Genomic DNA, 57671 nt, shown 5'->3' on the forward strand with positions numbered 1-57671 from the left:
GACAGAGGAAGGTATTGAAGAAAGAAATGCTATTCAAAATGCAGAAGTACAAAATCTTGCAGATTATCTTGATGGGAATATAAAGGATAGTCAATATGTGATCTGGAGACTGTATTCATTTACTCATTTACCTGTTGAGGTAATTAGTTCTGTTTATGAGGAGCTACTTACAGATAGTAAGGATATTGTGTATACACCAGAAATGATTGTCAGCACTTTGGTGGACGAATGTATGCCGATTAAGAATCCTCAAAACGACTTTAAAGTCATTGATGTAAGCTGTGGATCAGGAATTTTTCTTGTTAAAACCTACAAGAGAATTGTTCAATGGTGGCGATATGATGAATGGAAAAAGACGGGCAAGCTCATCAAGCCATCCCTGCCCGTCTTAAAAAAACTTTTACTTAAGAGTATTCACGGAGTTGATATAGAGCCTGACGCTATTCGGCTTTCTGTATTTAGCTTGGCTCTAGCCATTCTGGATGAAGTTGATCTTGACCCCCCTACGTGGGGTAAATTAAAATTCCCAGACCTTAGTAAAAACATTATTACACAAGATTTCTTTGAGTTTATCACGAACAAGCCAAATACAAATTTTGACTTGGTTATTGGTAATCCTCCGTTTAACTTGCCTGAGGTTAATGGAAAGGAGCCAAGTAGAAAGCAGTACTTTAGAGAATTAAATGACAGAGTAGGCTATGAAAGTGAGATAAGCATTCCTGATGAAAATCCAGCATTACACTTTCTAGTTCAATCATTAAAACTTCTGAAACAGAATGGCTTACTATGTCTAATTGAGCCATCTGGCCCATTACTATATCAAAAAGATTTAAGTTTTAAGCAAGACCTATTTACTAAAAGCAACCTCCTACAGGTAATAGACTTCACGAAGCTTGCAGATAAACTATGGGGTAGAAAAAATGTTGCTACAGTAGGTGTTTTTATTCAAAAATCTGTACCAGACGATAAAGATGTATTACACCTGGTAGCCAATCGAACTTTTACAAATAATAATCGGCTATTCTTAGAATTTGACCATTATGATTTCCATTTAGTTTCGAAAAATGAACTTATAAATAGCCATTATATCTGGAAATCGAACCTGATGGGCGGTGGTCGATTATCTCAATTGATCGAAAGGTTATCAAAAATACCCACACTAGGGCAGTATTTAAAAGAAAAACGAAAAAACGATGGATGGGTTTATGGGGATGGGTTTATTAAAGGTAAACCAGATATTGAATTAATAGATTCGGATTTTGAAAAGAAAAAAGGAGGGTATTCTGAAGCTAGACATTTAACTAACAAATTGTGTTTTGAGCCGGAGGATTTTAATGAAGAAGGAATTCATAGAACCTTTATAAATAATGACAAATACTATCAATGGCCAAGAGTTGAGACTATTTTTAAACCACCTCTATTACTAATAAAGAAGAACATTGGAAAAGAAAGTATCCCAGTAGTTTTTTGTAACCTACCTATTACATATAAAAATGAAATAATAGGTATACACGCACCTAATGAAGACGCAGATTCTTTGAAAGAATTAGAAGGTACTTTGCGCAATAATAAATTATTTCGCTTTTATTTGGCCTTAACTAGTTCTCGCGCAGGCGTGAGCAGATCTAAATCAACCTTATTACAAAAGGACATTTTCAATTTACCATTCTTAGGAGATTTAAATATTTCCGAAGCTGATCAATTGATTATTAATGATATTATTGAGTATCAACTCTCTGGTTCTAAATTATCTGATAACTCCACCAAAACAAATATTTCTAATTTTTCAGAAATTTTCTGTAAAACACTAAATAGCATATATAAAGAAGAAAAATCATTTCAGCTATTTAAAATCATTGATACTGGTAAGTACTTTGCACTGCACTTCGAGTACACTTCCAAAGAGATAATTTCTCAAATTGAAATGGCTCCTGATCTAGAGGTGTATATAGAAATGGTTACTCCTTCGAATGATAAAAAGACAGAAAGTTTTCATATTCAAAAGATTATCAAAGTATATGGGCAAGACTCTATAATACTAGCAAAACCCAAACAATTGCGATATTGGTTACCGTCAATAGCTTTAAGAGATGCAGATGAAACCTTTGCGGACTATTTTAAATCTCGTCACTCTAATGCTTAGAGACTCACTTCCATCATACCAATCTCCAAGGTCAAACGATTTAAGTGCAGGTCAGGACGCTGAGACAAATCTAATATTGTTTTTCATTGATAATCACATTCCTGATTTTTCGAGTTATTACCAATCATTAAATGATTCGAATAAGGAAAATAGAATCAGTGATTTACTTGTTCATCACTTTGAATTATGTAAAGATGAATCCGGAGGATATTTTCCATTTCGATTCAGTAAAAACCCAACACAAGCCCATACCACAAAAGAAACAGATATTGGAATTTTTGTAAGAACAAGAGGGCAAAAGCCACTTCCTATTTTTGAGTTTGAAGCTAAAAGATTTTCTGATTCTTCAAATAATAAGGAATATGTATGTGGAATTAGAGGTGGTATTGAACGCTTTAAAAGAGGAGATCATTCTTCACACTTAAAGATCTGTGGAATGTTTGGCTACATTCAGAGCCGAACTGCTCAGGAATGGATCGGTAAGGTGAATAGTTGGATTCAAGAACTCTCTAAAAATAATACAAATGAATTATTAGACTGGACAGGTAATAATGAGAAATTGGTCAATGTAGATTCTTTTATATCTGTTGAAAAGTTATATTCTTCCAACAAGAGAAAATCGTTCAATGATGAAATTATTTTGTGGCATTACTTGATCGATTTAACCCCCTAGAATTATTTTTTTTATAAGTAATACATGTGAGAAGAGTTTCTCACATAGATGATGTAGTATCATAAAATATGGATCCAAAATATTTTTAGCTGCCTTTCTAAAACCTATTAAACTGTTAAAGTTTGTTAACGTTACACCTATTCGGTGTCCCCTTTTTTCAAACCCCTTGTGAAGCCCTATAAACATTGAAACGGTCAATATTCGGTCGTTCCGCCCGACTCCACTACTCGATAAAAATCCCTAAGCCTTTAGCCTCGGGGATTTTTTATTTAAGCTTCTATTAGTAAGATCCTCCTAAATTTACACTAGAATCATGAAAACTTACAAGACTTCAAAAGTCAATTAAGACTTCAATTTCTTTTTAACACATCATTTCAAACACAGAGAGGAATCACACTTCTAAATCTACTACTCCATTTTGAACATAGTTCAATTCAAAAGTGTGGTTATTCATAATTGTAAATTTTCCACACCACCCCAAACGCGTTTTTCTAAAAAGAATACAACACGGAATAAAAAATGTAGCTAAAACACAGAAAAGCATAAGAAGAGGGATTAACAATACGATGGTATTTCTTGTGATGTTCAAAGTTTGCCCCGCTTGCTTTTCTTCATCAATCCCTTCACGCTCTTGGCTCTCAGCATCAGTTTTCACTTTTCCCGCCTTTAGAGAAACAAATTCCTGATAATCATTAAACCCTAAGTACTTCAAAAGTCCCTTTACTACTTCAACCTGAGCAATTTTGATGTCTTCTCCCGTATTTTTTAAAGCCTCATTGTAATAATTCCGTAAACTCTTTTCCCCTATTTGCACTCCTGATTGCTCAAACAATGCTACTGATAACTCTAAGGCACGAGCACTCTTAGAAGGTTTCTTATTTCCTTTAAGTTCTTCTTCTTTTTCCGCACGTTCAAAGGCATCAATAATAAGTTTTCTGTGACTCATTTTTCAATTTCAATTCCCTGTTAAAAACACTAGAAATCTTCAGGATTTTTCGTTTCCCAAATATTTCCAGAAGCTTTCCTATCCTCTTCCAATACCTGTATTACAATCGTGGTTTATTTGCTATATAAATCGGTTAAGCTCTTTATCAATTAGATGATTACAAGCTGATTGATTTTTAAAAACCCTGTGTCAGTAGCAGTGGGTCTAATGATTGAGAAGTAATTAGACTTGCTGCTACTACGCACAGTACTTCTCACAAAAAAGAGAGACGTCTCTTCCTGTTTAAAGATGGGTAAACAGCCATCTACAATCCTTTTTAAAAACAGCGGACAGCCACAGGTATGTCTGATTCTAAAAACATACAAAATGAAAAAAACACTCTTTATAAGCCTTACGGTTTTCCTTACTCTGGCTATTTACGCCTGTAATCCAGATAAAATAGAAGAAGAACTATCTGAAAAACAAGCCTGTTGTGGTGAAGTACCTCCTATGATTCCGCCACCACCTTCTACAGATACAACCCAAAACAACTAATTAATTTAATAGTATTTTTGAGGAATGAAAAACACCCATCTTTCATTCCTCTTTTTAGTGTTTTCTGTATTTATTCAGTGTCCAATTATAGCACAGCAGACAACTGATAAAGACAATACAGCTACCCGCTATTACAAGATTTTACTGAACCCCACAAATCCCACAACTTATAATGAAGCGATACGCTATTACAGAGATGCTTATCAAAAAAACCTCAAACAAAAAAATTACTCCCGTGCGCTTTACGATCTCGAGCTCTTGGCTATCGGTAAATTCAATATAGGTGCCTATAATGATTCTGAAATCTTATTGGTAGAAGCTTTAAAACTTACCAAAAAAGATACTTCACAAGCTAAAATCGCAACCCGTAAACGGATTTTCTATCAGTTGAGCCTGCTTTATAAAAATCTGAAAGCTTACGATAAAAGCCTGGCCTTACAACAACGCAGTCTGGCTTACGCAGAAACCGAAACAGACAGCGCACAGATTATGATAAATATTTCGAACATACTTAGAGAACAACAGGCGTATACGCCTGCGACAGACACCTTAAAATATGCGCTCAGACAGCTCAAAAAAGAACAAAGTGACTACCTCAAAGCCTATATCTTAGATAATCTGGGATACACTGAATTGTTGACTAATAATGATTCCAGTCTGGTGCATCTTCAAGAATCACTATGGCTGAGACGAAAACTAAACGACCCGCACGGACTGTTTTCTAACTACCGGCATCTAGCATTATATCACGAACAGGCTGATAATTTAGACAGCGCTACTTTCTATGCTTCTCAGGCACTCGATCTGGCTTACCAAATTGAAGACCCCGAATATGAGCACGAAGCTCTGGGAATACTTATAAATCTCAACAGCGATACGCTGGCACAACGATTTAAAGTTTTAGGAGATAGCATTAACGCTATTAAACAAGCCAACCGCAATACCTATGCGGCAATGGAGTACGACGTAGAGCAAGAACAACAAAAAACACATGTAGCAAAGCTGGAAAGTGAACGCCAAAAACGAATAAATACCGTATATCTTTCCGGTATTGGTTTGCTTATTGCTATTGGTGGAGGCTGTTTTATATGGATGCAACAACGTAAAAAAACACGCCTACTTAAAACCATAAGGCAGACCGAAGCTTCTATTTCTAAAAAAGTACACGACGGTCTGGCTAACGATACGTTTCAGGTGCTTTCTGAATTGCAAAACCTCAACAACGTGCCGGAGCATATTCTGGACCGACTGGATAAAATTTATATCGAAACCCGCAACATATCAAAAGATCATAGTCCGTTGATCGAGGGAGCAAATTTTAAAGACCAACTTACCAGCCGCTTAAATTCATATAAAACAGACCAACTCTCTATACTTACCCGCAATCTGGATCAGGTTGACTGGGCCATGTTTAGTCAGTTAAAAAAAGACACCATTTATATGGTGCTTGGCGAACTGCTTACAAACGCAAAAAAACACAGCGAAGCCGGCTTAATTTTACTTTCCTTTGAAACCCGAAGCAAAAAATTACACATAAATTACAGCGATAATGGCATTGGAGGACCAGTAATTAAAGGAAATGGTATGCAGAATATGGAATTCCGTATTCGGGCAATAAAAGGAACTATTAATTTTGAATCAGAATCTAACAAAGGGTTTAAAGTTCAAATAGTAATATGATGTTTAAAAAGGTTTTAATCGCTGAAGATTTGGGTTGGAATACCCGCAACATTGAAGAAGAAGTAAAAAGATTAGGAGCTCAGGAAGTTGTGATCTCCGAGTATTGTGATGATGCTTATCTCAAGTTTTTAAGAGCTATGAATGATGGGGATCCCTTTGATCTTTTAATTTCAGACCTTTCGTTTAAAGAAGATCACCGTACCCAAAAACTAAAAAGTGGTGACGAACTCATCACTGCTGTACGCAAATATCAAAAAGACTTGAACATCATTGTTTTTTCGATGGAAGAGCGCCTGCAACGAATCCGTTTTCTATTTGAAGACCTCAACATCAATGCTTATGTATTTAAAAGTCGTCAAAGTCTTAAACATTTATCTGCTGCACTAGATGCTATAACTAACGACAAACCTTACATCTCACATCAGGTCGCCAAAGCCCTCGAAAAAAGACACAGCCTGGATATTGAAGATTATGACTTTGTACTTCTTAAAAAGCTTTCTATCGGACTCTCTAATAAAGAAGTAAGTGATTATTTTAAAGAACATGACATTTCTCCAAATGGCATCAGCTCTATAGAAAAACGCATCAATAGATTACGCATTCAGTTTAAAGCCAACAATGCTGTACACCTCATCTCAAACGCCAAAGACCTGGGACTTATATAATTTTAGTCTTGATTTTTTTTCAGTTAGCAATTAAAATAGGTACAATTCCAAATTCACTTTCAAAAATGAAAGCTGAAAAAACATACCTATAAATCTTACTCTAATCGAAGAATCAATAGGAGATTTTTTAACCCTGTAACTAATATTATTCCTTACTAAGAGAGAAATCACACCTTTTTATTTCTCAGTTTCCAGTTTTAAGCTCTTCGTTTGCAGTAGATAAAAATTAGTGTGCAAAACACCTAATTATACCGCTACGAGCTGGTCCTCCAGATAATCATCTAATAAAAAATAATCAACAGTTGTTGTAGCTTAAGTTATCATATAAGCTTAAGCATGTGAACACAAGGTTAATTTTTTTAGTAAAACCTTTTACTTCTTAAGTTTTAGATAATATTCAGTTAAAGTCTATCCATTCTATAAACAGTTCTTTTGCATCAGCAATGCTGTTTAATCTTTAAAATACCGCTTATACGATAGAATTTTGAATTAGCCCAAAACTTAAAGCCCGTTTCTGTTGCAGCAGAAACGGGGTCTTTAAATAAAACTACAGTACAAATCCATAGTTTAATTCTGATGAATAACAAAATACTCAATTATTTTACATTACAAGTGCGTGTACCTAAAATTCTGGTAGCACTCGCTGTTTTACTTTTCTCTTACAGTTCTCAGGCTACTACAACCTTAGCCGACGAAACTGTACAACAAACCTTAACCGGAACCATCGTAGACAATACCGGAATGCCCTTACCCGGAGCTTCTGTTATGCAAGCAAATACCACTAACGGCGCCTCTACAGATTTTGACGGAAACTTTGAATTAAGCGTTTCTGAGCTTCCTGTAGAACTTAAAATCTCGTATGTAGGTTTTAAAACACAAACACTAACTGTTACATCTTTAGATGCCATTAGCGTTCAACTTCAACAAGACGACAATGCGCTTGATGAAGTGGTGATTACTGGATATGGTGAGCAATCCAGACGAAATGTAACAGGATCTATTGCTTCTATAAACCCTGAAGAAATTACTGCCATCCCCACTTCTGACGTAACAGAAATGCTTGAAGGAAGACTTCCGGGGGTACAAATCATGAGCGATAACAGTCCTGGTGGAGGTACATCTATCCGTGTGCGTGGTTTTGGTACGATCAACAACAACGATCCTTTAGTTGTTATTGACGGGGTACCGGTTTCAAACGGACTGAACGGAATTAATCCTTTAGATATTGAAACCATACAGGTGCTTAAAGATGCCGCATCTTCTTCTATATACGGTTCTCGTGCGGCAAATGGTGTCGTTGTAATTACTACTAAAAAAGGAAGCAAAAATGGAAGTTATGCCATCAGTCTGGATGCCTATTACGGGGTACAGTCTTCTTTCAACCTTCCCAGCATGTTAAATGCTCAGCAATATGGTGATGCGTTATGGCAGGCTTTTAAAAATGACGGTCAAACACCAGCAAGTGATGTTTATGGTAACGACCCTGACAATCCGGTTATTCCACAATGGCTTGATGCAGATCAGACTATACCAAGCGGTAACGTAGATTGGATAGATGCTATTATGCAAACGGCACCGGTACAATCTTACAACATCTCGATGTCTAAAGGCGATGAGAAAGCACAACACGCTTTTTCTATTGGTTATTTTAATCAGGAAGGTATCATTAAAGATACCGGCTTTGAGCGGGTTTCAGCGCGATTCAATTCAAGCTATAAAATTATGGACATTATTACTGTGGGTGAAAACTTTACCGCTTCATACAAAGAGCGCGTTTCAGTAGGTACAAACAGTTCCTTAGGTTCTATTGTTTACAATGCATTACAATTTCCTTCTATAGTTCCTATTAAAGACATCAATGGTAATTATGGAGGCAATCCTATCAATGACATTTCTAACCCCTTAGGTAGCCTTAACCGCTCTAAAGACAATAAGCAAAAAAGTATTCAGGCTTTAGGTAATGTTTTTGCAGAAGTCGCTATTAGTGATTTTACAGCTCGTACTTCTTTAGGCTTAGATTATCAAGCGAATAACAGACGTAGCTTTTCTCCTATATATGACGAAATTTTATCTCAAAATCTCGTAAATTCTTTGAGTACCAGTAACAGCTTTAATTACCAGTTAACCTGGACTAACACGCTTAACTATTCTAAGAAAATAGATTTAAACAATCTGGAAGTCTTAGTAGGTCAGGAAGCTATTAAATATTATTACGAAGGCTTTGATGCCTCGCGTCAAAACTTCTTGTATGAAGATCCTAACTTTCGTTATTTGAGTTTTGGAACAGAAAATCAGTTGAATTCAGGATCTGCAAATGAGTGGGCCCTAAACTCTTATTTTGGTCAGTTGAAATACGACTACGATCAGAAGTATTTATTCACCGCTACAGTACGTCGTGATGGGACTTCTAAGCTTGCTAACAACAACTGGGGTACCTTTCCTGCATTTTCTGCAGGGTGGCGTTTAGACCGGGAAGACTTCTTTGACTTTGGTGATTCGTTCTCTTCGTTCTTGATTCGCGGTAGCTGGGGGCAAACAGGCAACCAGCAAGTACCTTCCTACTCTACCGTAGATAGCTACAGAAACAACAATGCGAATTCTGATTATGGAATTGGTGGTGGCCAGAACAACGTTGGCACCGGTCTTACCCAAACTCGCGTTGCTAATGCTGATCTGGAATGGGAGACTTCAACACAAACCACCTTTGGGGTTGACCTTGGTTTTTTCAATAATAAACTGCAAGTAACTGCTGAATATTTTGATAAGAAAACCGAAAATATTCTGGTTTACAACATCATTCCGTTAACCTATGGCGGCACCAATGACGGTCAATGGATTAATGATGGTGAAATGAAAAACCACGGTTTTGAATTAGACCTTTCCTATGCGGACAAGCAGGGAGACTTTGGGTACAACCTTGCTTTAAACCTAACGGCTTATAAAAATGAGCTTAGCCAGTTAAACAGCGTTTCTTATTTAGGAATACCAAGCTCTAGTTTACACAGTGTAAACTTTGATCAGGAAGTATCCAGAAGCGCTGTAGGTCAGGCTATCGGTTCTTTTTACGGGCATGTTGCTTCCGGAATCTTTCAAAGCGAACAGGAGGTTTTAGATTACGGACTTCAACCTAATGCGCAACCGGGAGATCTACGCTTTGAAGATGTTAACGGCGATGGAGTTGTTGACAGTGATGACCGTACGTTTATAGGTTCTCCGCACCCGGATGTACTGCTGGGGCTGAACTTAAATTTCACGTATAAGAACTTTGACCTGGGGATGTTCTTTAACGGAAGCTTTGGTAACGATTTATACAATCTAACCAAATACAAGACGCAATTCTTCAATCAGGCTGCTTATAACAAAGACAGTGCTGTTTTAAATGCGTGGACTCCAGAAAACACAGGGTCTTCTATTCCTAGATTATCGCTTGATGATCCTAATAACAACATCAGACCTTCATCCTATTATGTAGAAGATGGTTCGTACTTCAAACTGCAAAATATGCAGATAGGCTACACCTTTGAGCCAGAAGATTTATTAGATATCAAACTAAGAGTGTTTGGGCAGGCTACAAATTTATTCACCCTTACTAACTATAGCGGGATGAATCCACAAATAGGCTTACAAAACTACTCGTCAAGCAACCGGAATTTAGATATTGGTGTTGACCGCGGAATTTACCCTCCATCTCGCACATTCACCTTAGGAATCAACGCAACATTTTAAAAACGATTTTTATGAAACGTACTAAAATAACTCAATATATACTTATTCTTGCTCTTGCGGCTAACAGCCTGTCGTGTTCTAATGACTACCTGGATGAAACCACATATGGTGAAGTAGCTCCGTCAGAAATGACAAAAGCTGAAAATGTAGAACGTGCTATCATCGCTGCCTATAGTGTACTTAACGGTCAATTTGACGGTGCAAGTAATGCGTACAACTCACCGGCTTCTAACTGGAGCTTTGGAGATGTGGTATCTGACGATGCGTATAAAGGTGGCGGCGGTACTGGTGATAATAACAACATTCACCAGATGGAAATATTCAATACCAATGCCAGTGTCCTTGATGTAGAACGCAAGTGGATGGCACTCTACGAAGGGGTAAAACGCAGCAACGAAGCGATTAAACTCCTCAATGCATCAGAAGATTTTGATCCGGAACTTAAAGTACAACGCCACGCAGAGCTTAACTTTTTACGCGGACATTATTACTTTGAACTTAAAAAAATATACAACCACATCCCGTATATTGATGAAGCTGCACTGACTGTTGCAGATTATGCTAAATCAAATACAGAGTTTACCTCTGAAGAGTTATGGACTAAAATTGAAGAGAATTTTCAAACAGCTTATGAGGGCTTACCCGACACGCAAACCGAATTGGGAAGACCTACTAAAGTTGCCGCTAAAGCGTATTTGACGAAGTGTTATTTATTTCAGCAGGAATGGCAAAAAGTTTATGATAACAGCACAGAAGTTATCAATAGTCAGTACGGACTTCTAGATGATTTTCAGGATGTGTTTTTACCGGAAAATGACAACAGTAAAGAAGTGATTTTTGCGGTTCAACATACCGTGAATGATGGTCAACCTGATAACTATAACGGAAGCATTGGAGATCGTTTAACTGCACCAGGCGGACCGTTCTACTCACAGTATGGTTTTCACCGTCCTTCACAAAACCTCATCAATACGTTTAAAACAGATGCCAGCGGTTTACCGGTTGAGAATAACATCAACTTGACAGATGCAGATAACGTAGATCCTCGTTTAGACATTACGGTAGGACGTCCCGGTATTCCTTATAAAGATTTAGATATTCTTTATGAAGCAAGCTGGGCTCGTGATTTAGCTACATATGGCCCTCTGGCTCCTAAGAAGCGTATTGTTTCAGCTAATTCTTCTGCTTTTGTTAATACATGGCCGTATGTGAACGCTTTAAATTATTACATCATTCGCTATGCTGAAGTGGTATTGTGGAGAGCTGAAGCTGCTGTGGAATTAGATAAACTTGAAGAAGCAAGAACTTTGGTGAATCAGATTAGAACCCGTGCTGCAAATACCGAAACGGTTAAAACACTAGACGGTTCTGAAGATGCTGCAAACTATAGTATTGCTACTTATGACACGAGCTGGATTAATAAAGATGCTGCGCGTGAAGCGGTTCATTTAGAAACCCGTTTAGAATTAGCTATGGAAGGGCATCGGTTCTTCAACCTGGTACGCTGGGGACAAGCTGAAGAAGTAATCAATGCCTATCTGGAAGTTGAAAAAACACGCCGAACGCATTTAACCAATGCTAATTTTATTAAAGGTACGCATGAGTACTGGCCTATTCCTCAACGCTACATAGACAGTAGCCCGGAAGGTCTCATTACGCAAAATGCAGGATACTAAGTTTTTTTAATCAAGGGGTTAAAGAAGAAATGAATAGATTTTTGGAGTGGGTAATCCCGTTCCGGATTTCTATAACTGACTTCTTTAACCTCTTTTTAATGATATGAATATGAAAACGTTTGTTGTTACACTGGCAATCATCTGTTTCACAACTTTACAAATCAAGGCGCAAAAGGGATACGACCCCAGTTTTAAAGCCTCCCAATCGGGTAATCTGCTTCAGGATAAGAATTTCTATCTTTTTACTGCTATTCAGAATGATGAAGCTGTAAAGCAACTCTTGACAACCAATACGGTTCTCAAGGCCTTTAAACAATACCAAGATAAAGCCCTGGCGGAATCTTTACAAAAGCACAAAGAAAATCCGGCGTTGCTGGTAAAAACATATATCCTTTCTCAAAAGGAAATTTCTAAAATTGGTAACGAACTGAAAAACTTGGTTCAGCAATCTGCCTTACTGCAAAACTTTATAGAAACCAATCTTAGACCTTCGGGAGCTTATGAAGCGTATAAAGAACTTTCAGACGCAAATTATCTGGAAGCCTGTTGGAAATTATGTGCAGCAGGTATCAATCACAACTTAAAAGTATATGGGCTGGGTGAAGCGCCACAATATGCCACCATAGACTCTGTCTCTTATGATGTTTCTTCTTCTTATTACAAAGCTGCATTATGGATGTGGAGCGACCGGTTTGTACAGCAGGAGACTGATAAACCTGCGCTGTTTTTTGAGAACAGCCTCAACTATGCGCTAGCCTTACTGTATATGAATCACCGAGACGAAGCAAGCCGTTATGAGCCGCTAATCTTAAAAGAAAATGCAAAGGCTGCTGCTCACGTTAAGTATACCGACTTTGATGCATATCCGTATGCCAGTATTCTGGTACTGGGTAACGGTCCCGAAAACTACAGAGACCGACTCTCGGCAGTGGGAAAACTAAATTTACAACTGGGTGTTTTAAAATACCACCAAAAGCTTGCTCCGTTTATTATCGTTTCAGGAGGACACGCACACCCGTTTCGTGCTGATTATGCTGAGGCTATTGAAATGAAAAAAGAACTCATAAATTACTATCAAATCCCCGAAGATCATATCATTATTGAACCCCACGCCCGGCATACAACCACAAACTTGAGAAATGCAGCCCGCCTTATGATCACCTATGCTATGCCTGTGAAGCAAAAGGCTCTTGTAGTCACTAATAATTCGCACAGTGCCTACACCGGAGACCAGCGTTTTATAGAACGTTGTAAAGAAGAGCTGGGATATGCTCCTGCTCGTATTTTAAAACGTATAGATGCTACAACTCTAGAGTTCTTACCGCAACTAAAAGCCTTACAGCAAAATCCGTTAGAGCCTTTAGATCCTTAAATAGTGTATTTACTCTGGTAATTGGGGTGCATGTATACGCGTATCTCCAGAAGATAAGGTCTTTAAAAAAGCTTCCAGAGCATTCATTTCATCGCGTGTAAGACCTAACTTTTGAAGCAACGGCGACACTTCCGGAATTAAGGAATCTCGTGGAGTTCCTAAGTAACGTTTCTGAACAACTTGTGGATTTCCCAAATTGTAAAATTCAATCACATCCCGTAAAGACGGAAAGTGACCGTTATGCATCCAAGGACCTGTACGAGCTACTTCACGCAATGTAGGTGTCCTAAACTTACCGATATCTGCCGTATCACCGGTAACGTGAAACCGACCAAAATCTTCATCTTTAGTTCCAAACAACACCTGCCCGTCATTATGGTATTGATTGTCGCTAAAATAACCGCTGTTATGACAATTGATACAGCGTGCTTTAGTTCTAAATAAATGCAGACCCAGCACTTCTTCATCAGAGAATTGGTCTGGTCTGCCATCGATGAAGCGGTCAAACTTACTGGTACGGCTAATTAGCGTACGTTCAAAGGTAGCTATAGCTTTTTGAATAAATTCTAAAGAGATGGTATCCTTTCCAAAAGCTTCCTTAAACAAAGGTTTGTAGCCAGCTACTTCAGCAATCTTATCTACAGCCAGATTAAGCTGTTCGTTCATTTCTACAGGATCTGCTATAGGAAAACGCGCCTGTTCTTCCAGACTGCTGGCACGCCCATCCCAGAACAATTCGTGCGCAAAAGCAGCATTCATAATGGTCATCGCATTACGCTTACCCGTCTTGCGGTCATGACCAAAAGAACGGGTAATATTATCGGTCCAGGCTAATTCAGAATTGTGACAAGAAGCACAAGCTATTTGTCCGCTCACCGACAATCTGGGATCAAAGAACAATTTTTTGCCCAAGTCTGCTTTTTCTTTAGAATATGGGTTGTCCTCAGGAAAAGAAACCTCCTCCAAATGCCCTATTTCTTTAAAGTTGGTGATGCTGCTATCTAAATGGGGTGCAGGCCAGGTTTCCGGTTCTCCAGTGGCATATACCATACGGAGTTGGGCGATAGCGGTATATTCTCCTTTCTCAGTTTCCTTACAGGAATTCAAAAGAAGCAGCGCGAGACACAGTATAGATAGCTTTTGCATAATCAAAGATTTAAGAATTAAAGGGTGATCTCTTCTACGCACGAATTATCAGGTAAGTCTGCAGGATCTTCATAACCCCGGTCGTTGTAGATGTAATATTCTGAGGTGACGGTTCCGCCATACAACGCATCATTGGTTACCCGCAATTCAAACTTCATCTCCCAGAGCGTTTCAGCAACCTGACGGTAGCTTCCACTTCCTGAGATCGCCAATTCAAATAGTTCGCCATCTCTGTTAGAGATCGTTAAAAACTGAGGAATCACAGCAACACTTCCTTGGGTAGTACTGGTTCCTCCTTCCGGATAAAATTCAATAGCCGCCTCAATATTAAAGCCCGGTGATGCGGAAGCATCGGTTGCTTCATTAGCAAACCAACGTTGCAAGTTGAACGGGTTGGTCGTTCTACCTGCCAATGATGAACTGAAACCGATACGGTAGGCATCGTAATACACATCAGCAGCAGGATCTGGTGTAGCGTTGTCAGAACCCAAAATTGCATTTGGATGGTCTGCAGCTACCTCAACCGGTACCGCAAAGGCAGTCCAGGACCTCCAGCTGCACGCGCCATCATTATCATGGTCTATCCAGTTTTCGCCACGTACCAGATAGAACGGATTGCTCGTATCGTAAAAATGAGACGCCGGATTGGTTGCCAGATCACGATCGGTTTGTATGGGTTTGATCACTAAAAGATTTGCATTACCCGAAATGTTATATGCTGGTTGCTGTTGTAAGGTTATAATGGTCTGAAAATTGACATCTGCAGCGCTCAAATCTTCGTTTAGGGTCAACCTATAGCTGATATAATCACTTCCCTGCCCGGTACGTGCTAAGGTATACTCAAACCCATTTAAGAAGCTGAAGATCGCCGCTTCATCTACTTCGTCTTCAATATACCCATTGGGAAATTCTACACGGAAATCTACCGTTTCACCTACAGTTCCTGACAGATCAATTCTGCTCATATTCAGTTGGTAAGTAGTGTTAACCTCGCCCAAGGTCACTTCAAAGTGATCACCTACAGTAGCATCGTTCAAAGCACCCAACTGAATACTAGGATCCGAAACACCGGTAAGGCTAAAGTCTAGCGTCTCCCGGGCGGTCCAACGCTGGTTAAAGCGCACCTCGATCGTATCGGTAGCTTGTGCTGCCGTAAAGCTCAATTCTTCGGGTTGCACCTCATAGGCTGTATCAGGCAAACCACTATTTACACTATAGGTTGCCGTTATCGTTTCGTCAAGCCCTCGGGCGCTTAATACCACAGGAATCTTTAGCGTGCGTAAAGACCTATTTTCATAAGTAGCTACCGGCAAGGCACTACCACTAAGCTCTGGGTATTCCAAAGGTTCATCATTGCTGTTGACCAAAAAGTTAAAGCGTAAAGAAGCCGGGATGTCCTGATTTTGCTGATTGCTCAACTCATCGTCAGTACATCCTAAAATAAGGCTCAATGCCAATAGAAATAGTAGTTTAGTAGCCTTCATTTTGTATCAAGTTTGCATTGAGATTAATATTACTTTGAGGAATAGGCAGCACAAAATAGTTGGATGGGTAGTCTAGACTACAGGTGGTAGCCAGACAGCCGTCATTACGATTCACATCGCGTCCCATACGTTTAACGTCAAAAAACAAGTGATTCTCAAAAGCGAGTTCGCGTCTGCGCTCTAAGAACAATTCTTCTTCAAGATTTTCTGTTTGTACTAAGGCTTGCAAGCCTGCACGCTCGCGTATCGCATTCAGGTTGTTCAGGGCTGCATCGGTATTATTCAACTGGTAAGCGGCTTCTGCTGCAATCAGGTATTGCTCACTCAAGCGCAACAGCGGATTCCCGGGATTCCCCTGAAACTTTCCGGTGAAATAATAAAGTTGGTTCACCAATTGCTCGTTTTCTAAAGTCGCTAACTCCTGAACCACAAAAAGATCACCACGTATGTCTTCAGGAGCATAAAGATCAAGCAGATCTTGAGAAGCCACATAATCGGCATAGGTATTCGCACTGCTATACCCATACTGTGCAGCCCTACTTCCACCAATAGCTCCATCGGCATCTACAGAAACTGAAAGCTCTAACAAGATCTCAGAAACCGGCTGCAAAGGTTCTTCCCAAGACTCCAGATAGGCCTCGTTAGGCGTAAGCGTCACGCCCGAAGTAGCGATCACCTGCGTGGCGTGGGTATACGCATTTTCCCAGGCGCCTTGTGCCAGATAGATGCGTGCCAGCAAAGCTTCGGCACTCATCGCTCTAAAATACGAGTACGCGGGACCTTCTAAAACAGGGGCATCAGGAAATAGGCTTAGCGCCTGTTCCAGATCGGCGGTAATAGCAGTATAGGTCTCCTGCAATCCCAAACGCGGTGCATAATCTAAGGCTTCCTGCAGGGTTTCGGTTTTATAGACGATCCCCGGCGTATTGGCTTCCGGATAGTTGATATTCTGTGCATACACCTGCAATAAGGCAAAGTGCATCATCGCCCGTACACTCAGGGCTTCGGCAGCAATAGCGTCCCGGTCTGTAGCGCTCAAATAGGCTACCGTGTCGATATATTCTAACAACAAGTTAGCAGCGGAGATCGCCGCATAACTGTTGTCGTAAAAGGATTCCATCTCACTTTCTAAAGCGGTGTCGTTAAAATTATACACCTGCTGCACATTAGGGGGTACGCTTAGCGCCCCTTGATTGCTTCCCGAAGCATCCGGTGAGAATTTCAAATTTCCTCCTTGCAGATCGGCATATACGGTATACTGTTCAAAACGCAGCGTGTTTTCCATCGAAGAGTACATCCCTGCAACGGCTTCCAGCATCCCCTCACGGGTAGACAACTGCTCCCCAATAGAAATCTGACTTCCCGGTTGTTGTTCTATAAAGTCACTACAACCTAATTGCAGTAACAGGAGGAGCATAAGACTCGTAGTATATCTATTTTTTTTCATCATCATGTGTTTAAAAGCTGGTTTTAACCCCTAGTGAAATCGTGCGTGCCTGCGGATAGGTAAAACGGAATTCGCGAATCCCATTACGTCCCGCCGGCGATTTGTCTTTATACCAATAGGCTACATTAGATACATCGAGAAATACTGAAAGTTGGTCTAACGGAACCTTCAGTGTACGCACCGGTATAGTATAGGTCAGGTTGATATTGCTCAGTTTGATAAACGTAGCGTCGTACAAATATTTACTCATGTTAGCGGCTATAGGATTGGTATTGCTCACTAAAGGCTGTAAGGCTGCAGTATCTCCGGGACCTCTCCAATAGTCATACGCATTTACCGAAAGGTTTCTACTCGTGGTAAAGTTGTATTGGGAGATCAGTTGGTAATCGGCCAGGTACTCCCCGCCTATTTGGTACGATCCTCTCACACTCAGGCTCAAACTGTTCCCAAATTGAAAACTGGTGCTGAATCCTCCATAAGCATCCGGCTGACTGTCTCCAATGGGTTGCCAGTTGGCTTCGGTATATAACGAGCGATAGGTCGCAAGGTCATAAACCTGATCATTATACTGAATCATATCTCTTCCCGTTGCCGGATCGATACCTACCCAATCTAAGCCCCAGATGGTTGATGTACTGTAGCCTATGCGCTGTGCAAGAGCACGTGCTGCGGTAGAGTAATCACTGCCCAGTCCTACCAGATTGGTTACCTCACTCTTGAGCGTAGCAATATTGAAGCTGGTATTCCATTTAAACTTCTTGCTCTTTACCCATTGCACACGAGCACTAAACTCCAGCCCGGTGTTGTACATCTGGGCAGCATTGAGTTGAAGACTGCTGTATCCGTTTTCCGAAGGAATATCCCGGGAGGTGATTAGATCCTTAAGATCGTCGTAGTAGTATTCTGCTGTAAGCTGTAAACGCCCAAACAGGTTGATATCAAGCCCTGCATTGTACTTGTTGTTACGCTCCCAACTCAAATTAGGATTGGGGGCTGCACTCGGGTTTGCTTCCGTCAGGCCATTGTATCCCGAGTTGATGCGGCGGTTGTACAAGCCTAAAGCACGATACGAACCAATACGCGAGTTCCCCGTGCTTCCGTAGCTGGTGCGCAGTCTTAAAAAGTCTAACCAAGTGGTTTCACTCAAAAAGTTTTCTTTTGATAACACCCAACTCAAACCGGCACCCCCGTTGTAGGCTACATTGCTGTCGTTCCCAAAAACTGAGCTCTCATCTCTTCGGAAGTTGGCTAAGAAGAAATACTTCCCTTTATAATCATAATTCAACTGCCCGTAAAACGAAACGCGTGAGTTGTTATTGATGTCGGTACGGTAAGTTTGATTGTCAAAACGCTCATCTACAACGGTATCCGGATCATCATCTTGCAACGCATCGGCAACCGCATTAATGCTGTCAGGATTGATAAAACCGGTTCCGGAAGCATAATCCAGATCGGTTTGCTCCTCACTCAGTTCGAGTCCACCCAACACATCAAAACCGTGATCGCCCCATTGTTTTTCATAAAACACCTGAGTTTGCCAGTTCCAGCGGGTACTGTTGCGTTCGTTAAGCAAACGGCGTCCCCAACGCGGATAGCTTTCCCCATCGAGCACAAACGTTCCATTGCTTCTTCCGCTTTCATTGGCACCGGAAAAATACCGGTCTTGCTCTTTATCTTTATAATCTAAACCAAAGAGCGAAGAAACTTTTAAACCATCGGTAACCTGATACTTGATATTAAAACTTCCCAGAAGTCCGTAACCAGTATTGTCGTTTCGGTTTTGTGCAATTGCAGCCAGCGGGTTGGCCACGGTGTTTACACCAAGTAAAGCAAAAGAACCGTCTTCGTTATACGGACTCAAGCGCGGTACAAAAGCATACCCATAATAGATATTGGGTTGTGTGCGTTGCTGATAGCTGGGAGAAAGGGATAAGCGGAAGTCTAACTTCCCCAAATCATACCCCAAATTGATATTGGCATTGACCTGTTTATTCTCATTACCCATTTGCGGCTCATCGATATCCAGATAGGTGACGCTGGCCCGGTAATTAAAGCGCTCTGAAGCTCCCGAAGCACTCAGGTTGTATTTAGTATACACCCCGGTAGTGTTTAAGAGGTCAAACCAATTGGTATTTACACCATTCTCCGGAAGTAAGGCTCCCCCGGTATTGCGTAAAAACGCATTACGCAATTGGGTGTATTGCGGGCCGCTCAAATACTGTATTTGATTGATCGCTTCAGAAAGTCCCAACTGCGTAGAGAAATTGAAACGTGTCTTACCTTTTTTTCCGGTTTTGGTGGTAATGATGATTACCCCATTAGCTCCATCGGCTCCGTAGATACCCACTGCTGCGGCATCTTTTAACACGTTAATGCTTTCTATATCTCCCGGTGCTATTTTAGCTAACGGATTGGTAAACGTCTCACCGGCAACTCCTCCTCCATCAAAAAACGCATTGTCGATCCCGGTTTCTTCCGTCATAATCACGCCGTCAATAATAATGAGCGGTTGGGTAGACGTTCCCAGTAAGGAATTGTTAAGCGGAGTCAACGAACCCTGCCCGCGAATATCGATACGCACCGGTTCACCCACGCCCGAAGTATTTTCTACGAGTACGCCGGCTACCTGCCCTTCCAGCATTTTATCGATGCTTTCTGAAGCCTGCTCTACGGGTATTTCTTCATCGGTCACGGTTACAATACTTCCTACCACTTCTTCCCGCAGTTTTTGAGTTCCATAAGAAGAGGTAATCACCACCTGATCCAGTTCATTTTGTGTTTCCTCAAGTTGGATATTCAGCATACTTCGATCTCCTAATGTAATTACCTGCTCCTGCATCCCAAGGTATTTTACTTCCAGCTGCGTTGCAGAAATATCTGCCGCCTGAACCAAGTATTTAAAACCTCCCGCTGCATCAGTCAGTACTCCTTTTCGGGTATTTACAACCGTAAGCGTAGCGCCCGGCAAGGGATTGCCATAAATATCCTGTACTGTCCCGGTAATCATTCGGCTTTGCTCTTGGTTGTGTGCAGCCGATTTTTGTTCTAATAGGATAATCTGCTTCCCTTTTATCGTATACCGGTAGGGTAATTTTGAAAAAACAGCATCTAATAATTGAGTAAGTTCTGCGTCTGCACCTGTTGTTTGCAGGCTGGTATTTAAAGCAATCTTACTGGTATTATACACAAAACGGTAATCAGTTTGCGCCTCTACCAAAGCTATCAGTTGCTCCAGGCTTTGAGGAACCTGTGCTGCTTTAATCTTTATTTTTTGTGCTTGAAGCGTTGCGGAAAGACTAATCAAAAGCATTCCAAAAAAGAACATTCGGTACGGCGGGGTCCATACCCGTAGTATAGTTTTTATCATCAGCTATAAATTAAGGGTGGGTGTTAGGTTTGGTTAGGGTAATATGCTGTCCATGAATCTCATAGACAAAATCTGTATCCAACTGAAGTAATTGCAGGAGCTGCTCAATGCCTAAATCAAGTTTTACAGTACCGCTAAAGCTTTGCTGTGCCAGCCCCGGATAGTAGTTATGAATCTTTACATTATAATGCCGCTCTAGCGTCTTTAAGATTTCCGTACATGGCGTATTATCCAGTAACAGCTCACCGTAAATCCATGCTATTTTTTGTTTTATATTGCCCGGCTCTTTAGTAAGCTGCTGGGTGTTTCGGTTAAAAGAAGCCAACTCACCCGGGATTAATACCATACCAGACTTAGGGTCTTTATTTTGATGAAGCGCTACAGAACCTTCTTCCAATGCAGTCTCAATAAAACCAGATTCTGCATAAGCCGCTACATTAAAACGGGTTCCCAGTACTGCTACAGTTAGCGGACCGGTATGCACCTGAAAAGGTTTTTGAGGATTTTTAACTACATCAAAAAAGCCTTCCCCGGTTAAACGTACTTCTCGTGTTGCTCCGGTAAAGACATTAGGAAACTCCAACGTACTGCCTGCATTAAGGTATACCTGAGAACCATCGGCTAACAAAACCTTGTAGGTTTTTCCATAAGGTACCGTGATGCGTTGGGGCAACACCTGGGTACGGTCTGCATCCTTTTTATAAGTTATCTGTTGCGCGGTAGCCTCTGCCACTTGCATACCATTAGCAGCAGTAATCAAGACAGTTTGTTCTTGTTCTAGGCTATAAGAAGCATCTTGAGATACCTCAAGTACAATTGCATTTTCTGTTTTCGGTTCAAATGCAGATCGCGAAGCATACCAGGTGAGTGCTCCTCCCAGCAATACCAGAAAAACTGCTGCATAGTGCCAAACTTTAGTCCGTTTGTGTACTGGTTTTAGTTGAGGACGTTGAGTCTTTAAAAGGCTTGCATCCATCTGAGCTGCCGAAGTAAGCGCCCAGGCTGTTTTCAGTTGTATAAATTTTTTTCTATTTTGAGGCGCTGCTTCAATCCACGCAAACAACAAACCGACTTCTGCTTCTGTCGCTTCATTGTTGAAGTATTTATAGAGAATAGCTTTATCCATTGCTTTAAATAGCGGGTTTGATCTAAGTACAACTCAGAATCAGCAAACCCTATGTTAAATTGTGATTTTTTTAAGATTACTCTAGAAAGAGTACGATTAAGAAGGCAGGAAGGTAGTCTGAAAGCGCCTCCCGAAGGTGATTTAAAGCCCGTGTCATATGGGCTTCTACGGTTTTAACTGATATATTCAACTCGGCTGCAATCTCTGCGTTTTTTTTATAGGCTACCCGCTTCATGGTGTAGATAATCTGGGTCTGCTCCGGGAGTTGTTCTAAAAAACGCGAAACATTTTCTTGCAGTTCGGTAAGACTCAAACTGTCGTAATCCAATGCATTCAAGACTTCAAGATTCAGATTCTGCTCTTTTTCAGCCAATGCCACATCCCGGTAATTCCGCACCACCTTTTCATGCTTGAGTACATTGAGACATTTAGACTTGGCAGCAGTATACAAAAAAGAAGGGATGCCTTCCGGCTTTTGAAGCTTCTCCCGATTCAACCAAAGATTGATAAAGGCCTCTTGGGCAATGCTACGGGCTTGCTCCTCATCATAAACAAACTGCTTACAGAAACCGGTAATCGCCGGATAAAACGTATTAAAATAATGCGTAAACGCACGCTCGCTTCCTTTTTTGAATTGAGCAAAAAGTAATAATTCAGAAGACGTATCAGCGTTAGGGAACATGCAGTACTAGCTTATTTGGCAAATATACACTTTATTTAGAACGAGAATAAATAGCAAGTGTTTTTATCTTATCCATTACAAATAATCTCCTCAATATTAATGAAATTAAAATTAAGTCTTCATTAACCAACGGTGACCGTAGTATGTTTGGAGTTAGTTTGGAGTAGACATGTACCTCTATTGAATTCGTGTTCCTGTTCATTTGCCTTGATGCCAAAGAACGCCCGGTTTGCGCGCGATTGCATCGCGTGCCACTTCTTCTAAGCCACAAGATCTAGAAAAGTAAAGTACCTATTACTTCTATTCATCCCCCTGTTCTTTTGCCTTGATACGGCAAAGCATGTCTTTGAGCGAGTTGATGCGGCTGGAAACCAAAAAATCAAGGCTCACAAGACGGTATCTAAATTTTTCGTTCACTGCACTGCATAGTTTCTGATTAAAAAAGCCCAACGCGGCAAGCTGGCTCATTCGCTAGAATAGTCCACCGGACTATTCTTTAACGCTCTGCCCTAAATTTCACGATACCTTCTTGTAGGCCGTTTTAAAAATGTATTGCATAAGAAATTTTAGAAAAAAGAAAGTATTCATACCCGAAGGGTTTAGTTTCCTTTTGGTCAGTATAGTAAGTGCATCCCGTTAAAAATTATCCTCATCCCCAACCCTTCTCCCAAGGAAAAGGGAGTTGGATTCTAACTCAATTGAAAACACTATAATACCCATACCTGAAGGGTTAAACGAATGCCCTTCCCTCGGTTCAGAATAGGCGCAGGCAGCTCCGAAGGACAGGAGCGGTAGCGACGCGGAGCTGACAAGCCGGTTTTTGCCCACAAGGCAAAAAATTCCTAAGCGAGGGTGTCTTTTCTTTTGTTACTTTTCTTTGGACGAGCAAAGAAAAGTAAGGAACACGAATAGAACCTATAACTTCTATTCGTGTTCCTATTCTTTTGTCTTGATGCCAAAGAACCAAAAGATCAAGGCTCACAAGACGGTATCTAAATTTTTCATTCGCTACACTGCATGCGCTTAACTCAACCGCTATCGCGCTCTCAAACAGAACCGCCTGCGACGTTCCGCTCACTTCAAATTTCACGATACCTTCTTGTAGGCCGTTTTAAAAATGTATTGCATAAGAAATTTTAGAAAAAAGAAAGTATTCATACCCGAAGGGTTAAACGAATGCCCTTCCCTCGGTTCAGAATAGGCGCAGGGCGTTCCGAAGGACAGGAGCGGTAGCGACGCGGAACGAACAAGACGGTTTTCGACCGTAAAACGGCTTTTGAAGGGAGTACTATACTCGCTACAAGACTAAACCTAGCATTCAAGACCAGCTTAAAAAAATTAATCTCGATTATCGAGCGAAAAATTTCGAAGCGAGGGTGTCTTTTCTTTTCTGCATCCGACGACCGCAGGGAGAGGAATGCACTGTTCCAAGAGAACCTTTAGTCTTAAAACGACGTAGGAGTCTCTTGAGCAAAGAAAAGTAAGGAACACGAATAGAACCTATAAACACACAAACCGACGTTAGGATGTTCACGAGCTCCCGTAAAATAAAAATCACGCGAGCTAAACCTACGTTAGGAGATTCACGAGCTCCCGTAAAAATGAGAATGACGCGAGTAAAGAAAAGTAAAGAACATTATTTAAAAATTATAACTTCTATTCATCCCCCTGTTCTTTTGCCTTGATGCCAAAGAACCAAAAAATCAAGGCTCACAAGACGGTATCTAAATTTTTCGTTCACTGCACTGCATGCGCTTAACTCGGGCGGCGCACCGCCCTCAAACAGAACCGCCTGCGACGTTTCGCTCCCTTCAAATTTGACGATACCTTCTTGTAGGCCGTTTTAAAAATGTATTGCATAAGAGATTTGAGATTTTAGAAAAAAGAAAGTATTCATACCCGAAGGGTTATACGAATTACGATCCCTCGGTTCAGAATAGGCGTGAGGGCAGAGCGTTAAGAAAAGGCCTTGTAGACCTTTTTAGCGAATAAACCAGGTGGCGCATAGGCTTTGAGATCGTATCTTTTCATTTGGCATAGACTATTTTCACTCAGTAAGGGTTGCTTTTACCATAACACGAGTAGCGACGCGGAACATAGCCTTTGACTGGTGGAGTTTTAGGGATAGTAAGCTACTCTAAAAGTCACGTTCTTAAAATAGTATTACATTTTGTAGCTAATGAAATTTTGTAAGACTACTACATTTTTAATGCTAAAATTTATTTCCGGTATTTAAAAACATTGAACATCCAAGATTCTTTTAGGGATATCGCTATATTTAATCGATCTAATAACTTAGTTGTAATAAAGACAATCCTCTTGAAAATAAGCCCGAGTCATACAAAAGAGACATTGAAAAAACTAATCAGGATGAATTGCTTGCTGTGGATTATTTTTTAATAAGGGTGAACCAACTACTACTTTTTTGAACCAACTCAAGTAATGTTTTTTTATGAAGGTAAGAATATTTAAGAAAATAATTAATTGATTTTAGACAGTATACATACAAATTCTATTCTAAAAGAGTTACCTACCGAAGGTCACAGTCCTTTATTGATATTGGGTAGTGATTTTGAAATGTATGTAGCAAAAAACGACAAAGGTAAAAACCCTCCATTTGCACTGATTAATGAATGCTTAGCAGCATATTGTTTAAACCTTTGGAAAGTTGCAGCACCAGAGGTGAAATTAGTTAACGTTGCCAAAGAATTAATAACACCGCAAAATGGTCTATCTATCTATCACAGGCCCAATTATTACGATATGCCTTGTTTTGGTTCTAAATTTGTTAAAAATTCAATTGATGTAAATGCCTTGTTAGTCACCGATAAAAAGAAAGCATACAATAAAATATTGAATCCTTTAGATGTTTTTCACATCACCTTATTTGATACCTGGGTAGAAAATGACGACAGAAAGCCCAGTAATTATAATCTCATTTTAGAACCCAATATTAATAAGTTTAGAGTATTGCCAATAGATAATGCGTTTATTTTAAGTACGATGGCTTATCAAGATTTAAACCCAGAATATGGTGTAGGCGTTAGTGTAAACGACCATTTATTAGTCTCAGAATTAGGTTTCCTTATAAAGAAGAACACCACAATAGATGATGATTTTATCAACAATGAAAAGGATTATTTCTATCTTTGTCTCGAAAAATGCCATAAAAGTTTTGATGATTTTATGAATCAAATAGTTGATTTTTATACAATTGATCGAGATTTAATTACAAACTTAAAATCATTTTTATTTAACGAAGAAAGAAATTCTAACGTTTTTGATGAATACGTTTACAGACTTCGGCAATGATAAGGTCCAAGTAAAGATTTTATCAAAAAAGTAAAATGTATTTTTGATTTTACGTTCTTCCTATAATACAACAGCAAATAGCAGATGAAAAGTTTTTATTCCATATTGAAGTTGTCACCCAACATTGCAACAGAAGATTCTGTAGCGATAGGTGTGCTTTTGTTTGATGGTAAAAAGTTTCGGTGCTTTTTTTCTGATAGAAAAAAGAGATTAGCTAAAAAGTTAATTGATGATAAAAATGTAAATGTAGACTTCATTGTCAATCAAATTATTGATAAATGCAATACCGTAAATTCTGATAATGAAGAATTAAAGCTATTTTACAAATTCGATAAATTTTCTAATATATCTTATTTTGATTATTTAAGTAGTTATTCTAATGGTTTAATTCAATTTTCTAAACCGAATTCCATATATGAAGAAATGAATGATATAGCTTTTGAAAGGCTAATCAATTTCTTATTTAACGAGCCAGTTCAAAAATATCATACAGTACTGCCAAATGTATTATCTTTCTCTCGAACTATTATTGAAAAAAAACTAATAAATAAAGTAGATAAAAAAGTACATACGCACTATAAATTTAAACCAGAGGTATTTCCTTCTATTTATTTCAATTATGAAATGGATTGTATAGGGTTAAATGGTTCTTTAATTGGTGCTAAATCACTAGCTTTTGACAAATCAGCTCAAAGTTTAGATAAAGATATAAGCCATTATTTTGCATTAATATCCTCCTTATCGAGTAAGTATGATAAGCCTTTAAAGGACAACAATTTCTACTTAATTTGTGAAGAACCTGAAAAAATAGATACTAAAGAACATAAACTTTGGGAATCTGTACGATACAATGAATTAATTTCTGTTATTCATCCAGAAGAATCTGACAAAGTCGCTGATCAGATTTTTGAAAAGAAAGCTGCTAAATTCCTTACTGAACTATAATCTTATAAATACGCTTAAACCGTATTGCGCTAAGCGTACCCAGGTAGCACCTGTTTCAGATAACCCGTATTCAAATTGAATCGTTCCTTTTGGAATGCTAAAAGATACCCCGGTTTGCGCGCGATTGCATCGCGTGCCACTTCTTCTAAGCCACAAGATCTAGAAAAGAAAAGAATCTATTACTTCTATTCATCCCCCTGTTCTTTTGCCTTGATGCCAAAGAACCAAAAAATCAAGGCTTATTTTTACATCTTTGAAAACTACACAAATCCCTTATCGTGCGGATAGCAAACCGCTACGCTAGGCTATCCTCCACTGCCCACCGCTGCGGCATTTGCTTGTTTTACTACAGATCTAAAAAGTAGGCCGTCTCCAAATTGAAACTAAGAATAGTATTCTTTAGCCCTTCCCTCGGTTCAGAATAGCTGCAGGAAGCTCCGAAGGACAGGAGCGATAGCGACGCGGAGCTGACAAGGTGGTTTTCGACCGTAAAACGGCTTTTGAAGAGAGTACCATACTCGCTACAAAACTAAGTCTAGGATTCAAGACCAGCTCATTAGAGTTTAACCTCGATTATCGAGCGAAAAATTCCTAAGCGAGGGCGTCGTTTCTTTTCTGCATCCGACGACCGCAGGGAGAGGAATGCACTGCTCAAAATAAAGTAGTATTTAAACTGACTTTTGAAAAGGTACGAGTAAAGAAAATGAACAAAACATGATATAGAAACTAGAACTTCTATTCATCTTCCTGTTCTTTTGTCTTGATACAAAAGAACCAAAAGATCAAGGCTTATTTTTAGATCCTTGAAAACTACGCAAATCCCTTATCCTGCGGATAGCAAACCGCTACGCTAGGCTATCCTCCACTGCCCACCCTGCGGCATTTGCTTGTTTTACTACGGATCTAAAAAGTAGGCCGTTTTACCATTAAATTCAGAATTCTCATACCCGAAGGGTTTAGTTTCCTTTTGGTAAGTATATTAAGTGCATCCCGTTAAAAATTATCCTCATCCCCAACCCTTCTCCCAAGGAAAAGGGAGTTGGATTCTAACTCAATTGAAAACACTACAATACCCATACCTGAAGGGTTAAACGAATGCCCTTCACTCGGTTCAGAATAGGCGTGGGAAGCTCCGAAGGACAGGAGCGCTAGCGACGCGGAGCTGACAAGACGGTTTTCGCCCTAAGCGAAAAATTCCTAAGCGAGGGCGTCGTTTCTTTTGGTTCGTTTTCTTTAGACGAGTAAAGAAAATGAACAAAACATGATATAGAAACTATAACTTCTATTTATACTCCTGTTCTTTTGTCTTCATACCAAAAAATCACTAAACCGCTCGCTGATACGTCTTGCGTTTCAACACCTGCAAACGCTCCTCCGCTAAGGCTTCTGCCTGCTCCAGAAACCGTTCACACAGGTGATAGCTGTCGGTACAATCGTCATAAGTCACCTTGCTGAACGTGCCGTACCGCAAATGCTGCTGGGCGCGGGTGAGTAAATACAACCGACGTCGGGCTTTAAAAGATGTTGTCTCTAACAACTCCTGCGGAAAACGGGTGAAACTGCGGCACAGGTTTAAAAGATAAGGCAAGGACGTATAAGCCGGACTGTACTCCCAAAACAAACGGATCAAGCCCAGGCAGGTTTGGATCAAGGCTTCCTCATACAGATGCAGTTGTACCAATTCATCTTCGTGGGTATCCAGAATGCGGGTGATCTCAATCAGATACTGTGCGCGGTTGATACGGATGTCCCAGTATTTTTTAAGCTTACGGAATTTATCAGGATGGTAAAAACAACCGGTTTTTAGAAACTTCCGCAACTGCCCATCTTCTTCATAAAGCAGCTTGCCCTCCCCGATCACACGTTGCAGAAAATTACTCCCAAAGTCCAACGCTTTGTGTGCCCGCTTCAGCGTTTCCAAAACAAAGCAGATGCGTATGCGTTGCCCGGTTTGGTTATAGACCCGGTCAGTAAGTTGAGCCGGACTCATCCCAACCGCCTTATGGGTGATCAGCAATACTACCGCAAAGCTCTGGTGTACCTGCTCTTCGGTAGGCATAAAGCAGTTGGCAGGCTGCAAGCGGCTGTCTTGCGCGCTGTGGATCAGGTAAGCAGAATGCACCCGATAGGTTTCCCTAAGGCAGCTCATAGCCTGCTGCAATGCATGTTCCAAAGGCGCATAGGCTTCAGCTGCCTGAGGCAGCACTTCCGGCACCGGTTCAGCAGGCGGTTGGCTTGAGATACAGGCGGCCAGCAGCTCCTGAGCAGCAGCATCCACCACCGTAAATACCCGCTCCATCCGGATCTGTATCTGGTAACACCTGTGCCGGTCCATATATTCATCCGGGTCAAAACCTTCGGTGGACCAGGCATCCAGCCATTCCAGCTCGGTGGGGGCAGTATCGGAAGCTTCGCGTTTGGGGAAAATCACCCGCAACTGGGGCAGATAGAACCGTAGCGCCGTTACTTGCGCCTCCAGCGAAACATACGACTGCACCTGTCCGGTGTAGAGCTTACAGCCGAAGTTTAAAGCTGCTTTTAAAACCTCAGTCAGCGCCAATACCGAAGCTGAATAGCTTTCCTGTTCAAACAAACCCGCCGCGGTGTCAAAAAAAGTACAGATACGTGCTGTTTCACGATCGGTCTGCTTCTGAGCCTTGGCGAGGCATTTGTGCAGCTTTCCTTCAGAAAGGGGTTCCGGGGTATACGCGGCATTGGAGCTGTAAAGGGGAATGCTAAACCGACAAAAACGCAAAAAATACAAGGCTCCTTGCTGCAGGCCGGCTCGCACCTGCTTTTCGGTATAGGCCTGCAGGGCAAAACCCGGAAACTGCACCTGCACTACCGGCAGCTGCTTCTGCAACTCAGTTAAGGTCGAGGTATCCTGCACCACAATCAGGAGGTTGTAGACCGCATCGGGTGTTTTACGGATTTCGGTAAGGTACAGCGCATTTACTGTAGCATAACTAAACAAGGCTTCGGTAAGCGGTTCGAGCGCATCACGGAGCGCAAATTGAGGCGGAAATTGAAGTTGGGTTTTCATAATTCACATATTTAATAAGATTCTGATGATTATTTAATTTTTCAAAAACTATTGATTTCTTTAGAAAATCTAAATAAATCTATTCATAATCTATCAAAATTCAAAACATAAATACAGAATTAACATATATATCTTATTGATTCCTACATTTATCTATATAAATTCTATATAAATATGACCTCACTAGGAGTATACTTGACTAAAAAATCTGTAAATCGAGCTTTAGTTTCAAAGCGCACAGGAATAAGTCAGGCCCGATTATCTCAACTTAGTTTGAACGAATCAACAAAACTCCGAGCAGACGAACTCTACCTCATTGCTTTGGCAATAGACGTCGATCCCGGGGAGATGTTTATGGAATTGCATCAGGACCTGAAATTACCGGAGGAAAAGTAAATCCTAATCGATACCGCCCCGTAATCGAATACCATTTATTCAAGACGGTATCAAGGGGTTTAAAAACCTAATCGGAAACGTTGCCGTTTCAATTTTTAACCAAACACCTGTTACAAAGTATAACCGGAAGTACTCAGGTTTTGCAAGACCGGGTTACCTCACGCTTCGAGTGGCCTCAGCGTTCGGCTTATTAACATTCAAACGAGCACTGAGGTGCTCGAAGTGCTCCAAATACAAAAAACCCACACGCTTTTCAGCATGTGGATTTTCAATCTCAGGTTGCATCCGCTTAAATTAAGGTTACTGCGCCCAGATACACACTGGTTGCGGCTTCTTTCGCATCGGCTGTGATGAAGGTTGCATACAACTGGATCTCCATCCCCGCCATATAGGCCGGAAACTGTAAGGTTTCTGTTGTGGCATCGCGTTGCACGCCGTTGTTAAAGATCACTGCCTGGTTGAGCGCTTCCACACAACCAATGGCGAGCAGGGTGTCTGTTGCCTCCGCTTTACCTTGACCGCTGTTGTCTTCCCACGCCAGTGTGATCTCTTCGCCCGCAGCTGGTGTAGCAGTAGGGTTTGCCAGACTTTGCAAATCCCCTTTACTGATAAGCACCTTAGGATAATCAATTACAAAATCATCCATTCCATCAGGAACCACCACCTCTTTGATGTAATACGAAGTAGCCAAATTGTAAGGCGATTTGTCTCCCTGAGCTTGCCCAAAATAGACGCTTACAACAGACTTGATCGGATTGAGAAACCGTACTGCTGTTTTAAAACGCAGACGTTGTTCTAACTGCGCCTCGGTTGGAGGCCTGTTACTGGTAACCGGTAAGCTGCGCAATACATTACGACCGCGCCAGCGTGCTCCGATTACGGTTCCCACTTTACCACTGAATCCACCCAGGATTCCTTTTTCAAATGTTCCCATAATTTTAGTTTTTTTGAGTTAAACATTGATTTGAGGAACTAAAGTAGCTTGGGTTTTTAGTGTATCCAAGTAGCTGCTTGGCATAGCATTAGATCGTATGCAATCGTACTGTTTAAAAGTACTCTTGCAGAGATTGGCACGCTTGTGCATACCGTTGCACACCCTCGCAACCTATTGCAGGCATATTGCAAAATTCAGGGGGTTTGCTTCGGGTCTCGTTCGGGTCTCCTTCGGGTGAGCTTCGGGGATGCTTCAGAACTTTTTAGGCTCCTGTTACAAAATCGTTAGGGTGTGTTTTTGAAAAATGGGACTTTGACCGAACGAACTGCGACCGAAACCGTAAGCACACCCAAACAAAAGTAGATTTCACTTGTAAAAACTTAAAATTTAGACTGTTGAATATTAATCAAGAATAGTAAACTGTTAAAATTGTTTACCTAACGTATGCATTTTATCCCTACCTTAGTAGTCTTTTTTAATAAATCACAAGTCAGGACTACCGCCTAGACTAGTTTGTTTTCCCCCTACTCTGTTGTGACGTATGCTGCGTCACGTATTTTACTAACGCCTTGTGGCACAAATTGTATTCGTATGAAACGTACAAAAAACCGCAAAGCCCCTACAAGCCTCGAACTCCTGACTACTGCCGATATGGTGCAGCTGTTTCAGGTCACACCCTCCTGCCTCTACCGCTGGAGGCGCAAACAAATTCTGCCCGCTATTAAAATAGGCTATTCGGTCTATTACCTGAAAGAGGATATTGAAACCATCCTGAAACATAAAAGCAAGATGAGTATGCAGCGGAAAACCGATCTGGATGAAGAGGAGCATCCCAAGCTATAGCACACTGCGGAGGCAGTGAATAGATCTAGTATTTTTGAATACGGAATAACCTTAAAACACCGTATACAAGGTCGTCACCAACGTACCCTTAGTACCCGGAGCCGGAAGGGATACCAACTGTTTGGTCGCTTTTACTTTAAAATTAAAAGGAGGTGCCAGCAGCTCAACCCCACTCTGCTTTTTAAGTCGGATACCTTGTCCGGAGATGATATCCGTATTAGGTATGAATTCCGCTTCCGGTACGTGCTCGGTAAGGATGATGTACTTGAATGCGTATAACTTGTTGACGATAGTCTGGATCTCGGCATTGGAGAGGTGTTGCAATACCTGCCGCAACAACGCAATATCGCCCTCGGGCAACGGGTCTTTGGCTAGGTCTAAGGTTTCAAAAGTGAGCTGCTTGCTTTTAAACGTCTTTTGGTTATGCGCGATCAACTCCGGGACGATGTCTGCGGCTTTATAGGCTTGGGTATAGGAGACCAACTCCTTCCCGACATTAAAATCCCCACACCCCAGATCACAGACTACAGGTGGATTTTCCAAACTTTTAAAAAAGCATATAACCGCCTTTAGGTATAGCTGTACAGTCTCTGCATCGTGCGAACCCGCCCCGGAATAAAATGGGGTGTTACTCCCACCCCACAGGTTCTTGGCATACACCTGTTTCATAGCGTCTTTGGTGGGCCAGGGGGTTTTGGAGGGGGTGTTCATTTGAGGTAATATAATGCGCTATTAAATCGAAATGTCACCTTAAGCTTATCGAAGGGACAGTCGAGAAATCACTGTTCAATCTTTTAAAAATCTTCCTTACTTTAACCACGTCATAAGAACTTTTTTGAATATGCGCTGGGTCAGTGCAACTGCTCTAACAAAGATGTGGTTGTCGTTTTTCTTTATTTTATTTACCTTTAAAGTTCACTAAATTAATACATCATGGGGAAATTTGAAGTTTATCAAGATGCTAAAACTGAATATCGATTTCGTTTAAAGGCAAGTAACGGACAAACTATATTGGCCAGTGAAGGATATACTACAAAAGCGGGATGTACGAATGGCATTCAATCGGTAAGGGAAAATTCACAGCATGATCAGCGGTTCGAACGTAAACAATCAAAGAATGCCAAACATTATTTCAATTTAAAGGCAACCAATGGTCAAATCATCGGTACGAGTGAACTGTATGAAGCTACCTCAGGTATGGAGAATGGGATTGCTTCCGTAAAAACAAATGCTCCTAATGCTACTGTAGAAGAACTCTAAATAGTTCGTTGAGTGGTAGACGTACACCTCCTTTTTTAAGAAGCTTCGATCTTGATACGAAGCTTTTAACTGGATGATGCGAACCCTTCCCGGAATAAAATGGGGTATCCCTCCCACCCCACAGCTTCTGTTCATACACCTGCTGCATGGCATCTTTGGTAGGCCAGGTGGAGGGTTTAGTCATTACAATGAGTTGATAATCTTCATGTATCAATTTTTATTAATAGCTAAGCAGAAGAATTGTTTAAAAACTATTTCTAAAAAAGACCAAAGCTTTAAACCCCTTCAAAGAATTTCGTTGCAAAAGCGCAGAATTCTATGATTACATCTTTATTTAATTCAAATTCTTTTCTCGAGCCTAAATAATTTCTTGAAGTCTCATTGATCTCTTTTCCAGTATTTAATTCTTCTACACTAATACATTTGATGTGTTTCTTAGATACCAGAATAATAAGTGCATTTTGATACGGATAATTCTTATAAAGATCTGCAAGGGTAAAGCATCCATTCGTCCTAAATTTCACTTCTATAAAGTGTACCGAATTATTATTGGGGTTTTGAATCACAAAATCTGGCATACGTCGAATCTCGCTGGCAACATCGCTTTTCACTCCTTTTAGTAATTCCATAATTCCGGGGATCGTATTTTCCATTCCATATCTAAAAACATTAAACCCCAGACTTAAAAAGAGCTCTTGTATTAAAGTTTCTGCAATACGACCTTTAATCATATTGTAACGATAGTTACGTTCCTGATGGCTCAGACCAGAAGCTTCAGGTAGCACAACTTCTTTTTCTTTTGATTTATCTTTTTTATAACAAGGATAGCATAAGCCTCCTTCAAATTTCGTTTCTGCCTTACAGATAATACATTGGGGCATAATTTTATTTTATTTTCAGTTCGTCTAAGGTTTTGCCTTCTTTATTCTTCTAGCTCATCCAGTCATTGGTATCAAAAAAGATTTTCCGATATCTCACTGATAAATTAACTTCCATTAATACAACCAATCGTTATGCGCGACGGGTAGACGGTTCAACTCATTCCTGTACAACCTCCATTTTGGCATAAAGACATTCATATATTTTACAAAGCGATCGTTGTGATTGCGTTCGAGTAAGTGGGTTAATTCGTGTACAATTATATATTCCAGGCAAATGGTAGGTTTCTTGGCTAATTCCAGATTAAGCCAAATACGCTTTTCTTCAATATTGCAGGCTCCCCACTTGGTGCGCATCTGTTTAACTCCCCAATCTGCTGCTTTAACCCCCATATGCTTTTCCCATTTGTGTAGTAAATCTGGTATTTCTTCTTTTAATCGTTTACGATACCATTCTTTAACCACCTTAGCTTTCTCTGCACGACTTGCATTAGGTTTTATCTGAAGAACCAATTCTTTAGTCCCTTCCAAATATACCGATGCAGGGCCACTGGTTTCCTCGACTTTTAACAAATAGCGCTTGCCTTTGAAATAGTGGCTTTCGCCATCTACAAATTCACGTTCTGATTCTCTGGATTGCTCTTTAAAGTTTTTAATGTGCTTCTTGATCCATGATAATTTAGAAATCGCAAATAAGCGTATAACCTCATTATCCACATCAAAAGGGGCGGACAAACGGATCCTGCCCGTGGGAGGATATACCGCCAGATGCATATTTTTGATATTCTTTTTAAGGACATCAATTTCTATATTTGCTATGGTTAATTGTTCTTTGCTAGTAGTCACGTTGCGCCTTGATGATTTCCATTAATTCAGTTGTCTTTTCCTCGTCATTTAAGAGATTTTGAATCGCTAAGCGCAATTTACGCTCCTTGATGGCTCCATCACGCCAACCATCCAGCTTATTAGCCTTAATAACATTATCAAGTGCCAATACCAATATTTCGTTGTGATCCAAATTATCATACAAGGCTCGCTTTGCTGCGTTGTCAAGTGTTTGCGGATAGCTGTTGGTTTTTTGAGGTGAAGTAACCAACTCTGCTAATTCCTTGATCTTTTTGAGATATTCCTGATAGGCCAGCGTCTCCTTTTTACGCTGAGCAATCAACTCGTCCAGTAGACGAGACATTTTTTCATAATACCTGGGGTTGGCCTGAGACTCTTCAATGATTACTTTACGCACATTGTTTTCAATGGTCTCTGCTACCGCTTCCTGTTTTTTGGTTTTATATTCAGCATCAGGTTCACTGGCCAGATTTACAATTAACTCCACCAAAGACTTGTTCTCAAAGTCTGAAATCTTTTTACTGGACATCGCATCAATATAGCGATCCATCAATTGACGCATTCCAGACTCAAAGCGCTTGAGATCTACATAATCCCTACTTGCCTTTTTTATGGTTTCTCTTAAATCAGTGTAAAACTTTACTTCATCTTTTATCGTTTCAGACTCTTTTGCGGTGTAGCCCATTGCTCCCATTTCATTGGCCACATTGGTATAGGCTCTGATGAGCGAAACCACAGCCTTATATAAAGCTACGCGCAATTCTTCCCGATCTTTTATGTCCTGAGGAATCTCAGTATTACCACAGAAATAACGAATAAAGGATGGCTCATCCTTAGGATGCACGGATTCGCAAATTGCTTTTACACGTTCTAAAGCTGTTTCCAACCGATCTCGTGATTCTTCAAAACGGTCTTTAAGCAATCCCTTTACATCATCTTCATCGTACTTATCAAAAGCCCCGGAGGTATAATCGTGGATGGATCGTTCTACACTTTCAAATAAGTCCTTATAGTCAATAATGTATCCGTATTCTTTATCGTCTTTATCTACCCGATTTACCCGGCATATCGCCTGAAACAGGCCGTGGTCCTGCATACTTTTATCTATATAAAGGTAAGTTGCCGAAGGCGCGTCAAAACCGGTAAGCAGCTTATCTACCACTATTAGCAGCTTCATTCTGCCGGGTTCCTTTATAAATTGCTCCTTCACTTCTTCTTCAAATACTTCTGTGGTTTTGCCTTTAAGCATTTGAGTATATACCTCATACTTCAGGAGTTTTTCGGTAGGGCTTGACTCCCCGGAATCTTCTCCTTTTATGTCTGCGTGATGGGGTTGGTAGGATGTAATGATAGCGCATTCTTTAAAACCTGCCTGCTGAAACAACTCATAATACTTACAGGCCTGATATACACTTCCTGAAACCAACATCGCATTACCCTCACCGGTAAACAAACGCGGTTTGGTATCAAAATCGTGAATAATATCATTGACAATTTTTGCAAGCCTTGATTTAGAACCCAGAACCTTCTGCATAGTACCCCACTTACGCTTTAGTTCGATTTTTGCGATATCGGTAAGGCCTTCAGTTTTGGCATCAAACCACTCATCAATTTTGTCCTGATCGGTCACAAACTGCTCCACATCGCGTGCCTCATACAATAGATCTAACACCACACCATCTTCTACCGCCTCATCAAATTTGTAAGGCTTGCCTATATAAGGGCCAAAAACCTCTATGCTCTTCTGCTTGTCTTTCTTAAGTAATGGGGTACCGGTAAAACCTATAAACAAAGCTTCCGGCAGAATGGCTTTCATTGCCTCGTGTAACTTTCCGCTTTGGGTTCGATGACATTCATCTACAAAGACATACAGATTCCCCTTAGCTTTAAAATCTGAACCCAGGCTTTCTTTAAGTTCCTGAATGTACTTGTCGTAGTCGGGCTCATCGGTGCGGTTGCCAAACTTATGAACGAGACTACAGATAAGCATCTCAGTCTTGTGGTTGAGCACGTTTAATAAATCCCTGCCTGAACTGGTACGGTAAATTTGCTCCTCTACCCCTATAAACAGCTTTTCAATCTGATCATCCAGTTCTTCGCGATCGGTAATGATTAAAACGCGGCTGTCGTCAATATTCTGGCGTATCCATTTGGTAAGCCAGACCATCGTAAGGCTCTTGCCGCTACCCTGAGTATGCCAGATGATACCGCCTTCTTTATTGTAAATGCGCTTTTGTGCGGCCTTAATCCCAAAATACTGGTTAGGACGACACAGTTTTTTAACGCCCTTATCAAAAATGGTAAAGTCTTTTATGATTTCAAGAATGCGACCTTTTGCACAAAGCTGAACCAAATGCGTGTCTATAACATAATCATATTCAGCAGTACCCGACTGCTCTTTCCACTTCAGGTAATATTTTTCGGAAGTTTTGATGGTACCGTAACGCAAACCCTGGGTATCGTTACCCGCCAGCACCAACTGTATTGTGGTAAAGAATTTCGGAATAAAATGATCACTTTGATTATCCAGATTTTGCCGAATACCTTCAGTAAGGCCTTTACGCGAACTCTTTAGCTCCAAAACTCCAAGGGCAATACCATTGACATAGATTACAATATCAGGGCGTTTGTTGTGCTTACCCTTAAAACTCACTTCCTCGGCAATGGCAAAGTCATTGTTTTCGGGGTTTGCCCAATCAATAAGCCAAACCGATTCTTTTGCTTCCCCCAGTTCTTCGCGTACATTGACGCCATATCGGAGTAATTTGTACACTTCCTTATTGGCATCGTATAAGCCGGAAGCAATACTGGTGACCGACTTTAAAAACTTAGATACCGCACGGTCTATAAGCGCAGCAGAATAGCCCTGCCTTTTTAGAAAATTTCTGAGTAAATCTTCTTCTACAGGCTGGGTACGCAAATCATCCTGCCAATTGCCCAAATACCGGTAGCCCAACTCGTTTTGAAAAAGTTGAACAATACGATCCTGGGAAGGCCGCTCTGCTTTGCCTATGTGGTTCATAACTTATTTTTTTGTTAGACTGTCTTTATGGGTAGCTCTATACCTATTTTAAAAAACCTATTATATTCAAGTTCTTTATCTAGATTAAAATTATCTTCTGTGAAATTTTTCCTGTTGGCATCTTGATTAGAATATATAACCAAACAATCAATGACCTGACTGGTATCATATTTCAAAAAATCATAAATCTTTTTCAATCTTGCATATCCACTAATTTGGCGAATATCCTCAGTACTAATGTTATCATTATGGTACCGAGGTTTGTACTTAGCATCAACAACCATTTTCACTTTACCATCATTAGTGTTAAGAATAAAGTCAGGTTCTAAATAATTAAACTTTTTATGATAAGTAACTTCCTTATATCCACTAAATCGCTCTTTCAATTTTGAATATATATAAAGCTCAAAAAGCTTACTCATATCTATCCAAAATGGGGGTGTTTTTATTGATTCTCTATTGGTTTGAACTATGTTATATCCATATTTCTTCAAAATAGTTTTAGCCAACTTTAAGGCAAGATTATATTCTCGGTAAATACCAGTAGACTTGGTATCCTTTAGCAATTTGATATCAACATCACTATCCACCAAGCTGAATGCAGGCTTTACAAAATTTATAAGGTGCTTAAGAGCAGAAGTATCTACTCCCTTCATATTTTGAATACTAGAGATTGTAAAGAGGAGCGCTTTTTTTAAAACCTTATTTTCAATATTATTAACCCCATACTCATCGTATTGGCAATAGGTACTTAATATATTGCCTTTTAAATGATTCTTCCTAATCGTATCATTAATCAAGATTTTACCTTTTACCCTGGCATTAAGGTTTTTAGAAACTTTATAGTAGGACTTCTTTAAACCTTTTTGAACTATCCGCTTCAAGACATTCAAAAATTGTACAAACAATAATGGGGTTAGTAAATCCTGCGATTGATTAATTGCTATACTCGGCTTGTCGAAATCTATTTCGCATAATCCATCTAAATGCTCATAATTTTGGGGTTCCTTGAATGCTGTAAAGAGCATCGTAAGATAGTCTACTTCCTTAGTATCTCTATCTAATTTTGGGTATACGTAAATGGGTAGTTTATTTTCAACAATCCAATCTACACCTACAAAATATGAGGTTTCAAACTTATACTCAACTTCGTCTGTAGCATCATAAAAAATATTATAGCAATAAGCTCTATTTGGTCCTTGTTGAATTGACTTAGAATACGATCTCCCCTCAAGTAAAGCACTATGTTTATCTATATGCTCATAACCTTGTGGTTTATTATAACCGTATTGCTCTCCAAGTTCTATCATTTTAGAGTGCATTTATTTCATTTCTAGCCGTTTCCTTTAAAATACCATCATTTACATACTCTTTTAAAATAGGAATGATTTCATACCTTTTTCTAGTTAGAAAATCATCATCTGTTTTGATAAAATAACTGTGTCCTAACCACACATCTTCTGGCCTAAATTCTTCTGATAAATAATCTGATGGTTCTAGTACTACGGTATCATCTTGTTCATATTGATCATAATTTTTGATAAATAAAGCCGCTACTTTCTCAAAAATTGCAAGCTCAAAATTGTCAATATTTAATGCCTTAGGTAACATATCTACAAAAGCAAACCTTCTTCTAATAGCATAGTCAATATGGCCTACACTTCGATCTGAAGTATTCATAGTACCAATAATGTATAGATTCTCAGGAAGCATTAACGTATTTCCTTCTTCTAGAGTCGCATACATACTTTCTACCTGTTCCCCTCTATACTCTAACGCGTAGATGAGTTCCCCTAAAACAGCCGGTAAGTTAGCCCTGTTAATTTCATCAATAATAAGCACATAAGGTATATTGGAAGCAACTGTATTCGGGGCCTCGTAATCCTTTAGTTTATATTTCTCATTTGGATCTTTTAAGTAATTCAAAACAATTTTTTGATAGGTCTCATACTTTAGATCTGTTTTACCAAATTTATACAGTTGATAGGTAGTCTCATAAGTTGCTACTGGTGAATTAAACTTAATATTACCACGTGAATTTAATGTCACCGTAACATCACTACTACCAACAATATCAATCCTTTTTGAATTAATATCTTCAATTAATTCCCGCCAGGCTCGATCAAAATCATCTACACCACCAGATAAATTACTTTCGTTAGCTTTTTTAGCAAATGCACCTAAGGTTTTATTTACAGTTTTATATTCGGGCGTCGCACTAACATCTGTTTTTACTACGATCCCACGTACAAAATCTTCATAAGAATAAGCTGGATGGAATTGAACTAACTTAAACTGTTCCGATGATTCCAGTTTTACTTTTTGTTCTTTCTTATCATCAGTTACAGTACCAAAAATTAACTGCTCAGCAATATCCTTAGCTTCTCTAGTTTTACCAGTTCCTGGAGGTCCTTGTAAAATAACCTGCTTTTTATGTTTAAGTATTTTTATCATCTCTGTTTTCTTAAGTTTACTTTGCACTTGCCGTACATTCATATACATTTTATCAACAAAACCCCTATTTTTATTTTCGACTTCCTTAGCAAGGGAGGATCGTTCTCTTATTGTATTTTTATCTCCATCCCATTTGAATACTAACCTGGAAAAATGTTGCTTATCGACGACACTGCCTCTTTTCTCTATAATTTCTTTAATCAGTAAAATAATGTCATGCCAGTGATTATTATTTTCAAAATTATGATGATACTGACCTGGTTTTCCGTCTGCAGTAATTCTCTGAATAAATCCCGTTTTTTGATTATTAGCTAGAAGTTTTAAAAATCCCTTAAAATCATTATCGCCACTCGGAGCAATTTCATCTATTACAATTTTCTCTAGCTCCGCTTCCCCAGAACCTTTCGCCCAGTCGTGATAGTCAATATCTAACCAGAACACCTCGTCCTCAAAATACTTTTTTATATTGGTTGGGTTTCTTACATGTGCTTGGTGTAAAATATTCTTATAGTAAAGTTTATTTGTTTTAAATACTTTACCACGGTAATGGTATGTAACCTCAACAACCTTTTGGTTGTTGAATTTCTCTAATTCTGTGGTTACATTGTTTTTAAAGACTTCGATTTCTCTAAAAAATTTAATACACTCTAAAATTTCTTCTCCCATCACACCAACCTCGTTTTACCGGTTAATAACTCCTGCATCATCCCTTGTTTGATTTGTTGATACTTTTCTTTTTTAGCCTCAAGCTGCTCCAACTCGGCATCCATATCGCTTAAGATTTCGGCAATGGATTTTTGTTCTTTTGGCGACGGAATGGATAATTCTAGCTTTAGTAAATCTTTAGTGTATATCGCTGCAACACTTGTTGTGCCTGTTGCTAAACTTCTTAAATCCGAAATTACCCTAGGAGTATTTAGTAAATTATTCATGAAGAAATTAGACCCTACATATTTTTCATCAAATTCTAACCGCATTATATTTGAATTGAAAAAAGCAAGTGGTAATTCATCTTTCCAAATAGATATTTTTCCAACTAATTCCAATGTATTTCTTGTATTAAAAAGAACATCTCCATATTTAAGGATATCATCCTCCGATGGGTTTATTGAATTAGGGATGTATTGTATCTTATTCAAGTTTATGTTTCCTCTTCCTAAATTTCCCATCTTAATAAGAGGATAATCTGTTTCGGTCTCTATATTTTCGTAATTACCTCCTAAACGATAATCTTTTAAAATCTCATTAAATGAAGTTTTAAACCAGTTCTCATTCGGAGTTAACAACTGCTGCATAGCGCCTTGTTTGATAGCTTTCTTTTTGGCAATTAAAGCATCTAGCGAACAGATCAACGCATCGACATCGCTTAAAGCTGTAGCAATGGTTTGTTGTTCTTTAAGGGTTGGAGGGACTAAAATTTGAAATTCTCTAATGTCCTTTGGACTTATATGTGGTATAGCTGAAGAAGTTTTTATCCTTTCACAATGTTCGGTGAAGTATTTACTGCAAATCCATTCCTTAAGAAAATTTATTTCAATTTTTTCAGATCTTATTCGTGCTACCCTCTGCAATAGTAATGAAGGTAAATCCTTCTTTTGAAGTTGGGCAAAACTTTTTCCTACCAAAGACCCGTCCATTGCAATTACAATATCTCCTTCTACCAAAAGGTATTTTTTTAGATCAGGAGTTATTTTTTCCCAATACTGAGTTATATCTTCATTCCAGTCTGTGCGATTTCTTTTTACATTTGATCCTCTTAAAAGTTTTACTCCTGTATTTTTATATTTGCTACTAGCAAAAGGAAAGCCTGTCAATAAGTCTATCTCATTTTCAATAAATGAAATTTTCCAATCTTCAGGTATTAGACCTAACTCTGTCTTTTTAAGACCAGACTTTTCTTTCTTTGTTAGTTCCATACCAATCCCATTTTTTCCAGATGTGCAGTTACCTTGTTTTCTAAATCAAGGGTTTCGGTATCCAGTTCATTTAAAGTATGCTCATAGCGGGCAGCCAATTCTTTAATGCGGTTTGCCAAACGCTGGGAAATGCCGTCTATTTCGGTCTGCATATCGGCATACAGGCTTGCCAGCCATTTGTCTTCTACCACAAGTTTTCGCACTTCAGCTTCGGTAAGTTTGCCGTATTGCGCTAAAGTGTTTTTGTCCAGTTCGGCTTCGGCAGCTTTAATGTCTTTTTTAAGGTTCGCTTCTTTGGTGTAGAGCTTTAGCCACTTTTTGGCAACCTGTAAATCGGTAACCAGTTTATCGCCATAAGCTGCATCCGGTTCGGCTGCCATTGCCGTTTGCTGGGGTTGGGCTTCAGCCTTTAATTCTTTACTCACCCGCGTTACTTCAGCTTTATTAATTTTGTCCAAACTACCAAAAGCCCCGTCATCGCCACTGTGCTCTTCCTCTAGCGAGGAGCGCTCGGCTTGTGTGGTTTCCAGCTCGCCCTGTAAAGCTTCCAGCGCCTGTTGCTCTTCGGCTAAATAGGTATTGATTACCAAAGCCTTTGGGATGAGTTCGCACGTCCAGCCCTTGTCAACTTCCTTTCCTCGGTTATTCTTTTCAATGATGCGCTGTACCTTAGCCACCCAGCCTTCTTCCACCAGCATATACACATCGTCTTTAAGGGTAGCACCCCAGTAGTTCATCAAATGCTGATACACCTCATAACGGCCTATAAGCGGTTTGTTTGCATAGCGTTGCAGCAGGTCTTCGGCGATCTGCTTAATAAACGCCTTGGGTTTGGTGTCTTCATCAATGGCATTCATCTCTGGGAGGTTGGCTTCTTTAAATTCGGCAAACAAGGTGTCAAGCTGCGTGTTGTAGCTCAAAAAATCGGGATGGTTAAAAATGGTTTCTTTAATATCCCCTTTCGCGACATTCAACTTCGAATAGCCCTCCCGTATGGGCGTAAACAATTCTTTACGCAAATTGGGGTACACTTCCCAATAGGCCTGCAAATCATCAATATCCTTTTGCGGGATGCCGCCGTTAAGGTGCGCGTTTAAATCCTGTATATCCTCATCTTCCTGCGTATCTATATATCTGGGAATATTGAGGTTGTATTCATTCTTTTCAATCTCTTCAAAAGGCACCAGACGCGAATATTTGGCAAGCTCCCACTGATTGTTAAACACGTCAACAATCTTGTGCAAGTCCTGCTCGCGCAGGCGGTTTTTGTTTCCGTCTTTTATAAAGCCCTTACTGGCATCAATCATAAAGATCCCAGTGCGGCTTTCGCTATGTTCCTTATCAATTACAAGAATACAGGCAGGGATACCCGTACCGTAAAACAGGTTTGCCGGCAGGCCTATGATGCCTTTAATCCATTTGCGTTCTATGATATTCTGGCGGATGCCTGCTTCGGCATTACCGCGAAACAACACCCCGTGTGGCAGGATCACCGCGCCTTTCCCGGTGCTTTTCAGCGAAGCTAAAATATGCAGTAAAAAGGCATAATCACCATTCTTCTCAGGTGGCACCCCATAACCCTGAAAGCGCTTGTACTCATCCTGAAGCGGCGCAATCCCGTTGCTCCAGTTCTTTAATGAAAAAGGTGGATTGGCCACCACAAAGTCAAAGCGTTTTAGATTCCCGTCTTCGTCTGTAGTCTGCGGGTTTGCCAGGGTATTCTTGCCGTAAATAGTCGCCTCGGGATACCCGTGCAACCACATATTCATAATAGCCAGACCTTTGGTAGCAATGTCTTTTTCCTGCCCGTAAATGGTGAGACCGTTAGGGGCTTCCTCAGCTACCTTAAGTAACAGCGAACCCGAGCCACAGGTAGGATCGTAGGCTGTGTAGGATGGCACATCGGCTTTATCAACGTCCAGTACTTTTGCCAAAATGCGCGAAACCTCAGCCGGAGTATAAAATTGTCCTTTGCTTTTACCGCTTTCGGTTGCGAAGTGACGCATGAGGTATTCATAGGCATCGCCCAGAATATCGTCATCTTCGGCGCGGTTGTTTTTAAAGTTAAGCGCCGGATTCTCAAAAATGGCGATGAGTTTAGAGAGTCGGTCTATTTTTTCCTGACCACTGCCCAGTTTATCATCGTCGTTAAAATCTACGAGTTCCATCGAACCCTCGAGGCCGTTAGCGGCAAAGAGCGGTCTTAGTATTTTTTTGTTGATATCGTCGCCAATGCTGTCTTTACCTTTAAGTGCGATCATATCTTCAAAAGACGCGCCCTCCGGAACCACGATCAGGTCATTCTTCCCCGCGTATTTATCGCTTACATACTTTACAAAAAGCATCGTAAGCACATAATCTTTGTATTGGGAGGCATCCATCCCGCCGCGCAATTCGTCGCAACTTGCCCAGAGTGAGCTGTATAAATCTGATTTTTTTATGGCCATTTGTTACGTTTTAATGCTGTCCAAGATAAGTATTACAATAGTTTTAAAAGCCTGTACTTTCAAGACAAGATCAATAACAATTGCATTGTCGCTTTATAATATATTTATGGAAACGCTCTCCATAGGATTTTCCAATATCGTACAAGCCATAATAAAAATAGTCCCAGGATGTGGATGGTATACCGCAAAAAATATACTCCTTGGTATATATGCTATATTCATCCTTTTTTATCTCAGCAACCACGAGAATCGTATTATCAATAGTATAAGCAGTAACTTTCTTCAACCAAGAGGAATCGTAGAGTTGATAACTGCTTACCTCAGCCTTTTTGTAACCATTTTTCTTTACGTAATCCAGTAGATCCAAACAGGCTACATCTTGAGCTTGAGAAAAAAATGTTGTGATAAGTAATACAAGGAGTAGTGCTTTTTTCATAAAGTATATTATATTAAAGTTTTAAGATATTTGGACTCCATTTAAATTTTTAGTCAACAGCTCTATAGTTTTCATATATGATTTTAATTCATCCTTTTCTATTTCGCTGAATTTATCATAATTAAGTGGAGCATATTTATTGAGATAATCGTAATGAGGCTGACTCGTCTCAGCTATTTTAGTGATTAATTTAGAATCGGACTCTAATTCGTTTTTAGCTTTAGGGCACCCCTCAGTTATTAGAGCTTTTAAATTTTTAATTTCTCGCTTAAGCTCTTTAATTTTTTTATTGGCTTTTAGAAAAGAGTATGTACCCGATCCCAGTACCGAAAGTGTAGAAGCTGCTATTCCAATTGGGCCGAATAAAGCCAACAGCGTAGTCCCCGCAGCCATTCCACCGCCACCAGCTACAATGGCTCCTCCACCTAACCAAGCAAGAATAGCATTAGAAGCAGCCGCGCCCGAGAGAGCAGATATTGCAGTCCCGGTTGAGGCAATACCATAAGTTGAAGCCATGGCAGTAGCTGCTGTAGGGCCTAATGTTGCCACGCTTATGCCCATTATAGTTGCACTGGCTCCTACAATTGTTTCAGTTTTATAAGAGTGCTCTTTTAAATTTGAATGATATTCCTTTTTAATATTCTCAAAATTCTGAGAGGCGCTTTTATACTCTTCTAAAATCAAAAAATATTCAACTGGAAGGGCAACAACTCGAGTAAGTAATCTTTCTGTTTTAAGTATTAAATTTTCAGCTAACTCAGATTTAATTTTATAATTACTAGACCCTACTTCATTTAATTCCTCTACAGCTAAATTATAATTAACTAGGGTTGATTTGAGCTTATCCTCGAGCTCCTTTATCTCCTTTTTTTTAAACATAGTTTATCAGTAAAATTTTAAACATTTTAAATACTATGATATTTATCCATTTGGTAACATCATATTCCTCATATCGCCTTCATCATAACCATCATCTAAATCATTCTCTTCTTTGAAGTTTTGAAACTGCCTATTTAAAGCATCCCATTCGCGACTATCGTCTTGAGCTTCCATCAAGTCCGATTCTAATTGCAGAACTCCATCATAATCTTCTTGCCCTTCCTCATAAAGTTTTACTAGTTCTTCTAGTTCAATTCCCAATTCGTCTAAATCTCGCATATCTGTTAAGTGTTTGTGTTATCCCAACTTTTTAAACTCAAAGTGATAGGTAAATAAATTAACCTCTTCATCTGTTTTTACCATTTCGATTAAACTATTTGTAGCCTGGTGTAAGCAAATGATTCCTTTAACCGTTTTACTTGTTCCTTTTTTCACCCCCTTTATATAGCGCTTAACTTGATTATAAACTTCAATACCGGCATCATTTCTTTTAAGCTCTAAAACATATAACGTATCGGTTTTCTTATCAATTAGCAACAGGTCTATTATCCCCTTAATATTCGGATTTGTATATTGTTTTCCATAACCCGCGTTGTCTTGATATACTTCTAAATCTTTACCAAAAACCTGCATACCGTATTTGATCTGGAGTTCAATTAAATCTTCAAGATTTTTTTCAAGAGCTAACCGGTTTGCGCTTACAAAGTCATTAATCCCAAAAGCTCTTTTCTTATGAAAAATTGGAGGTAAAATTTTATTGGCTGTTTCCTGTCGACTAATCTTATCCGAAACTGATTCAAGAAGGAATTCAATCAAAGTAGAATCGGGTCTGAGCTTTTTAACACGTTCTAAGAACTTTACAGCTTTCTTATAATTGGTCTGCTTATCTAAGGCGACAATGTAATTATTAACCCAAATATCAAAGTCAGTCTTATCATCAATATTAGCTGTATAACTTTCTGTAATCGCTATAAGTGATTTTAAATCAAAAAGAGTTAACAAAACGTCCCCGTTTTCTTCTGCCGTTTTAAATTCACCAATACTCACAGAAGCGCTAAGAATATATTGACACAGATCATAGCTTAAAAGGCGTAAATCTGTGTCCTCATTTAATTGCGGTGCACTTTTTTGCAATTCTTGAATGTCTGTTAACACAGCTTGAAAAAGACGTCTGGCATTTTTATAATTCTCTAAATTATAATAACAAACCGCCAGATAGTAATCTCCTAATTGATTATCAATGGTATTGAAATAAAATAAAGCTATCTCAGGGGTATCTTCAGTAAGTAATTCGACACCTCGTATAAAATTATAAGCCATTGGTTCGCTCTCACCTTGCAACGTTAATTGTTGCTTTACATACTCATATTGCTCGTCTGATATCATTCCAAAAAAGAACTTGTGACTCAAAAGATAATTTATTGGCGCCTCGGAAATATCCTTTATAACATCGCTCACGTAATAATCTAGAAAGCTATCCGGCAGTGTGGCTAGCACTTCTTCAAAACGATTGTAATCACTGTAAACAATATGTATTTGAAGATCCAGCATCGCCTGATAAGCTTTAAATGCTGATTCCCGTGTTTGTTCTTCACAAGCTTTTATTGCCAGTCTGTAAAAGCGTTGTAAGCCAGCTTCATCTTCGTATTTATTCATATGGGTCGTGTAGTTTTATTTAATCACTTCTCTAAACTATTCCAAGATCATCATCCCAACTTTTTAAACGCAACCTGATAGCTAAAAAGTTCGATGCTGTCATCCTCTTTGACTTTAGCGATCAAAGCTTCTTTGGGTTGATGTAAACAAATAATACCCCGTACCGGTTTCTCTGTATGTTGTTCCAAACCTTGCGTATAGCGTTTGATCTGGTCATACACGGCTACACCGGCGGTATTGGGTTTAAGTACTACCGCATAAAGTATATCTGCAGCCGTATCCATAAGCACCAAATCTATTAACCCGGTTACATGAGGTACCGCATAGTGTTTTCCGTATCCGTATTCATCGTGATACACCGCTAAGCGTTTACCAAAAACCGGCATCCCGGCGTCGATTTGCTGTTCTACCAAATCTTCGAGCTTCTCTGCTCCGGCAAAGCGTTTGCCCTTTAGGAATTCCTTTAACCCATAGGCCTTTTCTTTATGCAATATGGGCGCTAAAATGGAGTCCGCAAATAGCTGTCGATCTAATTGATCTGCGCTGTTTTGCAGTCTGCGTTGAATCAGGCTGGCTTCGGGGCTTAAACGCATGCTTTCTTCCAGCAAGGCTTTGGCTTCTTTGTATTTGCGAAGTTTTACCAAAGCAGTCGTATAATTGTTTACAAAGACTTCAAAATCTGTTAGGTCCTCGGCGTCTGTGGTATTGCGCTTAGCAAGTGCTGTCATCTCCTTAAGTGAAAATTCCTGCAGTATCAGTTGAGCCATACGTTCGGCTTCTTTATAGTCCTCCAGCAAGACATTAGCCCCCAAGGCATAGTGGCTGAGGTCATACAGCAAGTACCCATAAGTTTCGTGCGTTTGAAATTCTTCAAAGTCCTCTTGAAGGCTTAAAAGTGACTCAAACAATGCCTGAAGAAGTTGTTTGGCATTTTCATAATCCTTTAAATGGTAGTAGCACATCCCTGAGAAATACTGGCCTAACTCACTGTCAATTTTAGTGAAGTACGGTAGCGCCAGTTCCGGACTGCTTTGCATAAAGAGCTCAATACCGCATATAAAGTCATAAGCTGCTGGAGCATCTGCTCCTTTCACCTTCAATTGGTGCTTTACATAAGCATAGTGTTCATCGGTGAGTAAGCCTAGAATACTTTGATGATCTATAAGATACAAAAGCGGATTAACGTCAATTTCTTCAATCATGTCCGCTACATACAGGTCGAAAAAGCTGTAGGGCAGCGTTTCCAATACGTCCCCAAAGCGCTCGTGGTCATGCGTAACAAGAAGTGCTTGAACCTCCTCCATCGCTTCATAAGCCATGGCTGAAGCTTCTTCGGTTTGTACTAGTGCGGCTTGAAGCGCAAGGGTGTAAAACCGCTCAAGTCCGGCTGCGTCTTCGTCATCGTATGGATTACTCGTATTCATAAGGCTTTAGGTTATCAATTCTCTAAACCAGTTGAGGATCCTCACTAGGGCAAGGATGTCGAGTTCGCAATTGCGCAGATAAAAGAACCCAATTTATCATGCGTGGAGTGATTCATTAATTTTTAAATTTTTCTGTTTCTAAAAATAGGGAAGCTAGCAGACCTACAGCAACTAAAACATCAACTATATTCCATAACGTACGTCCCAGTGCGATTTTGAGCAAGGGCTGAAACAAAATGGCCAAGGCTAAATAGATAAATGCACCCCCGGTATTCCCTTTCTGATACGATGTATAGGCTAACCAAGCAAAACCAATCAGTGCACAAAAACGTACAAATTCATAATAGCCATAGGGTAATTGAAATAAGCAGAGCAGGAAAAGAATGGATAGTGCTAGTTTTATAACTACAGATAGATGCATAACTGCGAATTGAATTTAATAAATTGAAAACGTATTGCTATTGATAAAAGCCTCATAGGCATTTACGCTAAGATGCAACAGGCACAGATTGATTGTTATCCATAAAACCGGTTTTAAAAAATTAAGATCAGCGCGCTTCATCATCCCTCCAATCCCCTCTGCGAACAGATAGGAAATTAAAATCAAAATACCATTGGCTACAATAACCAAAGATGTACTTGCTATTAAGGTGAACGTCTCACTACTTTCTGCATTCAGAAATGTAATGTAATTCATCACCCATTTATGGGTTAAAAAGACTGCCGTAACAAGATTAAAGTTAAGCGCCAGGACATTATAGACCAGCGGCATATTTTCTTTATTTAAAAATGCCTCATTGCTGTACTTTTTCAGAATTATTCGGTTTCCGAAATAGATAAGGACTAAATAAAATAAAAAGGTTAAAATGGTGATGTAGAACATAAGGCTGTGTTTTAGTTTAGATTAAGATTCCAATATGAAGTATTACTAATTGTGGCCGGTATATAGCCTGCTTCAAAACCAGTATTAGTAGTTTCCCATAAATAGTATTTAGTACCGTTTACCCATTTATAATTAGGCGAAAGAATGGGAAGATCAATTCCTAAAATGGAATGTTTGTATTTTTCACTTCCAAAAATAACAACATCATAACCTTCCTGCTTAAGAAGTCCATAGAGAAATAAAGTGCGGGTATCGCAATCCCCTTTTAAATTCATCAAGAATTCTGCTGGTGCATTAATCCCGTGTTTTACATTAGGCTCACACGGACTCGTTGCTAATAAATCTCTAAGAAACGGATCCTGATAGGAAAATGGGTTACAAGTATTCTCAATAATTACATAATACGGTATACTTTGAACCATACTTACGATCATATTGGCATAGGCTACTTTATCAAGATTTCTCGAGTCCCTCAGTTTTCTGAGCTCAGGAATTAATAGATTATACGAGTTTAAAGATGCTCCCCTATTCAAAATAGCAAGCATTTGATTGTAATCTCGTGAACTGGATATACCATTAATGCTATTGCGCAATTTTGAAGCTGCGTTTACATCTGTTCCCGCTATGGAAAGCGTAGCAGTATAGCTATTATTGAGATAATCGTTCCATTGTAATCTGTGTGTATAAAGTTGTTCGGTAAACTCAGTAGCTTCTTCTACAACAGGAGGTGGAATGCGATTAGATTCTGTTTTATGATCTTGATAGTAGGATATATTTTCTATAAATTTCAATACACCCACTATTAAAAATAAGCCAACTGCAATTCCAAATAACCACTTGAACAAGTTAAAAACCACTACTATAAATCGGTTGATAAAACGGGGAAGAATAGTTAGTAACCATATACCAAATATGCTTAGGGCAAAGATAAAAAACCATTGCCCCATAACCGCAATCATAAAAATCAGTATAAATATGCCTATACCTGCTGTAAATATTCCTCCTAGGATATCCCAGCAACCCGTGGCCTCATAATTGAATCTATCACTTTTAATGCGGGTATTTTCCCAACGATACTTTGCTTTGTCGAAAGACTGGGAACTGCTTTTGTATAATTCATCATAAATTCCCTTTAAACTGCGCGGCCCATTTACACCATCCTTATATACAGTATCGCCAATCCACTTTGAAGTGCCAACATCAAATTCTTCTTCTAAGTCTGTAAAATTTGCTTCAATGAAATGATCTTGCAGAACTTCCAGTTCAAATTCCTGAGGGCAATTTTGATACGCCGCTCCCCATCCGAGAAAGTCCTGGCTTGCATCTGGAGAAGCTTTAACCAGTATTAGGTCGCCTGCTTTATAAAAATCCTGTTGAGGTATTAATGCTATTTTACCGCTCCCGTAACTCTCTGTATGTATTTCATATAAATTCTCATACTCAATACGTTCTTTGGGTATTTTAATCAACCCATATGCTTTAACTCGTATGGTAGAGCTGAGTTCATTTCCCGCTTTTGTACTGTTAAAGCGTTTACCGCTAATATTACCATTTGCATCTACATAGGCATCATCAATTATGATTTCATCATATTTCAACCGGTAGGGCTTACTAAAATCATTCGCTACAATGGTCAGGATTTCATCAGGAAGGGAAAGTGTTGAGACTTTATTTTTATTAATTGAAGGTGGAATTTCTGGCGCGAGATATTTATGAGCTACCTGTAATTCGACCCCTGCAATACTCTTAATATCAAACAACTCACTATGCACCGTCGCAGCTGACTTCTTGCCATATGCTTTAAACTGTAAAAAGCCCTCAACGTAGTTATAGTCCTCGTAAGGAATAATCTTTTCAATTACCTTCATCAAGTAACCATTTTAAGAATTCATCCTTATTTCTCTCTTTAGGCTTAGGCTTTAATCTTGTATTATAAGGCGGATCAAGGTATGCTGTTTTATATCGGTAATTGGTATCTGCACTAAACCCGCTAAGTATGGCATTATACTCATTAACAAAGGCTGCATGATGTTGATCAATGACTTTGGTTTGTATTCTACGCTTAACCTTATAATAATTGTTTGAAATGCTGATAAATCTTTTGAGGAATACGGGGGCGATAAATAAAGAAATTATACCCATAGAAATCAGAAGAGACAGGCTTACCATAAAATAATTCACAGGTCTTTGGTCAGAACGGTCTACATAAAACAGCGTATTTAAAATGATCACTTTTTGAATGAAGTAATTATTGCTATCCTGTTCTTTTTGAAATAACGCCAATTCATCCATATTCTGAAAATTAAAATGACGCTCGTAGTTTTTTAATTCTACGTCTTTGTAATGTGTTATTTCACGAGTTAGATAAGACTTAAAAATTAGTGAGTTTATGGGTTGTGCAACTAAATACCCCAGTGCTATCAAAAATAGGATTCGTATCAGAAAGGAAATTCGTTTCCCTGTTTTTGAATCCTTAGCCTCTGGCAGCACATTACGGCTTAATGTATGTAACAGAAAGAGATAAAGAATCAAAATAAATAAGCCACAGTAAGCACCAACCAAAACATCAGCTACCGCAGATTCCAGGATTTGATCAATGCCATACGCTATACTGAGCGTTGAGGAAATACTGATAAGTAATACCAGTAAACCAATCAACCCAAACCTAAAGCCTATTTTAGAACTACACTGACTCAGTATGTGTGGATCTTCCCCTGCAAACCACCAGAGCACGGAATTGTTGATAAGCTTGCTCATGACTCATAGGTTATAAAGCTTTCTGGATTCTCATCAATTTTTTTCTTTTCCTGTTCTTCGAACTTTTCTATAGCATATTTAGTTATACGCAATTGAGCATCCAGAAATTCTTTCTTCTCATTAATATGTTTTTCTGCTGCCAGATACCTTACCAATTCTCGTTGAACACCCTCCTTATCTTCGTAATAATCTTCTTCTACGTAAATTCCATTCTCTGCCAATTCCAGCTGCTTGTAATTATCAGACATATAATCATAGGGAGATTTGATTAGCATCAGTTTAAAGAATATGGGGGTTAACTCGATGGCTAAGAACAGAAGGGTTAAAAACCACGATACCGCCGGATATTCTTCTTCGGCTAAACCTATCCGTATTGCCAGTCCATCAAGCAACTTAGCTTCCTTCTCAATATCTTTAAATTTATCCTTCTCATCAGCTAATAGATTTTTCCGTTCATCAAGAAGACTTTGATAACTAAGATCCCCTTTAATTTCATTTATTTTTTCTTGAATCTTTGCCTGCTGCCTTTTGAATTCATCACATTTTCCTCTACACCCGCCATTTGAATTTTCATACTCAATTTTTTCCTGCAGTCTATCATAATCATCCTGATACTCGTTTAATCTTTGTTTATAGCTAGCAATATCGCTATCCAGCTGTACCAAAGTCGCTTTATCTGTCTCTTTGACTTTTTCAATTTCATTTTTATAAAAATCCTTTTGAATTGAACTCAAATGCCTATCGATTTCGCCTTTTAAAATTCGTATCTCTAATGGTTTAGAAATAGACACCGCGATTATTATCCCCATGATTAATCGAGGTAAAGCACCCTTGAGTTCGCCCCAAGTAATAGCTTCCGTACCATCACCCTTACCGGTACTGGTGACAATAAACCGATCTATATTATAAATAATGAGACCCCATATTATACCAAATAAAATCGCTGTTAAAACGGTTGGTATATCTGTAACCTCCTGTATTGCTGAAGTATTTTCTATAACCTGATTTGCGCTAGTAAAACCTGTTTCTACATATTGATTTTCAGTTATATCTTTAGGTCTGAAAATGGTGTAAAAAGCATAACCTCCACTTAGCCCGGCCATAATTGCTGTTGCCACAACAATACCTCCCAGACAGAAGTATTTAATTTGATCGCTATAAGTTGCTTGTGACAGAATGAATGCATCTCCTCCAGCAGCCTTCCAAAAGAGCTTCATTATTTTGGATGGTTGGGATGGTTGGTAGGTTAGTGGTTTATCCATTTTTCTTTTTGAGGTTAATTAGTGAATAGTGCTTATCAACAAGCTTTACATTCTTATTTAGGGTTAAATCATTTTTCTTTTGAAGTATGAACTCATGCAAGGGTATAAGTTGTAAACCCTTTGATAGATTAATATCTTTTATACGCAGAGATGGACTTTGTCTTTCCATTTTGGCAGATAGAGGGCGGCGGGAATCTAAAAAGCATAATGTTGATACATTTACAAACATTGGAGTAATATCAACAGACTCATAATGAATAGTTCTTTTAAAAAGCCCCTTAATATCAATTTTAATAAAACTATCTTGATAAAGTCCACATACATAAACCTCACGCCATTTAACCTTATAGTCATTTATTTTAATGCGATAACCTCCGTATACTTTTATGTGAACACGATATAGCTGTTGTGATGACTTATTAATACCGTATACTTCTATTAATTTTATTTTGGAATTAAACACCCCTCTAAAAAATCGTTTGACGTATAATAAGTTCATAAAATCGATAATAGCCAATTGGAGTACTAAAATAGACTATTCAATATTTTGGTTTTTACGCATTTCTGTATTCCCTTAAAAAAAGGGGAAAAATACCCGCTATTGGGGATTGTTAATAAAAGCTAAAAGAGCTTACTTTATGAGAACTAATCAACTAACAATCAAAAACCTACATTATGAAAAGGATTATTTTTATTTTGATCAGCCTGGGTATAGTCTCTTTTAAATTACAAGGACAGTCTTTTAACGTTGATAAAGATACCTTGCAACGGACGGACAAAACGGGCATCTACACCTTCTCTATTCTAAAGGCAAAATTACCTACTCAAGATGCTAAAAATTATATCCTTGAACTTAATCCTGATAGCAAAAGTTCCTTAAATACCTCTGACTATATCCTATCATATAAACCTACAAACCTAACTACACTGGAGGATAAAGAAAAAATTAGCTTCTATTTGGAACTTAAAGAAGATTCTATACAAGATAGACCCCGTAACTTACTCCTAAATCTTACTTTAAACGATACGGTCAAAAAAGAAAAAACAAATACAGATCAATTAGATTTACATATTTTACCGTTCTCTAAAGTAAATACTCAATATGCCTATTTAGCTTATATAGGTACCAATTTTGATCTAGTAGATGGGATTAAAACCAATAATCTATTTTTTGCAGCCAATGTCTACTTAGATCCTATGCCTAAAAAAACAGGCTGGTATCTTAGTCTTTATGGCAACAGAACATTTACCGCTACAGATTCCACACAAGTATCAGGAAGAGAACAGCGTATAGAACGTATCAATGCAGACAGTATCTTGGTTTACAGGGAAAATGCGACGCTCGTACGCACTAGTGTTTCTGATAATTTAGGGGCTCATACAAGTTTTCTATGGAACCTAACCAACTTCAATAGCAATACCAAATTAATGGTTTCAGCATCTACTGAATTCATATGGCGCAGGACTCAAGTCAATTCTCTTTATAAGGATGGTGTTCCTACAGATACCGTTGGTATGGCACGACCTATTCGCACGAGTATTATACAGCCGCCTAACAACTTCACCACATACTCTAATGAGTTCTCGTTTAATATTGGCCCCGGTCTGTTTCTATCACATCAAACAAATAAAATGAGTGTACGTTTACAAGTATCTTCAGGCTATATCAGTGAATACATTCCAAGATATAAAACACTAAACAGTGTTTTAGAACGGAATTATCATAATCAATCTGACGTCTATTTTTTAGGTAGGGCTTGGATTACGGAAGCTACTTCAGGAATCACCTTGCAGGCAGAAGTTACAAATACGCTGATAAATCCTCGTCCATTCTTCTCTGTAACCTTATCTAAGGCAATAAACTTTAAAAATCTAGGAACCATATTTAGTCCTATAACGACGAGGTAACAACTTTCATTAAAAGTATTCCACTATAATACATTTCTCCTTTCCTTAATTAATTGATCCATTTTTAAGAGACAGTCGGTGTCTTTATAATTTAAACACCAAAAAACCCGCTAGGTCCATAGCGGGTTTCTTTGTTTAATGCTTTGAATACTACTAATTCAAGTAACTAAAGGTCACGGTATAAAAATCCACTGCCCCACAGAGCATCGCATCAAAAAGTGTCAGTTCACGTGTTTGCTTGAGGTCTCCGCCAAAAGCTAACGTATCGAGAACTGTCAGTTCGAGTGATTTTTGAGAACCTGAGTTCGAAAAAATTGTTCCCGAAAGCTTTCGGGAGAGAACTCCGCTTAGCTTGAAACATACTAACCATGAAGACTTCTCGATACCACGAAGCTGTGCTCCCGCTACGCTTCGTCTACTCGAAGTGATATAAGATTGCTCAGTTGCTGCAACTCCTTTGAAAGGACTGTCAACTGCCTACTGAGACTGCTCACTTTTGAATTTCCTTTAAAAATCGCAGTTCTACCCGCATCTTATAGATCACCAGAATTAAAATGGCCAATATAGATATCCATCCCGAAATGAGCAGATACTGGTAAAAGCCGCTAGAAAATGCAGTCTTAAAATAAGGTAGCAACAGGTAAAACCCGTAGCTGTATACGGCAAAGCAAAGCGGGGTAATCGCAAAATGGATAAGCCGTCTCTGCCGGTAATACTTGTGCAAATAGTTTTGAAAATCCTGCGGACTCAAACGGATCAAGTGCTGCTCTTTTCGGTAGCGGGTCATCCCTTCTAAAACCACCCGAAAAACCAGACTGCCTATCATAAGGCTCAGGCCTGTACTAAATGCATTCCATTGAGACCTAGCAAAAGTCAGGGCATATACGGCCAGGATGACTACAGTTAAGCTCATGACGATAATACCTACCCATTGGGTACTGCGCTGCTTTTTGGCTTTGCCTATAAGTGCTTTAAGACTATCTGCATCAAATTCCGGTTGCTGCAGTTTCCAAAGTGGAGTCAATTCATCATGTTCCATAAGTCATACAGTTTAAAAGGGCTTTGCGAATACGCAAAAGCCGGGTGCGTACCGCCCCATGTTTGAGGCCGGTAGTCGCGGCGATTTCCTGCTGGGGTACTTCTTCAAGCTCCAGCAGAATCAGCATCTTGTTTTTTTCAGTTAATTGATCAATACAGGTGTAGAGTTTTGCAATGCGGGTATCCTGCGAGGGTTGTTCCTGCTCCCGGTCGGGTTCGGGCTGGTCTGGGATGCTCTGGTTCAAGCCTTCGGTTTTAGGCTTTTTGCGCAAATCGGACAGGCACACGTTTACCGCAATCCGGTAGATCCAGGTAGCGATCGCGGCATCCCCTTTAAAGGATTGCCGATGCTTCCAGACTTTGATAAAGGTTTCCTGTACCCATTCCCGCGCTATCGCATCGCGCCCGCCGGCATAACCCATACACAGCCGGTATACCCGGGGTGCATAGGCATGATAGAGTTCA

The 57671-nt window shown here is 39.5% G+C and carries 44 protein-coding genes and 1 pseudogene (2 of these 45 cut by a window edge); 14 read left to right on the top strand and 31 right to left on the bottom strand.

Annotated elements, in window-relative coordinates; translation table 11 throughout:
• Together BUB91_RS10255 and BUB91_RS10260 are read left to right on the top strand one after the other, a co-directional pair.
• Nucleotides 1-2143: the 3' portion of an HsdM family class I SAM-dependent methyltransferase gene (locus tag BUB91_RS10255; RefSeq protein ID WP_073099151.1), read on the top strand. It extends 797 nt beyond the left edge of the window; the window shows 2143 of its 2940 coding nt (coding positions 798-2940); the start codon falls outside the window, past its left edge; the stop codon is at nucleotides 2141-2143.
• Complete coding sequence (locus BUB91_RS10260; protein ID WP_073099152.1) at nucleotides 2136-2816, top strand: hypothetical protein; 681 nt, start codon at nucleotides 2136-2138, stop codon at nucleotides 2814-2816. The genes BUB91_RS10255 and BUB91_RS10260 overlap by 8 nt, the downstream gene beginning before the upstream one ends.
• Nucleotides 2817-3207: 391 nt before the next feature.
• Here BUB91_RS10260 and BUB91_RS10265 read toward each other — a convergent pair whose 3' ends face one another.
• Complete coding sequence (locus BUB91_RS10265; protein WP_073099153.1) at nucleotides 3208-3762, bottom strand: hypothetical protein; 555 nt, start codon at nucleotides 3760-3762, stop codon at nucleotides 3208-3210.
• A gap of 366 nt (nucleotides 3763-4128) precedes the next feature.
• Here BUB91_RS10265 and BUB91_RS21025 point away from each other — a divergent pair, with 366 nt between their 5' ends.
• From BUB91_RS21025 to BUB91_RS10295, 6 genes are all read left to right on the top strand, one after another.
• Nucleotides 4129-4296: a hypothetical protein gene (locus tag BUB91_RS21025; RefSeq protein WP_164917853.1), complete on the top strand. Its 168-nt coding sequence runs from the start codon at nucleotides 4129-4131 to the stop codon at nucleotides 4294-4296.
• Nucleotides 4297-4320: 24 nt separating this feature from the next.
• Nucleotides 4321-5976 (top strand): tetratricopeptide repeat-containing sensor histidine kinase, encoded by a 1656-nt coding sequence (locus BUB91_RS10275; RefSeq protein WP_073099155.1) that lies wholly within the window; start codon nucleotides 4321-4323, stop codon nucleotides 5974-5976.
• Nucleotides 5973-6641, top strand: a complete 669-nt coding sequence (locus BUB91_RS10280; protein ID WP_241652596.1) for a response regulator transcription factor — start codon at nucleotides 5973-5975, stop codon at nucleotides 6639-6641. Before BUB91_RS10275 ends, BUB91_RS10280 begins: the two co-directional genes overlap by 4 nt.
• A 576-nt stretch (nucleotides 6642-7217) precedes the next feature.
• A complete protein-coding gene (locus BUB91_RS10285) occupies nucleotides 7218-10367 on the top strand; it encodes a SusC/RagA family TonB-linked outer membrane protein (RefSeq protein ID WP_073099157.1) in 3150 nt (1049 codons plus the stop codon).
• An 11-nt stretch (nucleotides 10368-10378) separates the two neighbouring features.
• A complete protein-coding gene (locus BUB91_RS10290) occupies nucleotides 10379-12043 on the top strand; it encodes a RagB/SusD family nutrient uptake outer membrane protein (RefSeq protein ID WP_073099158.1) in 1665 nt (554 codons plus the stop codon).
• 109 nt (nucleotides 12044-12152) lie between these two features.
• Nucleotides 12153-13415, top strand: a complete 1263-nt coding sequence (locus BUB91_RS10295) for a YdcF family protein (RefSeq protein WP_073099159.1) — start codon at nucleotides 12153-12155, stop codon at nucleotides 13413-13415.
• Nucleotides 13416-13424: 9 nt separating this feature from the next.
• Here the strand turns inward: BUB91_RS10295 and BUB91_RS10300 are convergent, their stop codons facing one another.
• The 6 genes from BUB91_RS10300 to BUB91_RS10325 all read right to left on the bottom strand — a co-directional run bounded on the left by BUB91_RS10300 (nucleotide 13425) and on the right by BUB91_RS10325 (nucleotide 22667).
• On the bottom strand, nucleotides 13425-14561 hold the full coding sequence (locus BUB91_RS10300; protein ID WP_073099160.1) for a cytochrome-c peroxidase: 1137 nt from the start codon (nucleotides 14559-14561) through the stop codon (nucleotides 13425-13427).
• Nucleotides 14562-14578: 17 nt separating this feature from the next.
• Complete coding sequence (locus BUB91_RS10305) at nucleotides 14579-16045, bottom strand: hypothetical protein (RefSeq protein ID WP_073099161.1); 1467 nt, start codon at nucleotides 16043-16045, stop codon at nucleotides 14579-14581.
• A complete protein-coding gene (locus BUB91_RS10310; protein ID WP_073099230.1) occupies nucleotides 16032-17492 on the bottom strand; it encodes a RagB/SusD family nutrient uptake outer membrane protein in 1461 nt (486 codons plus the stop codon). Before BUB91_RS10310 ends, BUB91_RS10305 begins: the two co-directional genes overlap by 14 nt.
• A gap of 10 nt (nucleotides 17493-17502) precedes the next feature.
• Nucleotides 17503-20859, bottom strand: coding sequence for a SusC/RagA family TonB-linked outer membrane protein (locus BUB91_RS10315; protein ID WP_083557907.1), 3357 nt, complete (start codon nucleotides 20857-20859; stop codon nucleotides 17503-17505).
• Between the two features lie 10 nt (nucleotides 20860-20869).
• Nucleotides 20870-21985 (bottom strand): FecR family protein, encoded by a 1116-nt coding sequence (locus tag BUB91_RS10320; RefSeq protein ID WP_073099162.1) that lies wholly within the window; start codon nucleotides 21983-21985, stop codon nucleotides 20870-20872.
• Nucleotides 21986-22061: 76 nt separating this feature from the next.
• A complete protein-coding gene (locus BUB91_RS10325) occupies nucleotides 22062-22667 on the bottom strand; it encodes an RNA polymerase sigma-70 factor (RefSeq protein WP_073099163.1) in 606 nt (201 codons plus the stop codon).
• A gap of 2484 nt (nucleotides 22668-25151) precedes the next feature.
• On the opposite strand from BUB91_RS10325, the gene BUB91_RS10335 reads away from it, so the two are divergent.
• Together BUB91_RS10335 and BUB91_RS10340 are read left to right on the top strand one after the other, a co-directional pair.
• The gene (locus tag BUB91_RS10335; protein WP_073099165.1) at nucleotides 25152-25979 is read left to right on the top strand and encodes a HipA family kinase; all 828 of its coding nucleotides are present in this window, start codon (nucleotides 25152-25154) and stop codon (nucleotides 25977-25979) included.
• An 84-nt stretch (nucleotides 25980-26063) separates the two neighbouring features.
• Nucleotides 26064-26924, top strand: a complete 861-nt coding sequence (locus tag BUB91_RS10340) for a DUF3037 domain-containing protein (RefSeq protein ID WP_073099166.1) — start codon at nucleotides 26064-26066, stop codon at nucleotides 26922-26924.
• 1324 nt (nucleotides 26925-28248) lie between these two features.
• Here the strand turns inward: BUB91_RS10340 and BUB91_RS10345 are convergent.
• Nucleotides 28249-29967, bottom strand: coding sequence for a hypothetical protein (locus tag BUB91_RS10345; protein WP_073099167.1), 1719 nt, complete (start codon nucleotides 29965-29967; stop codon nucleotides 28249-28251).
• A 174-nt stretch (nucleotides 29968-30141) separates the two neighbouring features.
• Here BUB91_RS10345 and BUB91_RS10350 point away from each other — a divergent pair, with 174 nt between their 5' ends.
• Complete coding sequence (locus BUB91_RS10350; RefSeq protein ID WP_073099168.1) at nucleotides 30142-30363, top strand: helix-turn-helix domain-containing protein; 222 nt, start codon at nucleotides 30142-30144, stop codon at nucleotides 30361-30363.
• 289 nt (nucleotides 30364-30652) lie between these two features.
• Here the strand turns inward: BUB91_RS10350 and BUB91_RS10355 are convergent, their stop codons facing one another.
• Nucleotides 30653-31252 (bottom strand): DUF6266 family protein, encoded by a 600-nt coding sequence (locus tag BUB91_RS10355; RefSeq protein WP_128759344.1) that lies wholly within the window; start codon nucleotides 31250-31252, stop codon nucleotides 30653-30655.
• Nucleotides 31253-31888: 636 nt separating this feature from the next.
• On the opposite strand from BUB91_RS10355, the gene BUB91_RS10360 reads away from it, so the two are divergent.
• A complete protein-coding gene (locus tag BUB91_RS10360) occupies nucleotides 31889-32140 on the top strand; it encodes a helix-turn-helix domain-containing protein (protein WP_073099170.1) in 252 nt (83 codons plus the stop codon).
• A 51-nt stretch (nucleotides 32141-32191) separates the two neighbouring features.
• Here the strand turns inward: BUB91_RS10360 and BUB91_RS10365 are convergent, their stop codons facing one another.
• Nucleotides 32192-32851, bottom strand: a complete 660-nt coding sequence (locus BUB91_RS10365) for a class I SAM-dependent methyltransferase (protein ID WP_073099171.1) — start codon at nucleotides 32849-32851, stop codon at nucleotides 32192-32194.
• Nucleotides 32852-33073: 222 nt separating this feature from the next.
• On the opposite strand from BUB91_RS10365, the gene BUB91_RS10370 reads away from it, so the two are divergent.
• Nucleotides 33074-33400 (top strand): YegP family protein, encoded by a 327-nt coding sequence (locus BUB91_RS10370; RefSeq protein ID WP_073099172.1) that lies wholly within the window; start codon nucleotides 33074-33076, stop codon nucleotides 33398-33400.
• Nucleotides 33401-33470: 70 nt separating this feature from the next.
• On the opposite strand, the pseudogene BUB91_RS21280 reads toward BUB91_RS10370, so the two are convergent.
• The 19 genes and pseudogenes from BUB91_RS21280 to BUB91_RS10465 form a co-directional block, all read right to left on the bottom strand.
• Nucleotides 33471-33584, bottom strand: a pseudogene (locus BUB91_RS21280) (SAM-dependent methyltransferase); the annotation flags it as partial.
• A gap of 91 nt (nucleotides 33585-33675) precedes the next feature.
• The gene (locus tag BUB91_RS10380; RefSeq protein ID WP_073099174.1) at nucleotides 33676-34281 is read right to left on the bottom strand and encodes a VRR-NUC domain-containing protein; all 606 of its coding nucleotides are present in this window, start codon (nucleotides 34279-34281) and stop codon (nucleotides 33676-33678) included.
• A gap of 114 nt (nucleotides 34282-34395) precedes the next feature.
• A complete protein-coding gene (locus tag BUB91_RS10385) occupies nucleotides 34396-35124 on the bottom strand; it encodes a M48 family metallopeptidase (protein WP_073099175.1) in 729 nt (242 codons plus the stop codon).
• A complete protein-coding gene (locus BUB91_RS10390; RefSeq protein ID WP_073099176.1) occupies nucleotides 35114-38146 on the bottom strand; it encodes a type I restriction endonuclease subunit R in 3033 nt (1010 codons plus the stop codon). The genes BUB91_RS10385 and BUB91_RS10390 overlap by 11 nt, the downstream gene beginning before the upstream one ends.
• 14 nt (nucleotides 38147-38160) lie before the next feature.
• Nucleotides 38161-39456, bottom strand: a complete 1296-nt coding sequence (locus BUB91_RS10395; RefSeq protein ID WP_073099177.1) for a 5-methylcytosine restriction system specificity protein McrC — start codon at nucleotides 39454-39456, stop codon at nucleotides 38161-38163.
• Nucleotide 39457: 1 nt separating this feature from the next.
• Entirely contained in the window at nucleotides 39458-41266 is a 1809-nt protein-coding gene (locus tag BUB91_RS21285; RefSeq protein ID WP_073099178.1) for an McrB family protein, read from the bottom strand.
• A complete protein-coding gene (locus BUB91_RS10405; RefSeq protein WP_073099179.1) occupies nucleotides 41266-42516 on the bottom strand; it encodes a restriction endonuclease subunit S in 1251 nt (416 codons plus the stop codon). The genes BUB91_RS21285 and BUB91_RS10405 overlap by 1 nt, the downstream gene beginning before the upstream one ends.
• Entirely contained in the window at nucleotides 42507-44963 is a 2457-nt protein-coding gene (locus tag BUB91_RS10410) for a type I restriction-modification system subunit M (RefSeq protein ID WP_073099180.1), read from the bottom strand. The genes BUB91_RS10405 and BUB91_RS10410 overlap by 10 nt, the downstream gene beginning before the upstream one ends.
• A 70-nt stretch (nucleotides 44964-45033) precedes the next feature.
• The gene (locus tag BUB91_RS10415) at nucleotides 45034-45399 is read right to left on the bottom strand and encodes a hypothetical protein (RefSeq protein WP_073099181.1); all 366 of its coding nucleotides are present in this window, start codon (nucleotides 45397-45399) and stop codon (nucleotides 45034-45036) included.
• 21 nt (nucleotides 45400-45420) lie between these two features.
• Nucleotides 45421-46278 carry a hypothetical protein gene (locus BUB91_RS10420; RefSeq protein ID WP_073099182.1) on the bottom strand — a complete coding sequence of 286 codons (858 nt, stop codon included), beginning with the start codon at nucleotides 46276-46278 and terminating at the stop codon, nucleotides 45421-45423.
• Between the two features lie 42 nt (nucleotides 46279-46320).
• Nucleotides 46321-46557 carry a hypothetical protein gene (locus tag BUB91_RS10425; RefSeq protein WP_073099183.1) on the bottom strand — a complete coding sequence of 79 codons (237 nt, stop codon included), beginning with the start codon at nucleotides 46555-46557 and terminating at the stop codon, nucleotides 46321-46323.
• Nucleotides 46558-46575: 18 nt separating this feature from the next.
• Nucleotides 46576-47934, bottom strand: a complete 1359-nt coding sequence (locus BUB91_RS10430; RefSeq protein WP_073099184.1) for an endonuclease NucS domain-containing protein — start codon at nucleotides 47932-47934, stop codon at nucleotides 46576-46578.
• A gap of 50 nt (nucleotides 47935-47984) precedes the next feature.
• On the bottom strand, nucleotides 47985-49358 hold the full coding sequence (locus BUB91_RS10435; RefSeq protein WP_073099185.1) for a PDDEXK family nuclease: 1374 nt from the start codon (nucleotides 49356-49358) through the stop codon (nucleotides 47985-47987).
• A gap of 115 nt (nucleotides 49359-49473) precedes the next feature.
• A complete protein-coding gene (locus tag BUB91_RS10440) occupies nucleotides 49474-49779 on the bottom strand; it encodes a DUF6804 family protein (RefSeq protein WP_073099186.1) in 306 nt (101 codons plus the stop codon).
• A gap of 15 nt (nucleotides 49780-49794) precedes the next feature.
• Nucleotides 49795-50241, bottom strand: a complete 447-nt coding sequence (locus tag BUB91_RS10445) for a hypothetical protein (RefSeq protein ID WP_073099187.1) — start codon at nucleotides 50239-50241, stop codon at nucleotides 49795-49797.
• Between the two features lie 11 nt (nucleotides 50242-50252).
• Nucleotides 50253-52109 (bottom strand): hypothetical protein, encoded by a 1857-nt coding sequence (locus BUB91_RS10450; protein ID WP_073099188.1) that lies wholly within the window; start codon nucleotides 52107-52109, stop codon nucleotides 50253-50255.
• Complete coding sequence (locus BUB91_RS10455; protein WP_073099189.1) at nucleotides 52096-52998, bottom strand: DUF4407 domain-containing protein; 903 nt, start codon at nucleotides 52996-52998, stop codon at nucleotides 52096-52098. Before BUB91_RS10455 ends, BUB91_RS10450 begins: the two co-directional genes overlap by 14 nt.
• A complete protein-coding gene (locus BUB91_RS10460; RefSeq protein WP_073099190.1) occupies nucleotides 52995-54215 on the bottom strand; it encodes a DUF4407 domain-containing protein in 1221 nt (406 codons plus the stop codon). Before BUB91_RS10460 ends, BUB91_RS10455 begins: the two co-directional genes overlap by 4 nt.
• 37 nt (nucleotides 54216-54252) lie before the next feature.
• Nucleotides 54253-54759: a hypothetical protein gene (locus tag BUB91_RS10465; protein WP_128759343.1), complete on the bottom strand. Its 507-nt coding sequence runs from the start codon at nucleotides 54757-54759 to the stop codon at nucleotides 54253-54255.
• A gap of 176 nt (nucleotides 54760-54935) precedes the next feature.
• Here BUB91_RS10465 and BUB91_RS10470 point away from each other — a divergent pair, with 176 nt between their 5' ends.
• The gene (locus tag BUB91_RS10470) at nucleotides 54936-56168 is read left to right on the top strand and encodes a hypothetical protein (protein ID WP_073099192.1); all 1233 of its coding nucleotides are present in this window, start codon (nucleotides 54936-54938) and stop codon (nucleotides 56166-56168) included.
• 490 nt (nucleotides 56169-56658) lie between these two features.
• Here the strand turns inward: BUB91_RS10470 and BUB91_RS10475 are convergent, their stop codons facing one another.
• Complete coding sequence (locus BUB91_RS10475) at nucleotides 56659-57207, bottom strand: hypothetical protein (protein ID WP_073099193.1); 549 nt, start codon at nucleotides 57205-57207, stop codon at nucleotides 56659-56661.
• On the bottom strand, nucleotides 57197-57671 hold the 3' portion of the coding sequence (locus BUB91_RS10480) for an RNA polymerase sigma factor (RefSeq protein WP_073099194.1). Its footprint extends 23 nt past the window's final position; only the last 475 of its 498 coding nucleotides appear in the window; the start codon falls outside the window, past its right edge; the stop codon is at nucleotides 57197-57199. Before BUB91_RS10480 ends, BUB91_RS10475 begins: the two co-directional genes overlap by 11 nt.

The organism is Leeuwenhoekiella marinoflava DSM 3653, from assembly GCF_900129005.1.
In the GTDB taxonomy this organism is placed as follows: Bacteria; Bacteroidota; Bacteroidia; order Flavobacteriales; family Flavobacteriaceae; genus Leeuwenhoekiella; species Leeuwenhoekiella marinoflava.

Excerpts from the sequence above, each read along its gene's own strand:
- BUB91_RS10295 (WP_073099159.1), top strand. The coding sequence starts at position 12,153 with ATGAAAACGTTTGTTGTTACACTGGCAATCATCTGTTTCACAACTTTA.
- BUB91_RS10275 (WP_073099155.1), top strand. The coding sequence starts at position 4,321 with ATGAAAAACACCCATCTTTCATTCCTCTTTTTAGTGTTTTCTGTATTT.
- BUB91_RS10420 (WP_073099182.1), bottom strand. The coding sequence starts at position 46,278 with ATGTTTAAAAAAAAGGAGATAAAGGAGCTCGAGGATAAGCTCAAATCA.
- BUB91_RS10425 (WP_073099183.1), bottom strand. The coding sequence starts at position 46,557 with ATGCGAGATTTAGACGAATTGGGAATTGAACTAGAAGAACTAGTAAAA.
- BUB91_RS10430 (WP_073099184.1), bottom strand. The coding sequence starts at position 47,934 with ATGAATAAATACGAAGATGAAGCTGGCTTACAACGCTTTTACAGACTG.
- BUB91_RS10460 (WP_073099190.1), bottom strand. The coding sequence starts at position 54,215 with ATGAAGCTCTTTTGGAAGGCTGCTGGAGGAGATGCATTCATTCTGTCA.
- BUB91_RS10325 (WP_073099163.1), bottom strand. The coding sequence starts at position 22,667 with ATGTTCCCTAACGCTGATACGTCTTCTGAATTATTACTTTTTGCTCAA.
- BUB91_RS10350 (WP_073099168.1), top strand. The coding sequence starts at position 30,142 with ATGACCTCACTAGGAGTATACTTGACTAAAAAATCTGTAAATCGAGCT.
- BUB91_RS10310 (WP_073099230.1), bottom strand. The coding sequence starts at position 17,492 with ATGAAAAAAAATAGATATACTACGAGTCTTATGCTCCTCCTGTTACTG.
- BUB91_RS10455 (WP_073099189.1), bottom strand. The coding sequence starts at position 52,998 with ATGAGCAAGCTTATCAACAATTCCGTGCTCTGGTGGTTTGCAGGGGAA.
- BUB91_RS10265 (WP_073099153.1), bottom strand. The coding sequence starts at position 3,762 with ATGAGTCACAGAAAACTTATTATTGATGCCTTTGAACGTGCGGAAAAA.
- BUB91_RS10280 (WP_241652596.1), top strand. The coding sequence starts at position 5,973 with ATGATGTTTAAAAAGGTTTTAATCGCTGAAGATTTGGGTTGGAATACC.
- BUB91_RS10470 (WP_073099192.1), top strand. The coding sequence starts at position 54,936 with ATGAAAAGGATTATTTTTATTTTGATCAGCCTGGGTATAGTCTCTTTT.
- BUB91_RS10390 (WP_073099176.1), bottom strand. The coding sequence starts at position 38,146 with ATGAACCACATAGGCAAAGCAGAGCGGCCTTCCCAGGATCGTATTGTT.
- BUB91_RS10440 (WP_073099186.1), bottom strand. The coding sequence starts at position 49,779 with ATGCATCTATCTGTAGTTATAAAACTAGCACTATCCATTCTTTTCCTG.
- BUB91_RS10320 (WP_073099162.1), bottom strand. The coding sequence starts at position 21,985 with ATGGATAAAGCTATTCTCTATAAATACTTCAACAATGAAGCGACAGAA.
- BUB91_RS10315 (WP_083557907.1), bottom strand. The coding sequence starts at position 20,859 with ATGATAAAAACTATACTACGGGTATGGACCCCGCCGTACCGAATGTTC.
- BUB91_RS10370 (WP_073099172.1), top strand. The coding sequence starts at position 33,074 with ATGGGGAAATTTGAAGTTTATCAAGATGCTAAAACTGAATATCGATTT.
- BUB91_RS10475 (WP_073099193.1), bottom strand. The coding sequence starts at position 57,207 with ATGGAACATGATGAATTGACTCCACTTTGGAAACTGCAGCAACCGGAA.
- BUB91_RS10300 (WP_073099160.1), bottom strand. The coding sequence starts at position 14,561 with ATGCAAAAGCTATCTATACTGTGTCTCGCGCTGCTTCTTTTGAATTCC.
- BUB91_RS10360 (WP_073099170.1), top strand. The coding sequence starts at position 31,889 with ATGAAACGTACAAAAAACCGCAAAGCCCCTACAAGCCTCGAACTCCTG.
- BUB91_RS10410 (WP_073099180.1), bottom strand. The coding sequence starts at position 44,963 with ATGGCCATAAAAAAATCAGATTTATACAGCTCACTCTGGGCAAGTTGC.
- BUB91_RS10340 (WP_073099166.1), top strand. The coding sequence starts at position 26,064 with ATGAAAAGTTTTTATTCCATATTGAAGTTGTCACCCAACATTGCAACA.
- BUB91_RS21285 (WP_073099178.1), bottom strand. The coding sequence starts at position 41,266 with ATGGGAGAAGAAATTTTAGAGTGTATTAAATTTTTTAGAGAAATCGAA.
- BUB91_RS10260 (WP_073099152.1), top strand. The coding sequence starts at position 2,136 with ATGCTTAGAGACTCACTTCCATCATACCAATCTCCAAGGTCAAACGAT.
- BUB91_RS10345 (WP_073099167.1), bottom strand. The coding sequence starts at position 29,967 with ATGAAAACCCAACTTCAATTTCCGCCTCAATTTGCGCTCCGTGATGCG.
- BUB91_RS10450 (WP_073099188.1), bottom strand. The coding sequence starts at position 52,109 with ATGAAGGTAATTGAAAAGATTATTCCTTACGAGGACTATAACTACGTT.
- BUB91_RS10405 (WP_073099179.1), bottom strand. The coding sequence starts at position 42,516 with ATGGAACTAACAAAGAAAGAAAAGTCTGGTCTTAAAAAGACAGAGTTA.
- BUB91_RS10365 (WP_073099171.1), bottom strand. The coding sequence starts at position 32,851 with ATGAACACCCCCTCCAAAACCCCCTGGCCCACCAAAGACGCTATGAAA.
- BUB91_RS10395 (WP_073099177.1), bottom strand. The coding sequence starts at position 39,456 with ATGATAGAACTTGGAGAGCAATACGGTTATAATAAACCACAAGGTTAT.
- BUB91_RS10465 (WP_128759343.1), bottom strand. The coding sequence starts at position 54,759 with ATGAACTTATTATACGTCAAACGATTTTTTAGAGGGGTGTTTAATTCC.
- BUB91_RS21025 (WP_164917853.1), top strand. The coding sequence starts at position 4,129 with ATGAAAAAAACACTCTTTATAAGCCTTACGGTTTTCCTTACTCTGGCT.
- BUB91_RS10435 (WP_073099185.1), bottom strand. The coding sequence starts at position 49,358 with ATGAATACGAGTAATCCATACGATGACGAAGACGCAGCCGGACTTGAG.
- BUB91_RS10285 (WP_073099157.1), top strand. The coding sequence starts at position 7,218 with ATGAATAACAAAATACTCAATTATTTTACATTACAAGTGCGTGTACCT.
- BUB91_RS10415 (WP_073099181.1), bottom strand. The coding sequence starts at position 45,399 with ATGAAAAAAGCACTACTCCTTGTATTACTTATCACAACATTTTTTTCT.
- BUB91_RS10445 (WP_073099187.1), bottom strand. The coding sequence starts at position 50,241 with ATGTTCTACATCACCATTTTAACCTTTTTATTTTATTTAGTCCTTATC.
- BUB91_RS10290 (WP_073099158.1), top strand. The coding sequence starts at position 10,379 with ATGAAACGTACTAAAATAACTCAATATATACTTATTCTTGCTCTTGCG.
- BUB91_RS10305 (WP_073099161.1), bottom strand. The coding sequence starts at position 16,045 with ATGAAGGCTACTAAACTACTATTTCTATTGGCATTGAGCCTTATTTTA.
- BUB91_RS10380 (WP_073099174.1), bottom strand. The coding sequence starts at position 34,281 with ATGCCCCAATGTATTATCTGTAAGGCAGAAACGAAATTTGAAGGAGGC.